47 protein-coding genes (1 of these 47 running past the window's edge) are annotated in these 57,671 nt (G+C 71.0%); 29 read left to right on the top strand and 18 right to left on the bottom strand.

The window, feature by feature from the left end:
* A protein-coding gene (locus QLQ12_RS02910; protein WP_282756953.1) for a glycosyltransferase 87 family protein crosses the window boundary here: on the bottom strand, positions 1-983 show its 5' portion. Its footprint begins 361 nt before the window's first position; the window shows 983 of its 1,344 coding nt (coding positions 1-983); the start codon lies at positions 981-983; the stop codon falls past the left edge of the window.
* A gap of 118 nt (positions 984-1,101) precedes the next feature.
* Between QLQ12_RS02910 and rimO the strand changes: the two genes are divergently transcribed.
* The 6 genes from rimO to pspM all read left to right on the top strand — a co-directional run bounded on the left by rimO (position 1,102) and on the right by pspM (position 6,116).
* Positions 1,102-2,559 (top strand): 30S ribosomal protein S12 methylthiotransferase RimO, encoded by a 1,458-nt coding sequence (gene rimO / locus QLQ12_RS02905; RefSeq protein ID WP_282756952.1) that lies wholly within the window; start codon positions 1,102-1,104, stop codon positions 2,557-2,559.
* Entirely contained in the window at positions 2,556-3,158 is a 603-nt protein-coding gene (gene pgsA, locus QLQ12_RS02900) for a CDP-diacylglycerol--glycerol-3-phosphate 3-phosphatidyltransferase (RefSeq protein ID WP_282756951.1), read from the top strand. Before rimO ends, pgsA begins: the two co-directional genes overlap by 4 nt.
* A 15-nt stretch (positions 3,159-3,173) precedes the next feature.
* Positions 3,174-3,665 carry a CinA family protein gene (locus QLQ12_RS02895; protein WP_282756950.1) on the top strand — a complete coding sequence of 164 codons (492 nt, stop codon included), beginning with the start codon at positions 3,174-3,176 and terminating at the stop codon, positions 3,663-3,665.
* 158 nt (positions 3,666-3,823) lie between these two features.
* Positions 3,824-4,201: a helix-turn-helix domain-containing protein gene (locus QLQ12_RS02890; protein WP_282756949.1), complete on the top strand. Its 378-nt coding sequence runs from the start codon at positions 3,824-3,826 to the stop codon at positions 4,199-4,201.
* 237 nt (positions 4,202-4,438) lie between these two features.
* Positions 4,439-5,299, top strand: a complete 861-nt coding sequence (locus QLQ12_RS02885; protein ID WP_282756948.1) for a PspA/IM30 family protein — start codon at positions 4,439-4,441, stop codon at positions 5,297-5,299.
* Positions 5,300-5,333: 34 nt separating this feature from the next.
* A complete protein-coding gene (gene pspM / locus QLQ12_RS02880; protein ID WP_282756947.1) occupies positions 5,334-6,116 on the top strand; it encodes a phage shock envelope stress response protein PspM in 783 nt (260 codons plus the stop codon).
* Between the two features lie 27 nt (positions 6,117-6,143).
* On the opposite strand, the gene QLQ12_RS02875 is transcribed toward pspM, so the two are convergent.
* The gene (locus QLQ12_RS02875; protein WP_282756946.1) at positions 6,144-6,932 is read right to left on the bottom strand and encodes a DNA-formamidopyrimidine glycosylase family protein; all 789 of its coding nucleotides are present in this window, start codon (positions 6,930-6,932) and stop codon (positions 6,144-6,146) included.
* A 191-nt stretch (positions 6,933-7,123) separates the two neighbouring features.
* Here QLQ12_RS02875 and QLQ12_RS02870 point away from each other — a divergent pair, with 191 nt between their 5' ends.
* Positions 7,124-7,861, top strand: coding sequence for an N-acetyltransferase (locus QLQ12_RS02870; protein ID WP_282756945.1), 738 nt, complete (start codon positions 7,124-7,126; stop codon positions 7,859-7,861).
* Positions 7,862-8,202: 341 nt separating this feature from the next.
* Here QLQ12_RS02870 and QLQ12_RS02865 read toward each other — a convergent pair whose 3' ends face one another.
* Positions 8,203-8,991 (bottom strand): SAM hydrolase/SAM-dependent halogenase family protein, encoded by a 789-nt coding sequence (locus tag QLQ12_RS02865; RefSeq protein ID WP_282756944.1) that lies wholly within the window; start codon positions 8,989-8,991, stop codon positions 8,203-8,205.
* 73 nt (positions 8,992-9,064) lie between these two features.
* Here QLQ12_RS02865 and QLQ12_RS02860 point away from each other — a divergent pair, with 73 nt between their 5' ends.
* On the top strand, positions 9,065-9,994 hold the full coding sequence (locus QLQ12_RS02860; protein ID WP_282756943.1) for an LLM class F420-dependent oxidoreductase: 930 nt from the start codon (positions 9,065-9,067) through the stop codon (positions 9,992-9,994).
* A gap of 216 nt (positions 9,995-10,210) precedes the next feature.
* On the opposite strand, the gene QLQ12_RS02855 is transcribed toward QLQ12_RS02860, so the two are convergent.
* Entirely contained in the window at positions 10,211-14,761 is a 4,551-nt protein-coding gene (locus QLQ12_RS02855; RefSeq protein ID WP_456049079.1) for an ATP-dependent helicase, read from the bottom strand.
* Positions 14,762-15,082: 321 nt separating this feature from the next.
* On the opposite strand from QLQ12_RS02855, the gene QLQ12_RS46995 reads away from it, so the two are divergent.
* Positions 15,083-18,007: a serine/threonine-protein kinase gene (locus QLQ12_RS46995; RefSeq protein ID WP_407651396.1), complete on the top strand. Its 2,925-nt coding sequence runs from the start codon at positions 15,083-15,085 to the stop codon at positions 18,005-18,007.
* A gap of 19 nt (positions 18,008-18,026) precedes the next feature.
* On the opposite strand, the gene leuE is transcribed toward QLQ12_RS46995, so the two are convergent.
* Together leuE and QLQ12_RS02840 are read right to left on the bottom strand one after the other, a co-directional pair.
* Positions 18,027-18,680 (bottom strand): leucine efflux protein LeuE, encoded by a 654-nt coding sequence (gene leuE / locus QLQ12_RS02845; RefSeq protein ID WP_282756942.1) that lies wholly within the window; start codon positions 18,678-18,680, stop codon positions 18,027-18,029.
* A gap of 29 nt (positions 18,681-18,709) precedes the next feature.
* Positions 18,710-19,948 carry a bifunctional pyridoxamine 5'-phosphate oxidase family protein/GNAT family N-acetyltransferase gene (locus QLQ12_RS02840; protein ID WP_282756941.1) on the bottom strand — a complete coding sequence of 413 codons (1,239 nt, stop codon included), beginning with the start codon at positions 19,946-19,948 and terminating at the stop codon, positions 18,710-18,712.
* 60 nt (positions 19,949-20,008) lie between these two features.
* Here QLQ12_RS02840 and QLQ12_RS02835 point away from each other — a divergent pair, with 60 nt between their 5' ends.
* The 6 genes from QLQ12_RS02835 to rny all read left to right on the top strand — a co-directional run bounded on the left by QLQ12_RS02835 (position 20,009) and on the right by rny (position 28,354).
* Positions 20,009-21,355 carry an aminotransferase class I/II-fold pyridoxal phosphate-dependent enzyme gene (locus tag QLQ12_RS02835; protein ID WP_282756940.1) on the top strand — a complete coding sequence of 449 codons (1,347 nt, stop codon included), beginning with the start codon at positions 20,009-20,011 and terminating at the stop codon, positions 21,353-21,355.
* Between the two features lie 109 nt (positions 21,356-21,464).
* On the top strand, positions 21,465-22,127 hold the full coding sequence (locus QLQ12_RS02830; RefSeq protein ID WP_282756939.1) for a UdgX family uracil-DNA binding protein: 663 nt from the start codon (positions 21,465-21,467) through the stop codon (positions 22,125-22,127).
* Between the two features lie 35 nt (positions 22,128-22,162).
* Entirely contained in the window at positions 22,163-22,363 is a 201-nt protein-coding gene (locus QLQ12_RS02825; protein ID WP_282756938.1) for a DUF3046 domain-containing protein, read from the top strand.
* A 196-nt stretch (positions 22,364-22,559) separates the two neighbouring features.
* Positions 22,560-23,609, top strand: coding sequence for a recombinase RecA (gene recA, locus QLQ12_RS02820; RefSeq protein WP_109590628.1), 1,050 nt, complete (start codon positions 22,560-22,562; stop codon positions 23,607-23,609).
* 14 nt (positions 23,610-23,623) lie between these two features.
* On the top strand, positions 23,624-24,379 hold the full coding sequence (locus tag QLQ12_RS02815) for a regulatory protein RecX (protein ID WP_282756937.1): 756 nt from the start codon (positions 23,624-23,626) through the stop codon (positions 24,377-24,379).
* A 2,250-nt stretch (positions 24,380-26,629) separates the two neighbouring features.
* Positions 26,630-28,354, top strand: coding sequence for a ribonuclease Y (gene rny / locus QLQ12_RS02810; protein ID WP_282757327.1), 1,725 nt, complete (start codon positions 26,630-26,632; stop codon positions 28,352-28,354).
* Positions 28,355-28,704: 350 nt separating this feature from the next.
* Here the strand turns inward: rny and QLQ12_RS02805 are convergent, their stop codons facing one another.
* The 4 genes from QLQ12_RS02805 to QLQ12_RS02790 are packed head-to-tail and all read right to left on the bottom strand — an operon-like array spanning position 28,705 to position 32,081.
* Positions 28,705-29,667, bottom strand: coding sequence for an amino acid ABC transporter permease (locus QLQ12_RS02805; protein WP_282756936.1), 963 nt, complete (start codon positions 29,665-29,667; stop codon positions 28,705-28,707).
* Complete coding sequence (locus tag QLQ12_RS02800; RefSeq protein WP_282756935.1) at positions 29,664-30,374, bottom strand: amino acid ABC transporter permease; 711 nt, start codon at positions 30,372-30,374, stop codon at positions 29,664-29,666. Before QLQ12_RS02800 ends, QLQ12_RS02805 begins: the two co-directional genes overlap by 4 nt.
* A gap of 29 nt (positions 30,375-30,403) precedes the next feature.
* Positions 30,404-31,282 carry a glutamate ABC transporter substrate-binding protein gene (locus QLQ12_RS02795; protein ID WP_282756934.1) on the bottom strand — a complete coding sequence of 293 codons (879 nt, stop codon included), beginning with the start codon at positions 31,280-31,282 and terminating at the stop codon, positions 30,404-30,406.
* Between the two features lie 55 nt (positions 31,283-31,337).
* Complete coding sequence (locus QLQ12_RS02790; protein WP_282756933.1) at positions 31,338-32,081, bottom strand: amino acid ABC transporter ATP-binding protein; 744 nt, start codon at positions 32,079-32,081, stop codon at positions 31,338-31,340.
* A gap of 129 nt (positions 32,082-32,210) precedes the next feature.
* Here QLQ12_RS02790 and QLQ12_RS02785 point away from each other — a divergent pair, with 129 nt between their 5' ends.
* Together QLQ12_RS02785 and miaB are read left to right on the top strand one after the other, a co-directional pair.
* On the top strand, positions 32,211-32,684 hold the full coding sequence (locus tag QLQ12_RS02785) for a hypothetical protein (protein ID WP_282756932.1): 474 nt from the start codon (positions 32,211-32,213) through the stop codon (positions 32,682-32,684).
* Positions 32,685-32,705: 21 nt separating this feature from the next.
* Complete coding sequence (miaB, locus tag QLQ12_RS02780) at positions 32,706-34,193, top strand: tRNA (N6-isopentenyl adenosine(37)-C2)-methylthiotransferase MiaB (RefSeq protein ID WP_282756931.1); 1,488 nt, start codon at positions 32,706-32,708, stop codon at positions 34,191-34,193.
* Between the two features lie 77 nt (positions 34,194-34,270).
* Here miaB and QLQ12_RS02775 read toward each other — a convergent pair whose 3' ends face one another.
* The gene (locus tag QLQ12_RS02775; RefSeq protein ID WP_282756930.1) at positions 34,271-35,479 is read right to left on the bottom strand and encodes a DUF349 domain-containing protein; all 1,209 of its coding nucleotides are present in this window, start codon (positions 35,477-35,479) and stop codon (positions 34,271-34,273) included.
* 160 nt (positions 35,480-35,639) lie between these two features.
* Between QLQ12_RS02775 and miaA the strand changes: the two genes are divergently transcribed.
* The 3 genes from miaA to QLQ12_RS02760 are packed head-to-tail and all read left to right on the top strand — an operon-like array spanning position 35,640 to position 38,141.
* Positions 35,640-36,563: a tRNA (adenosine(37)-N6)-dimethylallyltransferase MiaA gene (miaA, locus tag QLQ12_RS02770; RefSeq protein ID WP_407651395.1), complete on the top strand. Its 924-nt coding sequence runs from the start codon at positions 35,640-35,642 to the stop codon at positions 36,561-36,563.
* 7 nt (positions 36,564-36,570) lie between these two features.
* The gene (gene dapF, locus QLQ12_RS02765; protein ID WP_282756928.1) at positions 36,571-37,416 is read left to right on the top strand and encodes a diaminopimelate epimerase; all 846 of its coding nucleotides are present in this window, start codon (positions 36,571-36,573) and stop codon (positions 37,414-37,416) included.
* On the top strand, positions 37,416-38,141 hold the full coding sequence (locus QLQ12_RS02760) for a glycerophosphodiester phosphodiesterase (protein ID WP_282756927.1): 726 nt from the start codon (positions 37,416-37,418) through the stop codon (positions 38,139-38,141). Before dapF ends, QLQ12_RS02760 begins: the two co-directional genes overlap by 1 nt.
* 83 nt (positions 38,142-38,224) lie before the next feature.
* Here the strand turns inward: QLQ12_RS02760 and QLQ12_RS02755 are convergent, their stop codons facing one another.
* Positions 38,225-39,685: an NAD-dependent malic enzyme gene (locus QLQ12_RS02755; protein ID WP_282756926.1), complete on the bottom strand. Its 1,461-nt coding sequence runs from the start codon at positions 39,683-39,685 to the stop codon at positions 38,225-38,227.
* A 117-nt stretch (positions 39,686-39,802) separates the two neighbouring features.
* On the opposite strand from QLQ12_RS02755, the gene hflX reads away from it, so the two are divergent.
* Complete coding sequence (hflX, locus tag QLQ12_RS02750) at positions 39,803-41,245, top strand: GTPase HflX (protein ID WP_282756925.1); 1,443 nt, start codon at positions 39,803-39,805, stop codon at positions 41,243-41,245.
* Between the two features lie 124 nt (positions 41,246-41,369).
* Positions 41,370-43,307, top strand: a complete 1,938-nt coding sequence (locus tag QLQ12_RS02745) for a hypothetical protein (RefSeq protein ID WP_282756924.1) — start codon at positions 41,370-41,372, stop codon at positions 43,305-43,307.
* Positions 43,308-43,625: 318 nt separating this feature from the next.
* Here the strand turns inward: QLQ12_RS02745 and lexA are convergent, their stop codons facing one another.
* Positions 43,626-44,402 carry a transcriptional repressor LexA gene (gene lexA / locus QLQ12_RS02740; RefSeq protein ID WP_282756923.1) on the bottom strand — a complete coding sequence of 259 codons (777 nt, stop codon included), beginning with the start codon at positions 44,400-44,402 and terminating at the stop codon, positions 43,626-43,628.
* Positions 44,403-44,650: 248 nt separating this feature from the next.
* Between lexA and QLQ12_RS02735 the strand changes: the two genes are divergently transcribed.
* From QLQ12_RS02735 to QLQ12_RS02725, 3 genes are all read left to right on the top strand, one after another.
* Positions 44,651-44,788 (top strand): hypothetical protein, encoded by a 138-nt coding sequence (locus QLQ12_RS02735; RefSeq protein WP_282756922.1) that lies wholly within the window; start codon positions 44,651-44,653, stop codon positions 44,786-44,788.
* Positions 44,789-45,138: 350 nt separating this feature from the next.
* Positions 45,139-45,657: a transcriptional regulator NrdR gene (gene nrdR / locus QLQ12_RS02730; protein WP_282756921.1), complete on the top strand. Its 519-nt coding sequence runs from the start codon at positions 45,139-45,141 to the stop codon at positions 45,655-45,657.
* Between the two features lie 84 nt (positions 45,658-45,741).
* Complete coding sequence (locus QLQ12_RS02725) at positions 45,742-48,648, top strand: vitamin B12-dependent ribonucleotide reductase (protein ID WP_282756920.1); 2,907 nt, start codon at positions 45,742-45,744, stop codon at positions 48,646-48,648.
* A gap of 326 nt (positions 48,649-48,974) precedes the next feature.
* Here QLQ12_RS02725 and QLQ12_RS02720 read toward each other — a convergent pair whose 3' ends face one another.
* From QLQ12_RS02720 to QLQ12_RS02710, 3 genes are all read right to left on the bottom strand, one after another.
* The gene (locus QLQ12_RS02720) at positions 48,975-49,973 is read right to left on the bottom strand and encodes an SGNH/GDSL hydrolase family protein (protein ID WP_282756919.1); all 999 of its coding nucleotides are present in this window, start codon (positions 49,971-49,973) and stop codon (positions 48,975-48,977) included.
* A 136-nt stretch (positions 49,974-50,109) separates the two neighbouring features.
* Complete coding sequence (locus QLQ12_RS02715; RefSeq protein WP_282756918.1) at positions 50,110-51,012, bottom strand: alpha/beta fold hydrolase; 903 nt, start codon at positions 51,010-51,012, stop codon at positions 50,110-50,112.
* Positions 51,009-51,479, bottom strand: coding sequence for a MerR family transcriptional regulator (locus tag QLQ12_RS02710; protein ID WP_282756917.1), 471 nt, complete (start codon positions 51,477-51,479; stop codon positions 51,009-51,011). Before QLQ12_RS02710 ends, QLQ12_RS02715 begins: the two co-directional genes overlap by 4 nt.
* Positions 51,480-51,538: 59 nt before the next feature.
* Between QLQ12_RS02710 and QLQ12_RS02705 the strand changes: the two genes are divergently transcribed.
* Both QLQ12_RS02705 and QLQ12_RS02700 read left to right on the top strand, forming a co-directional pair.
* Complete coding sequence (locus tag QLQ12_RS02705; protein WP_282756916.1) at positions 51,539-51,778, top strand: DUF5522 domain-containing protein; 240 nt, start codon at positions 51,539-51,541, stop codon at positions 51,776-51,778.
* 66 nt (positions 51,779-51,844) lie between these two features.
* Positions 51,845-52,402, top strand: a complete 558-nt coding sequence (locus QLQ12_RS02700; protein WP_282756915.1) for a hypothetical protein — start codon at positions 51,845-51,847, stop codon at positions 52,400-52,402.
* A gap of 4 nt (positions 52,403-52,406) precedes the next feature.
* Here QLQ12_RS02700 and QLQ12_RS02695 read toward each other — a convergent pair whose 3' ends face one another.
* Positions 52,407-53,093, bottom strand: a complete 687-nt coding sequence (locus tag QLQ12_RS02695) for a metal-dependent transcriptional regulator (RefSeq protein ID WP_282757326.1) — start codon at positions 53,091-53,093, stop codon at positions 52,407-52,409.
* Between the two features lie 151 nt (positions 53,094-53,244).
* Between QLQ12_RS02695 and QLQ12_RS02690 the strand changes: the two genes are divergently transcribed.
* Together QLQ12_RS02690 and QLQ12_RS02685 are read left to right on the top strand one after the other, a co-directional pair.
* Positions 53,245-54,426: an acetoin utilization protein AcuC gene (locus QLQ12_RS02690; RefSeq protein WP_282756914.1), complete on the top strand. Its 1,182-nt coding sequence runs from the start codon at positions 53,245-53,247 to the stop codon at positions 54,424-54,426.
* Positions 54,427-54,428: 2 nt separating this feature from the next.
* On the top strand, positions 54,429-56,984 hold the full coding sequence (locus QLQ12_RS02685; protein ID WP_282756913.1) for a bifunctional acetate--CoA ligase family protein/GNAT family N-acetyltransferase: 2,556 nt from the start codon (positions 54,429-54,431) through the stop codon (positions 56,982-56,984).
* A 95-nt stretch (positions 56,985-57,079) separates the two neighbouring features.
* Here the strand turns inward: QLQ12_RS02685 and QLQ12_RS02680 are convergent.
* On the bottom strand, positions 57,080-57,671 hold a 592-nt coding region (locus QLQ12_RS02680), incomplete at its 5' end, for a sigma-70 family RNA polymerase sigma factor (RefSeq protein WP_282756912.1).

The following is a 57,671-nucleotide window of genomic DNA, read 5'->3' as shown; positions in this document are numbered from 1 at the left end:
AACCAGAGCCGGGGGCGGTAGAAGGCCAGGATCAGGGTGGTCACGTCGGCCAGGAAGAAGTACCGGTCGTGCATGCCGGGCAGCCCGAACGGGATCAGGATGGAGAAGAGCGCGGCCAGGGTCACGATCCGGGTCGGGTCCAGCCGGATCCGGCGGGCGAGCACCGCCAGGAAGACGCCGAGCACCAGCGCCGCGGTGAGGACGTACCCCAGCGTCCGGAGCGTGTCGAGCCGCTTGGTGCCCCCCATGAAGGCATAGATCGTCGGGGCGCCCCAGGTGAGGAACCGGATGATCCCGGACTGCCGGTCGAGGCTGTAGATGGTGAACAGTTCCACCGGATTCCGCCCGAGCAGCAGCGCCGGCAGCGACAGCACCAGCCAGACCACCGGCACCGCCAGGAGAACCCTGGCCTTGATCCGTCCCGCCAGCACCAGCAGGCCGACCAGCGCGAAGATGAAGATGCCGTGCGGCTTGAAGGCCAGCGAGAGGGTGCAGAGCGTGACCCCCCACCAGGCGCGCCCACGGGCCAGCATCCAGACGCCGCCGACCGCGAACGAGGCCCACATGGAGTCGATCTGGCCCCAGACCGACGCGTTGAGGACCACGGTGGGCAGCATGATCATGATGAGCGCCGCGAAGATCCCCGTCCGGCGGCCGCGGTGCATCTCCACGAGCCGGTAGGTGAAATAGGCGAGCAGGAGGTCGAACGTGGCGTAGACCACCTTGATGCCGATGAGCAGCGACCCGGGGAGCAACGACGCGAGGTACAGCAGGTACATGTACGGCGCGTTGTAGTTGCCGATCTCGGCCCCCAGACCACGCCAGCCGCCGGCCTGCTGCAGCTTGGCGTGCCACCGGAAGAAGATCTCCATGTCGCCGGTCACTTCGGTCCGGCCGACGTAGCGCGCCACGAACGCCACCGCCAGCAGGGACACGACCAGGAACAGCTCCGCGCGCCCGCGTGGATCCCGAAGGTTAGGCATGGAGTGGCACGATATCGACTCGGCACCCACGATTCATCCCTGTGCGGGAAAACGGGACGTGACAGAGTCCGGCCGTGCGGGGGAAGGGATGCCACCGGCCGCCCGGTAACCTTGGCGGGTGTCTGGAACTCCTCCCACCCGCCGCGTCGCCCTGCTGACCCTGGGCTGCGCCCGCAACGAGGTCGACTCGGAAGAGCTGGCCGCCCGTCTCGACGCCGGTGGCTGGGAGGTCGGCACCGACGCCGAGGGCGCTGACGTCGTCGTGGTCAACACCTGCGGTTTCGTCGAGAAGGCCAAGCAGGACTCGATCGACACCCTGCTGGCCGCCGCCGACACCGGCGCCAAGGTGGTGGCCGCCGGCTGCATGGCCGAGCGTTACGGCAAGGAGCTCGCCGACAACCTCCCCGAGGCGAACGCGGTGATCGGCTTCGACGACTACACCGACATCGCCGAGCGCCTGGACGGCGTGCTGCGCGGCGAGAGCTTCGACTCGCACACCCCGCGTGACCGGCGCGAGCTGCTGCCGATCACCCCGGTCCAGCGGCACACCGCCAAGGTGGTCGTCCCCGGTCACGCCACCGTCGACGAGCACACCCCGGCCCACCTGCGCACCGTGCTGCGCCGCCGGCTCGACACCGGCCCGGTGGCCTCCCTCAAACTGGCCAGCGGCTGTGACCGCCGGTGCGCGTTCTGTGCGATCCCGGCCTTCCGTGGCGCCTTCGTCTCCCGCGACCCGCAGGAGCTGCTCGCCGAGGCCGAGTGGCTGGCCAAGACCGGCGTCCGCGAGCTGGTGCTGGTCAGCGAGAACAGCACGTCCTACGGCAAGGACCTGGGCGACCCGCGCCTGCTGGAGAAACTGCTGCCGCAGCTGGCGGCCGTCGACGGCATCGTCCGGGTCCGGGCCAGCTACCTCCAGCCCGCCGAGACCCGGCCCGGCCTGGTCGAGGCGATCGCCACCACGCCCGGCGTGGCCGCCTACTTCGACCTGTCCTTCCAGCACTCCAGCGAGCCCGTGCTGCGCCGGATGCGGCGGTTCGGCTCCACCGACCGCTTCCTGGAGCTGCTCGAGTCGGCCCGCAAGCTGGCGCCCTGGGCCGGCGCCCGGAGTAACTTCATCGTCGGTTTCCCCGGCGAGACCAAGCAGGACGTGGACGAGCTGGTCCGCTTCCTCACCGAGGCGCGCCTCGACGCCATCGGCGTCTTCGACTACAGCGACGAGGACGGCACCGAGGCCGCCGGCCTCACCGGCAAGGTCAGCGAGACCACCATCAAGCGGCGGTACGACCGGGTCGTCGCCCTCGCCGAGGAACTCTGCGCTCAGCGTGCCGAAGACCGGATCGGCAACACCGTCGAGGTGCTGGTCGACACGGTCGACGGCGACGAGATCGAGGGCCGGGCCGAGCACCAGGCTCCCGAAGTCGACGGCTCCACCACCCTGGTCTCCGGGGACGCCGGCGTGGACCTCGCCGCGCTGCGTCCCGGCGACCTCGTCCGCGCTCGTGTCACCGGCACCGAGGGCGTGGACCTGATCGCGGTACCGGTGGAGATGATCTCGGCCGCGCCGGTGATCCGGTGACCCACGAGCCGGCTCCGGTGCCCGCGCCACGCGTGGTGTCGCTGTACAACGCGGCCAACGCGCTGACCGTGATCCGGATCGTGCTCGTCCCCGTTTTCCTGGCCATCGTCGTCGTCTCCGAGATGAACGACCCGGACTGGCGGATCGCGGCCTGCCTGGCCTTCTGCATCGCCTCGGCGACCGACTTCGCGGACGGCTGGATCGCCCGCAGGTGGTCGCTGGTCACCTCGTTCGGCAAGGTCGCCGACCCGATCGCGGACAAGGCGCTGACCGGCACCGCGCTGGTGCTGTTGTCGGCGTACGGGCCGCTGGCCTGGTGGGTGACCGCCGCCATCCTGGTCCGCGAGTGGGGTGTGACCGCCCTGCGGTTCTGGGTCATCCGGTACGGCATCATCCCCGCGTCGCGGGGTGGCAAGCTCAAGACCGGGTTGCAGACCGTCGCGATCGCCTGGTACCTCTGGCCCGTCCCGGAACCGTTCCACCTGGTCGGGGTCGTGCTGATGGGCGGCGCGCTGGTGGTCACCGTGGTCACCGGCGCCGACTACGTGCTTCAGGCGCTGCGGCTGCGGCGGGGGGCCCGCGACCCGGGTAACGGCTAGACGCTGGAGGAACCGATGGAGATGTCCGTGGCGGCCGCCGCTGCGGTGCACGCCCTTGTCGAGCGCCGCGAGACGCTGGCGACCGCGGAGTCGCTCACCGGAGGCCTGGTGGCCGCGACGATCGTGGAGATCGCGGGGGTGAGCAGTGTTTTCCGGGGTGGGTTCGTGGTCTACGCCACCGAGCTCAAGGCCCGGCTCGCCGGCGTACCGGAAGAGCTGTTGAAGGAGCGCGGCCCGGTCGACCGTGACGTCGCGGCGGCGCTCGCCGAAGGCGCCCGGGAGCGCTGCGGCGCGGACTGGGGCCTGGCCACCACCGGTGTCGCCGGCCCGGAAACGCAGGACGGCAAGCCGGTCGGGCTGGTCTATGTCGCGGTCGCGGGCGGCGCCGGTTCGCAGGTGCGCGAGTTGAAACTGGACGGAAACCGCGAGGCCGTCCGCACCGAAAGTGTGACGGCCGTCCTGCAATTGCTGACCGACTCTCTACGCGCTCAGCCGGCCCGTCTCTGAGCTGGGAATACTTCCGGTCATGCGCTGGTTGTCCGGTTCGGCCGGGGGGCGGGCGCGCTGGGAATTCGGCGGGGCGGGATGTCGGCGCGGCTCGGGCCAGGTACGGTTGCGGGAAGCCTCCGGCGTATGCCGGCGGCCCCGCCGCAGGAGGAGGTGCCATGGTCCTGCTACGCCGCGTTATCGGCGACGCACTACGTGCGCGCCGGCAGGGGCAGCACCGCACGCTGCGCGAGGTGTCGACCGCCGCCAACGTCAGCCTGGGATATCTGTCCGAGATCGAGCGTGGCCAGAAAGAGGCGTCCAGCGAGCTGCTCGCCGCCATCTGCGACGCGCTCGGCGCACGGCTCTCCGAGTTGCTCAGTGAGGTCAGCAACACGCTCGCGCTCGCGGAGAACATGGAGGGCGTGCTCGTCCCCCTCGAGGAGCAGGCGACCTCCGACGGGGATGTCTCCGTCTCGGTGCGCCAGGAGTCGCCGCTGAAGGCGACGCTGCACGCCACCCGTAAACCGAAGCGGGACATCGTCTACGCCGCCTGATCATGAAGACACTCGACCGGGCCGTTCCCTTGGGACGGTCCGGCCTGTTGCGTGTCTCGTTTCGGCCGCTCGCATCGGCCGCTCCTGAGGGCGTAGCCTCGAAGCCAGGGGAGACCCTGAGATCCCCCGGAGGACACGTGACGCCGCTGGCGTCCGGCTGTCACGATGGGTTTCGCGTTATCCGCAGATCCAGCGGTGACGCGTCCGACGGAGCGACATTTGAGGGGACACCACGAGATGGCGAATCCGTTCGTCAAGGGCTGGCACTACGTGATGGCGCTCTTCGGCGCGAAGATCGACGAATACGCCGACCCGAAGGTCCAGATCCAGCAGGCCATCGAAGACGCCCAGCGTCAACATCAGGCGCTCGTCCAGCAGGCGGCGGCAGTCATCGGCAACCAGCGGCAGCTCGAGATGAAGCTGTCCCGGCAGATGTCCGATGTCGAAAAGCTTCAGGGCATGGCCCGCCAAGCCCTGGTGCTCGCCGACCGGGCCCGGGCCGCCGGTGATGAGGCCGAGGCCCAGAAATACGAGTCGACCGCGCAGACCCTGGCCACCCAGCTGGTCTCCGGCGAGCAGTCGATGGAGGACCTGAAGACCCTCCACGACCAGGCGCTCGGCGCCGCGGGCCAGGCCCGCAAGGCGGTCGAGAACAACGCGATGGTGCTGCAGCAGCGCATCGCCGAGCGGTCGCGCCTGCTCAGCCAGCTGGAACAGGCCAAGATGCAGGAGACCGTGGCCAAGTCGCTGGAGTCGATGTCGCAGCTCGCCGCTCCGGGCAACACGCCGTCGCTCGACCAGGTGCGCGACAAGATCGAGCAGCGTTATGCGAACGCCATGGGCCGCGCCGAACTGGCCTCCAACTCGGTCGAGGGCCGCATGCTGGAAGTGCAGAAGTCCAGCCTGGATCTGGCCGGGTCGTCACGGCTGGAGCAGATCCGGGCCAGCATGGCCGGCGAGAAGCTGGGCGGCGCGGCGGACCGGCCCGCGGTCGAGCAGCCCGCCACCCCGTCCGCCGACCCGGCGAGCGTCGCCCGGCTCGACGAGATCCGGGCCAGCCTGAACCAGAAGCGCGGCGACACCTCCGCGGCCGGCTGACCGGCGCGGGCGGACAGGGGGAGGGGGAGCGACGGTGGACGAGCGGGCCAAGTACTTCCGGCGGCTCAAGCGGCTGCGGGGAGCGGCGCGGCGGTGGAGTGTGCTGGGTGGCGGCCTGACCGCGGCCGCGGCCGTCCTCACGCCGTACATGGGAATCGGTCCCGGTGACGCCGGCTGGGCGGCCGGCGCCGGAGCATCGGCCGTGCTCGCCTGGTGGCGCTGGAAAGATCACCGGGAACTCGCCGCCACCCCGGCACCCCCGCCCGCCCTCCCGGAGGACAAGTTCAGCGCGGCACTGGAGCGGTTCCCCGCCGGGCGCACGGTCCTGCGGGAGGTCCGCCGTCAGCGCAACCGTTACGCGCTGCGCGGCTCCGCCGTCGCCGACACGTGGGACCGGCTCGACCGGGCCTCACAGACCATGGCCGGGCTGGCCGGGCGCCTCACCGGAGCCGGCGAGACGGCGCTGCTGGAAGCGGCGACCGCCGAGCAGTGGCTGCGTGATCTCGGGCAGCGGGTGGCGAGCGTCGAGCGGGCCATCCCGCTGGCGCAGGCCGTGCAGCAGGGCTCGCTGGCCGAGTCGCATGCCGGGCTTGCCGAGCAGTTCGGTGAGGGCGTCACCGCGTACGAGGAACTCGTCGCCGCGGCGGCGAGCTTCGTGGCCGAAGACGGGCATCCGGTCGTCGAGACCCGTCATCCGGCCTATTTCGGCCTGGTCGACGCCGCCGACCGCCTCCGCGGCATCGCCGAAGGACTGGCCGAGCTGCGGACCACCGAGATCCGGACACCACCGGGCTCCCGGCCCGCCGCCACGAGCTGATCCACCTGTCGCGCCGCGTCGGGCCGGTCACCGCTCGGGCTGGCAGCGCGGGCACCAGTAAGTGACACGGTCGTCCTGCTCCGCTTTGCGGATCGCGGTGCCGCACCGGCGGCACGGCTGGGCGCGCCGACCGTAGACATAGCTCGTCTCGCCCTTGCGTAACGAACCCGTGGTGGTCTGGGTCCAGCGGCCACGGTTGGAGGCGACGAGCTTCTGCGCCATCTCCACGGTGCCGATGAGGTCCGGCACGTCCGCGACCGGGGTCCACGGCCAGAGGCCCCGCAGAAACAGCGTCTCGGCCTTGTAGAGGTTGCCGACCCCGGCGAGATTCCGCTGATCGAGCAGAGCCTCGGCGATGGACGCCGACGGTTTCGCGGAGATCCGGCGGACCGCCTCGGCCGGATCCCAGTCGGCGCCCAGCAGATCCGGCCCGAGATGGCCGACCAGCGTCTCCTCCTCGCCAGCCGGGACCAGCGTGATCTCGTGCAGGTGGTAACCGACGGCGACGGAGCGGGCGGTCCGCAGTACCACCCGGATCAGGTGGGCGGGCCGGCCGGTCCAGCGTTCGCCCGGCGCGTAGGCCCGCCAGGCGCCGTCCATCCGCAGATGCGAGTGCAGAGTGTGCGCGGGGCGGCCGTCACGGGTGAGGCGCAGCAGTAGATGCTTGCCGCGGCTGGCCGACTCGGCGACCGTCCAGCCGGTCAGGTCGGTGGTGGCCAGGCGGGGGACGCGGAAGTCGGAGCCGGTCAGGATCTCGCCGGTGAGGGCCTTCTCCAGGACCCGGGCGGTGTTCCAGACGGTGTCCCCTTCCGGCATGCCCTCATTCTTCCCGTTGTGGGCCGCGGAAAACCGGCTGTGCCCCACCCGGTTGTCTCCCGCGGGCGGCTACATTCGGCAGCCGCGGAATCGACTGTCTTCCGTCGGGCGTCTCCCACGGGCCGCGGCTGCCGTTCGCAGGCTGGGGAAAATCGGGTGACCGGGACCGGGCCGGCTGACATCCTGCCCGCATGGATCTGGACATCGCCCCTATCGGCGACCGCGTGGAGCTCTTCGAGGAACTCGACGGAGGCTGGCCCGAATTCATGACGAAAGACCCGACCGGTGGCTTCTTCTACCGCTACTACGACCGGTTCTGGCCCGAGTTCTCACTGCTGGCAGTCGATCGGAAGACCGGGCGGGCGGTGGCCAAGGCGCATTCCGTGCCGTTGGCCTACGACGGCGACCCCGCAGCCGGGCTGCCTGAGGGCGGGTGGGACTGGGCGATCCGCACCGCCGCCCACGACCATCTCTCCGGCACCAAACCGACCATGGTCTCCGCCCTGGAGATCAACATCCGGTCCGATCTGCGCGGAGCCGGCCTTTCCGGCCGGATGCTCGCGGCGATGCGCGAGAACGCGGGCCGACACGGTTTCACCGACCTCGTCGCGCCGGTCCGGCCCAGCGGCAAACCCGCCCACATCAGAGAGCCCATCGATGGGTACGCCCACGCCACCCGCCCCGACGGACTGCCCGTCGACCCTTGGCTGCGCGTGCACGTGCGGGCCGGGGCCAGGATCGTGAACGTCGCGCACTACAGCATGACCTACGCCGGCACGCTGGAGCAGTGGCGTTCGTGGACAGGTCTGCCGTTCGACCGGAGCGGGCCGGTGGAGGTGCCCGGCGCGCTGTCCCCGGTGCACTGCGACGTGGACCAGGACCACGCGGTCTACGTCGAGCCCAACGTCTGGGTTCACCACCGCATCTGACGGCCACCTGTTGAGCGGTGGGCGCCTATTGCCGGTGCTGCTTTCTGAGCCGGTGCTGCTTCGGACTTTTCTGAGCCGTGCCGCTTCGGAATGGTGCCGCCTTGAACGGTGCCAGCTTTGGTGTTGCCACCTTCCGAGCGCTGCGGCTTACAGGTCGTGGCCTTCCGAGCGTTGCGGCTTGCAGCGTCGTGGCCTTCCGGGCGCTGGGCTTGCAGCACCGTGGCCTTCCGAGCGCTGCGGCTCCAGCGTCGCTGCCCTCCGCGCGCGGCTTGCGGCGCCGCCGCCTTCGCGGCGTGCGCTCGCGGTCGTGCGTGCGTGCGCTGGAGGGCCGAGCGGGTGGGTCAGCGGGCGGCGATCCGGACGATGTCTCCGGGGATGACCGAGAGCAGGACCACCGCGCGGCCGTTGTTGACGGCGATCGCCACGCGGTCGGCCGAGTCGGCGAAGACCAGCAGTTCGCCCACGTTGACGTCGGCGAACGTGGTGCCACGCCGGGCCCGCACCCCACCGTTGACCATCAGCTCGGTACCGAGCCCGGACAGGGCCGACCCTTCGGCCGCCAGCTGCACGTTGCCGAACCGGTCGACGGTGAGCACCTCGGCCTCGAGCCAGCCGTCCCCGACGGTGACGACCGGGTTCGGGAGGCGGGTCAGGCCGTCCGGGTCGACCGCCGGGCCGGCCTGCTCGGGAGCCGCCCCGGCCGCCAGCCGGGCCGCCGCCGGGGCGAACACGTCCCGCCCGTGGAACGTCCGGGAGACATCACCGAGCACCCAGTCACTGTTGATGAGCTCGTGGGCCGCGTTGATTCCGCCGAGCGCCTCGGCGGCCCAGATCAGCAGGCCGTTGTCGGGCCCGACCAGAAGTCCACTCGGTGTGGTGAGCACGACGCCGCGGCGGGCCGTGCCGACGCCCGGGTCGACCACCGCCAGGTGCACCGAGGCCGGCAGGTGCGGCGCGGTCTGCGCCAGAACCGCCGCTCCCCGGTTGACATCAGCCGGCGGCACATGATGAGTGACGTCGATCACTTTGATGTCGGGCGCGATCTTCGCGATCGAGCCGTGGCAGGCGGCTACGAAGCCGTCGAAAGTGCCGTAATCAGTGGTGAAGCTGATCCATCCATAACCGGCCATGGTGGCCAACGTTACTGCCTGTTGTTGCTCGATGTGGGACGGGCGCGCCGGGACGTCGTGGCAGGGTTGATCCATGCGTCTCGTGATCTTCACCGAACCCCAGCAGGGTGCCAGCCACGACGATCTCCTGCGGGTCGCCAAGGCCGCCGAGGACGGCGGATTCGACGGGTTCTTCCGCTCCGACCACTACCTCAAGATGGGCGACGGGTCCGGGCTGCCCGGTCCCAGCGACGCGTGGATCACGCTCGCCGCGCTGGCCGTGCAGACGTCCCGGATCCGGCTCGGCACGCTGGTCAGCTCGGCCACCTTCCGGCTGCCCGGCCCGCTGGCGATCGCCGTCGCCCAGGTCGACGCGATGAGCGGCGGCCGGGTCGAGTTCGGCCTCGGCGGCGGCTGGTTCGACAGTGAACACGCCGCCTACGGCATCCCGTTCCCGCCGGTCGGCGAGCGGTTCGACCGTCTCGAGGAGCAGCTGGAGATCATCACTGGTCTCTGGGAGACCCCGGAGGGATCCACCTACGACTTCGACGGCAAGCACTACCAGCTCAGCGACTCGCCCGCCCTGCCCAAGCCGGTCCAGTCGCCGCGCCCGCCGGTCATCATCGGCGGCCGCGGCAAGAAGCGCACCCCCTACCTGGCGGCCCGCTACGCCACCGAGTTCAACGTCCCCTTCTCCAGCATCGAGGACATTCCCGCCCATTACGACCGGGTCCGCGCCGCCTCCGACGCCCTCGGCCGCACCGAGCCGCCGTCCTTCTCCGCCGCCGCGGTCCTCTGCGTCGGCCGTGACGACGCAGAGATCGCCCGCCGAGCCGCCGTGATCGGCCGCGAGTCCGGCGAGATGCGCGCGAACGGCGGCGTCGTGGGCACCCCCGCCGAAGCCGTGGACACCATCCGCCGCTACGCCGAGGCCGGCGCCTCCCGCCTGTTCCTGCAGGTGCTGGACCTGTCCGATCTCGACCACATCGACCTGGTCGCCTCCGAGGTCGCGCCCCAGTTGTAGCCGGTCCTCCACTCGCTCCCGGCCGCTCATCGCCGCCCGCTGGAGTGGCCGCCCCTGGACACGCGCCGTTCCAGCGTCGGTCGTTCCAGCGTCGGCCGTTCTAACGCTGGCCGTTCCAAGGCTGGCCGTTGCAGGCCTGGCCAGTCGGCGGCCCCTCCAGCGGTGGCCCGCCGTCGGCGGCACGCGGACGAGTGGCGAGCGGAGCGGAGGGTGTGGTCACGCTCGGAGGCGGAGGCCTCGCGGTGTCGTGCGGAAGCCGGCGGCGGTCAGCGCGTCCCGCAGCGGCGACGCGTGCACGGACTCCCCGTCGGCGCGTTCCACCGACATCGGGCCCAGAGCCCCGGACCGGACCGCCCCCGCCAAGCCGTGTGCCGCCTGGCCGAGCAGGTCGGTGTCGTCCACGAACGACAGCAGCGTCCGGCCGCCGCGTTCGACATAGATCACCAGGTCGCCGCCGGCCAGCACCACCAGGGCGCCGGCTTTGCGGCCCGCCCGGTGGCCGGCCTTGACGGTTGTCTCTCCGTCGCCGCTGTCCACGATCCGGTCGGGCCAGGGCAGCGCTGCCCCGTAGGGGTTGGCGGGGTCCGTCGCGGCCAGTACCACCGCCTGTGCGCCACCCCGCCGATCCTGCTCGGCCGGTTCGCTGAGGGCCCGGAGCCGGTCCACCGCGCCCGGCACCGCGAACTGCGCCGCCCCGAGGCCCTCGACGAAGTATCCGCGCCGCGCCGCACCGCGTTCCTCCAGTGCCGCCAGCACCGGATAGACCGCCGCGAACCCGCCGGTCACTCCCTCGGCCATGGCCGCGCCCCGGGTCACCACGCCGTGCCGCTCCAGCAGCAGGTCGGCGACCGCCGCCGCACGCCGGGTCGGGTCGAGGTCGCGCTCGGGCAGCCGCGACCAGCGGCCGGCCATGTTCGGCGGCCCGCCACGGGCGGGGAGCTGTGGTCGGCCCGGCCGCCTGTACCGCGTGCGGGCGGGGGCGGCTTTCGCCTTGTGCGCGCCGCTGCCGCCGAGCAGTGCCCGGAGCGGGGCGAACGTGTCATTGGTCAGATGCCCGGCCCACACCAGATCCCACACGGCGGCGGAGAGCGCGCTGTCGTCGGTCGAGCCGACCCGGTCGGCCAGCGACCGGAAGAACAACGCCTGCCCGTCGTCGAGAGCGGCGAGGACCGCCTGGTGCAGCGGGGTCGTCGCGAGTTCGTCGTCGGGCGGGGGCAGCAGCAGCGGCGCGCTGTCCGCATAGGCCAGCGTCACCCAGCCGTCGCCGCCGGAGATCGAGCCGGATCCGGCCCACAGCACTTCCCCGGCCGCGCACAGCTCGTCGAGTTGGGGTGCCGCGTAGTCGGCCACCCGCGCCGGCAGCACCAGCCGCTCCCACGCCGACGCCGGCACCGCCACACCCTGCACCTGCTCGATCGCCGCGGCGAGCGCGTCCACCCCGCGGGCGTTGCCGCCCACCTGCTGCCACCGGGGCAGGAAGGCGGCGAGCACCCGGGGTGGCACCGGCTCGATCTCCCGGCGCAGCGCGGCCAGCGAGCGCCGGCGCAGCATGCGCAGCACCTCGGCGTCGCACCACTCGGTCCCGGCGCCGCCCGGGGAGAACTCGCCGGAGGTGGCCCGGCCGGTCGCGCTGAGCCGTTTGAGTGCCTGCTCCACGACGAAGACACCGAGGCCGAACCGGGCCGCGCACGTCGCCGCGGCGAACGGGCCGTGCGTGCGCGCATATCGCGCGACCAGGTCACCGAGTGGGTCGGCGACCGGTTCGAGATAAGCCTCCGGAATGCCGACCGGCAGCGCCACTCCCAGGGCGTCCCGGTAACGCCCGGCGTCGTCGATGCCGATCCACCGGTTCTCCCCGGCGATCCGCACCCGGATCGCCCGCCGCGCCGACGCGAGCCCTTCCACCCACTCCTCCGGCACGCCCCGCACCGCCAGCTCGGCCGGAGACAGGTCGCCGAGCAGCCGGAGCAGCTCGGCCGCGTCCTCGGCGTCGCGCGGGGTGCGCTGGGCGGTGAGCCACTGGAGCTGCGTCTCGGTCTCCGCCATGACTTCGGGGTCGAGGAGTTCCCGCAGGTCGACTCGGCCGAGCAGCTCACCGAGCAGGGTCGAGTCGAGGGTCAGTGCGGCGGCCCGGCGCTCGGCCAGCGGGGCATCACCCTCGTAGAGGAAGGCGCCCACGTAACCGAAGAGCAGTGACCGGGCGAACGGCGACGGCCGTGCCGTCTCCGCCTCGACCAGCCGGACCTTGCGGCCGGAGATCTCCCGCATCAGGCCCACCAGGCCCGGCACGTCGAACACGTCCTGCAGGCACTCGCGGGCGGCCTCCAGGGTCACCGGGAAATCGGCGAACTCGCGGGCCACGTCGAGGAGCTGCGCCGACCGCTGCCGCTGCTGCCAGAGCGGCTGGCGGCGGCGCGGGTCACGGCGGGGCAGCAGCAACGACCGGGCGGCGCACTCCCGGAACCGGGACGCGAACAGTGCGGACGTGCCGACCGACTCCTCGACCAGCTGGACGATCTCCTCCGGGTCGAAAGTGATCAGCTCGGCGCCGGGTGGCTCGTCGGCGGTGTCCGGCAGGCGCACCACGATGCCGTCGTCGGAGGGCATCACCTGACCGTCCACCCCGAACCGTTCGCTGAGCCGCCGGGCGATCGCCAGCGCCCACGGCGCGTTGACCTTCGCACCCAGCACACAGTGCACGGTCATCCGCCAGTCGCCGAGCTCGTCGCGGAAACGCTCCACCACGACGGTCCGGTCGTCGGGGAGATATCTGGTCGACTCCCGCTGCTCGCGCACGTAGGCCATCAGGTTGCCGGCGGCCCACTCGTCCAGGCCGGACTCCCGCAGCGCGGTGGTGGCGGCCTCGTCGCCGGCTTTCGCCAGCCCGCGCAACCGGGCGCCGATCGCGCGGCCCAGCTCGATCGGACGGCCCGGCGAGTCGCCTTTCCAGAACGGCATCCGGGCCGGGGCGCCCGGGGCGGGGGAGACCAGAACCCGGTCCGGGGTGATGTCCTCGATCCGCCATGACGTCGACCCGAGGAGGAAGACGTCGCCGACGCGGGACTCGTAGACCATCTCCTCGTCGAGCTCACCGACCCGTGAGACGCGCTCCGAACCGGCGAGGAACACCCCGAAGGCGCCTCGGTCAGGAATCGTGCCGCCACTGGTCACGGCGAGGCGCTGGGCGCCGGGACGGCCGGTGAGCTGGTCGGTCGTCCGGTCCCAGACCAGGCGGGGACGCAACTCGGCGAACGCGGTCGACGGGTAGCGGCCGGAGAGCATGTCGAGCACGGCGTGCAGCGCCGACGCCGGCAGCTCGGCGAACGGCGCGGCCCGGCGCACCAGCGCGGCCAGGTCGTCGACCTGCCACTCGTCCAGCGCGACCATCGCGACGATCTGCTGGGCCAGCACGTCGAGCGGGTTGCGCGGATAACGCAGCTCCTCGATCGCGCCATTGCTCATCCGCTCCGCCACCACGGCGCAGGAGAGCAGGTCACCGCGGTGTTTCGGGAAGACCACCCCGCGGGAGACCGCGCCCACCTGATGCCCGGCCCGGCCGATGCGCTGCAGGCCCGCCGCGACCGACGGCGGCGCCTCGATCTGCACCACCAGGTCGACCGCGCCCATGTCGATGCCCAGCTCCAGGCTCGAGGTCGCGACCACCGCCGGGAGCAGCCCGGATTTCAGGGCCTCCTCGATCTGCTTGCGCTCCTCACGGGAGACACTGCCGTGGTGGGCGCGGGCCACGACCGGCGGCGCGCCCCGGGTGCCACCGGCCTGCGCCATGATCTCCGCGGGCATCCGGGAGCCGGCGGGGGCCTGGGCGAGCTCGGGGTCGGCGCGCTCGGCCGCGAGCTCGTTGATGCGGGCGCAGAGTCGCTCCGACCCGCGCCGCGAGTTGGTGAACACGATCGTCGACCGGTGGGCCTCGATCAGGTCGAGGACCCGCTCCTCGACGGCGGGCCAGATCGACGGCGTGCGTCGGCCGGCCCCGGGGTCGTCCTGATCGCGGTCGGGCACCTCGTCGAGACGGGTCATGTCCTCCACCGGGACCGTGACCGTCACCTCGATCGTCTTGGCGCTGCGCGGCTGGACGATCTCGACGTCCTGTGCGCCGCCGAGGAACCGGGCGGTCTCGTCGATCGGCCGCACCGTCGCCGACAGGCCGACCCGCTGGGCGGGACGCTCCAGCAGCGCGTCCAGCCGCTCCAGGGAGAGTGCCAGATGCGCGCCCCGCTTGGTCGCCGCGACCGCGTGCACCTCGTCGAGGATCACCGTCTGGACACCGCGCAACGAGTCCCGCGCCGCCGAGGTCAGCAGCAGGAACAGCGACTCCGGCGTGGTGATCAGGATGTCCGGTGGGGTGCGGGCGAAACCACGCCGCTCCTCGGCCGGGGTGTCGCCGGTGCGCATGCCGACGGTGATGTCGGGCGGTGGCAGGCCCAACCGCCCGGCCGCCTGCCGGATGCCGGTCAGCGGCGCCCGCAGGTTGCGCTCCACGTCGACCGCCAGTGCCTTGAGCGGACTCACATAGAGCACCCGGCATCGCTGCCGGGCCTGCTCGGGCACCGGCTCACGGGCCAGCCGGTCGAGCGACCAGAGGAAGGCCGCCAGCGTCTTGCCGGACCCGGTCGGCGCGACCACCAGGGCATGACGCCCGGCGCCGATCGCCCGCCACGCCCCGGCCTGAGCGGCGGTGGGCGCGGCGAAGGCAGCCGTGAACCACGCCCGCGTGGCCGGACCGAACTTCTCAAGCACCTCTCGCACGCCTCACATCCTGCCTTGGAGGTGTGACAGAAACCGGGGCGCCGGAGAGCCCTCGGCCCAAGATTTTCCGGTTCGGCCAGGCATCCCCTGGTCAGGTCCATCAGCGGTACGCCCGAGGCGCCGCTCCCGCCTCTTTCCCGCGGACGGTACGCGTCACCCGTACCCCGCATGGTCTTTGTCGCACGGCGGACCCGCCGGGTGACCTGGGCGTGCGTGAGTGAATCTCGCCTTCGCGGAGGCCCACGCGGCGACCGGGTGATCGTCATTCCTTGGGCGGTCTGTGCTGATTATCCTGATACCCGACTCGATGGGTAGGTGCCGATGGCGGTCAGGCAGATGCTCGTCGCCGATCGATACCGTCTTCTGGAGCCGGTCGGCGCCGGTGGGATGGGCCGGGTCTGGCTGGCCCGAGATGAGATGTTGCACCGCGACGTGGCCGTCAAGGAGATCGTCCCGCCTGACTGGATGACCGATGCGGAACAGGACCGGCTCCGCGAGCGGACTCTCCGGGAGGCCCGCAGCGCCGCCCGCCTGAACCATCCGCACGTGGTCCGTATCTACGACGTCGTGCACGCCGAGGGTCTGTCCTGGATCGTCATGGAGTACGTCCAGTCCCGCTCGCTCCATCAGGTCCTGAACGAGGACGGGCCATACGATCCGGCGACCGCCGCCCGGATCGGCCTGGCCGTGCTGGACGCCTTGGACGCCGCCCACCAGGCCGGGGTGCTCCATCGCGACGTGAAGCCGCACAACGTGCTGATCGGTGTCGACGGCCGGGTGGTATTGACCGATTTTGGCCTGGCCACCTTCGTCGATGACGGCTCCGTGACCACGCCCGGGCTGATCGTGGGCTCACCGCAGTACGTCTCCCCGGAACGGGCCCGTGACGGCGCCTCCACGGTCGAATCCGATCTGTGGTCGCTGGGCGCCACCCTGTACGCGGCCGTGGAGGGCCGCTCCCCGTACGCCCGCGAGAGCGCGATGGCGACCCTCGCCGCGCTCGCCACCGAAGCGCCCGACCCGCCCAGCCGTGCCGGGCCGCTGGCGCCGGTCCTCGGCGGCCTGCTGCGCTACGACCCCGCCACGCGCCTGACCGTTCCGGAGATCGAACGCCGGCTCCGCATGATCGTCTTCAGCGATCCACGGGAGATTCCGTTCCTGCCCAGCCAGCGGGACACCCGGCGGAATCGCCCGGAGGAACCGCGGAGGCCTTCCGATCCCGTCGTGCTGTCACACCGCTCCGGGCCGGTTCCCGCGACCGGTGGTCCGGAGCCGGTCAGGGAGGGGGTTGTTCCTGCGGCATCAGGAGGTTCCGGGGCGGGTGGGACGGTGCGTTCCGGCGGGCCACCCCGGGGTACGGCTGCCGTCGACAGCCGTTTCTCCCCGCCGTTCCGGCAGCCACCGGAGCCACCGAAGTCGCCCGCGGCGCCGGATCGTGCCTCGTCCTCGCCTCAGTCCGCTCCGTCTCAGCCCGCCGTGCCCCGGCTCGCCGACCGGCCACGTCCGCCGGCGGGCGCCGCGACTGAGCGTGCCTCGCCTCATCCATCGCCGGGACGCGAGGGGGAACGTCTGTCGCCGGGACGCGAGGGGGAACGTCTGTCGCCGGGACGCGAGGGGGAACGTCTGTCGCCGAGGCGTGGGGAGGAACGTCCGTCGCCGCGTCCCTCCCGGCGGACGGGGCGTTCCACGCCGGCTGTCATGGGCTCCGAGTCCGATCGGGCCGAGCCGCGTCCGGGCTCTCCTCTTTCTGAGGCCCGTCGTCCGGAGCCCGTGGCGCCGGGATCCGGATCGGGGGAGTTGTTGCCGGTCTTGCCAGGCCTTCCCCCTGCCGGGCCTGACCGTTCCGGATCGGTAGCCGTCTCCTCCGCTGTGGGGCCGGACTCCGCCGGCTCCATCGCGGCGGCCCCTGAGCACCCGATGGACGCCCGCCCGGCGGAGCCCGGCCCGGATGCCCCGGGGAATCGTCTCGAGCCGGCCGGTGATCCGCCCGGCACCGACCTGGAGAGACGCGAGCCGCTTCAGGGAGCGACCTCTTGTTTGGCGGGAGGCGAGCCGTCCGGGCGCGAGCACCGGCTCGCCGAGGACACCGGCGCGGGCTCGCTCGCGTTCGTGGGTGACACCGGTAAGGGCGCATCCGCCTCCCCGGGCACCGACGGTGCCGAGGACACCGATCCGTTGCCGGCGGACCCGGAGGAGCCGGAGACCACGAGACTGCCGCGTCCGGCAGGACAGCAGGCCCTGGTGCCAGTCCTCTCCGTGGTGGGCGCCACCGGTCCCGGCCGGTGGCCCCACTGGCGCGGGATGTCTCGCCGATCGGCTTCGATGCGGCTCACCCAGGCCCGCCTCGCCGTCGCCGCCCTCGTCCTCCTGGTGATCGGCGGCACCCTGCTCGCGGGTTACGTGGCGGAGGTGAACAGGCCCCGGCCACAGGTCTTCATCCCGTCCCCGTCGTCGATCCAGCCGTCCGGGGAACGGCCGGCGCCCTCGGCCGCCGGACCCGTCCCGACACCCCCGCCGTCCGGCCAGACCGGACCCGCCGGCGATACCGGGCCTTCGGCCGGTCCGGTGGGCTCCGCGGCGCAGCCCGCCGCCTCCGGTGGATCACCGGCCGGGCACGGGCCGTCTCCGGAGAGCCCGTACGGCACGGCGCCGAGCACCGCGCCCTCGAGTGCCACATCGCCGGGTGTGGAGTCCTCCGGGTTCGCCCCCGCCCTCTGTGAATCACCGCCGCGCGCTGGTCTCCCCGTGACTCCGCTCAAGGGCGCGCCTCGCGGCGTCAACGGGTGGAAGCTCCAGCCCGGATGGTCCTACTTCGACGACGGCGCCGGGTTCCACATCGCCGTCCCCGACGGGTGGACCCATCAGCGCGTCGGCGGCACCTACTGTTTCCGGAGCCCGGGCAACGCGAGGGTGATGAGCCTCCACACCGGCCGGGACCCGGCCGTCGATCCCCTGACGGCGTCCCGTGCCGAGGAACAGCGCCTCGCCACGTCCGGCGATCTGCCCGGGTACGCGCTGATCGGCATCGCCTCGGTGCCGTTGCTGCACAAGGCCGCCGACTGGGAGTACCGGTACCACGCCCGCGGCGGAGCGGCCCGGCGCGCGGGCATCCGCTGGTTCGTCATCGACGGCCGGGCCTACGCGCTCGGGTGGAGCACTCCGGAGAAGACCTGGAACTCCGATCTCGGCAAGATCCAGATGATCCGGAGCACTTTCTACTCGAACCGGCCCGCCCCGTCACGGTGATCCCGCCGCCTGGCTCGGCTCAGCCGACGCTGGCCGTGGCCAGTTTGACGCCGAACCCCACGAAGAGGGCACCCACCGCGGTGGTGGCGCCGGCCGCCAGCCGGCGCCGCTCCTGGAACTGCCCGGCGAGAAAGCGGCCGCCGAAGATCAGCGCGGTCAGGTAGAGCGCGCTGAAGAACTGCACGACCGCGCCGAGAACCAGGAACGACAACTCCGGATGGGCATAGCCGGGCTCGACGAACTGGATGAAGAACGAGAGGAAGAAGAGAATCGCCTTGGGGTTGAGCAGGCTGATCACCGTGGCCCGGCGGAACGGCCGCTGAAGCCCCGGTGGTGGCTCCTCAGCCGCCGCCGGAGACTGCTCTCCACGCTGCCGCCACCGGGCCCAGGCGCTCCGGATGATGTTGATGCCGACCCAGGCCAGGTAGGCCGCTCCCGCGTACTTGAGGACGAGGAAGACGGGTGGGTAGGTGTTCAGCAGCGAGGCGACCCCGGTCGCGGAGAAAATCATGAGCACCGCGTCGCCGAGGAAGACGCCGCAGGCCGCCTGGTAGCCGGCGCGGATGCCCCGCTGCGCACCCACCGCGAGCACGAAGATCGAGTTGGGGCCCGGCAGGAGGATGATGGCCACCACGCCGAGCACGTAGGTCCAGAAGTCGGTGATTCCCAGCATCGGTCAGCCTCTCGACCAGGGCGAATGGTTCAGCTTGCCGCCAGCCGGTCGCGCAGGCGCCGCGCTGCGGCCGGCCACTCGTCCGCGGTCATGGCGAAGACTACGGTGTCGCGCCAGCTGCCGTCGGGCCGCCTGCGCTGACGGCGGATCATCCCGTCCCGGCTTGCGCCCAGGCGCGCTATGGCCTGCTGGGAGCGCTCGTTGAGCACGTCGGTGTACCAGAAGACCCGCTCCGCGCCGAGCACCTCGAACGCCCGCTCCAGCAGCAGCAGTTTCGCCTCGGTGTTGACGCCTGTCCGCCACCATCGCCGGCCGACCATCGTGTGCCCGATGCCGAGCGCCCGCAGGTTGGTGTCGATGTCGTGGTAGGTCGTCATGCCGATCACCGCCCCGGTGGCCGGGTCGACCTGGGCCCACCCGGAGCGCTGGCCCAACCACTGGCCACGCAGCACGCCCGCGACGTCCTCGGCGAGCTCGTCGGGCGTGCGCGGCCGCGGGAACGGGATGTGCCGCCAGACCTCCTCGTCGTCGAGCGCCTCGAACAGCGCTGGGACGTGACCGGGGGTGAGCGGCTCCAAGCGGACGTGCCGGCCCTCCAGCACGACCGGCGTCTGCCACTGCGACGGTGAACCGGGCAGATAGCCGGGCGGGGCGGCCGCGACACCCGGCTCGGTCACCGGCGGCCCGGCCACCCGCCGCAGCGGGAGCACACCGGCCCAGTGCGGCAGAGCCAGGTCCTCCGGGTCGTCGCCGACGCCACCGGACCGGGACCGGACCGACACCTCGGCCAGGGGAAGCGCGAGCACGGTGGTCTGGGCGAGCTCCTGCCGGGAGGGTGGCCGGCTGTCGGCGGAGCGGCCGGGACCGACCTTGTCGGCCAGCGCGAACAGCACGCGGAGTTTCTCGGCGTCGTCGGTGACCGGGCGGGCTGTCCCGAGAGCGACCACCGAGCGATAGTTGGCGCTGTGGTTGAACTGGGAGCGCGCGTAGACCAGCGCGTCCAGGATGGTGACGGTCACGCACACCGGGACGCCGTCGCCGCGTGCCGCCAGGCCGAGGCGCGCGCCGGTGGAACCGTGGAGGTAGAGGGTGTCGTCGATGCGGACGTGGAGGTTGGGCAAGACGCGGGGTTCGCCGTCGACGACGAACCCCACCGAGCAGTCGAACGCCTCGTCGAGGATCGCGTGTGCCGCCTCGCGCTCATAGTGCATCCGCTTGCGGGTGCGGGTGGCGGTCGTGCGCGGGGTGGGGGTGTAGAGGTCGGTCATCGTGGCCTCCGCGGCGGGTTCTGCTTGCTGCGAGAGCTGTACTAGTACACAATCGCGTCTGTGGCAGAACAGTATCAGGTGAGTGGCGAGAGCGCCGCTGAGATTTCCGCCAGCATCGAGGCGGGGGTCCTCCGAGGGGATTGGGTCAGCGGGGCCGCTCTCCCGTCGGTGCGGATCCTCGCCGGCGCCCTCCACGTCAGCCCCGCGACGGTCGCCAAGGCCTATCAGGAGCTGCGGCAACGCGGCGTGGTCGAGACCGAGGGCCGCCGGGGCACCCGGGTCCGCTCCCGCCCGTCCGTGGCCGGGCCGCGCGCCGGGCTGCGTTCTCCGGTCCCGTCCGGGCTGCGGGATCTCTCCACCGGCGAGCCCGATGTCCGGTTGCTGCCGCCCCTGGCTCCGGTCATGGCCGCCGTCGCGGCCGACATGGACCCACCCGAGGGGTACGCGTCCGCGGTCACCATGCCCGAGCTGGCCGACGCCGCGCGCCCCCGACTCCGTGCCGAAGGCGTGCCGGTCTCCGGAGCGGAGATCATGGTCACCTCCGGAGCGCTCGACTCGATCGAGCGGGTGTTCAACGCCCACCTGCGCCCGGGCGACACCGTCGCGATCGAGGACCCGGGCTGGGCGGCCCTGATCGACCTGCTGGCCGCCCTGGGCATGCGGGCGGCCCCGGTGGCCGTCGACGAGCAGGGCCCCGATCCCCAGGCGCTCGCAGCCGCGCTGCGCTCCGGCGCCCGCGCCGTGGTCGTCACCGTCCGCGCGCAGAACCCGACCGGCGCCGCGGTGAGCGCCGGCCGTGCCGATCAGCTTCGAGAGCTGCTGAGGGCTCATCCGGGGGTGCTGGTCGTCGAGGACGACCATGCCGCTGAGCTGGCCGATCACGAGCCGCACTGCATCGGCCCGGTGACGGGGTCCTGGGCGTTCGTCCGCTCCGCCTCGAAACCGTTCGGCCCCGACCTGCGCATCGCCGTCCTGGCCGGCGACGAGACGACCATCGGACGGGTGGCCGGGCGGATGAGTATCGGCATGGGCTGGGTCTCCACCGTCCTGCAGCGGATGCTGCTGCGGCTGTGGCGTGACCCGGAGACGACCGCCCGGGTGGCCCGGGCCGCCGGCGCCTACGGCGAACGCCGTCGTGCCCTTCGTGCGGCCCTCCGGGCGGAGGGGGTCGAGGCGTTCGGCGACACCGGCATCAACGTCTGGGTCCCCGTGCCGGACGAGACCAGGGCGATCGCGGCACTCCGCGACCGGGGCTACGCGGTCGCTCCGGGCGCGCTCTTCCGCCTGGAGTCACCACCGGGGATCCGCATCACGATCAGCACCCTGGCGCACGGGGAGACGGCGGAGCTGGCGCGAGCGGTGGCGTCCGCCGTCCGTCCGGCCGGCATCACCTCGCCGATGAGGTGAGAGTTCCGCCGCGCCGCCCCGCTCGAACCGGCCGGTGGGGCGGTTCGGTGTCCCCCTCCAGGGGGAAACCGGGCGGAATGTTGTCGGGGGGTACGGGTAGAACGGTGCCATGCCATGGACGGAGCCGCCGGCGGGCGCACAGCAGTGGGTGCCACAGCACCCCCGGAGCATCGACGAGTTGAAGTCCGCGGCCGCGGACTGCCAGGGCTGCGAGCTCTTCGCAGATGCGACACAGACCGTCTTCGGCCGTGGGGCGCCACACGCGAAGGTCGTCTTCGTCGGTGAGCAGCCCGGCGACGTCGAGGACCGGCGGGGCCTCCCGTTCGTGGGGCCGGCCGGCCATCTGCTCCGCGAGGCCGTGGACGATGCCGGGCTCGATCCCTCCGACCTCTACATCACGAACGCGGTGAAGCACTTCCGTTTCGAGACGCGGGGCGCCCGGCGGATCCACCAGAGCCCGGGGCCGGCGCATATCGCCGCTTGCCGGCCCTGGCTCGTTTCCGAGTTCTCGCTGCTCAAGCCTCAATTGGTGGTCATCCTCGGTGCGACCGCGGGCAAGGCGCTGCTCGGGCCGTCGTTCCGGGTGACCCGGTCGCGCGGGCAGTTGATGCCCTGGCCCGCCTCGGCCCAGCACCCGGAGGACTTCCCGGTCGAGGACATCCAGGCGCTGGCCACGATCCACCCGTCGGCGGTCCTGCGGGCCGACGACCGGGACGCCGCGTACCAGGGTCTCGTCGACGACCTCAAGGTGGCGGCCGCCGCCGTCGCCTGAGGTCGCCGGGCGTCGCTTCTGGGTACCCTTTGCCGGTGCGGTTGACAGAATTGTGGGAACGCCTGGAACAGAGCTTCGGCTCCGCCTATGTCCGAAGTTTCGCCGCCGATCACTCCTTCACCGAGCTCGGCGGGCGGACCATCGACGAGGCCATCACCAAGGGTGTCGAGACGGCTACCATCTGGCGCGCGGTGGTGGCGGCGTACCCCGATCGGGTGCCCTCACGACTGCGTTGAGCTGCTGTTCGTACGTCTGTTCTGGCGTGTCACTCGATCGTCGTACAGGTGTTCGGCTATTGTCCACAGCGGCTCGGTCATCCACAGCACACGACAGGGCGGAGGATTTTTGTCGTACCCACCGCCTAACGTGTCGACCGTGGTGAACAAGAGCGCGTCGACGAAGAGTATGAAGTCGAATACAGGGGTGTCGGGAATGGCTGCAGGACCTGATCGGGAGAAAGCGCTCGAACTGGCGCTGGCACAGATCGACAAGCAGTTCGGCAAGGGCTCGGTGATGAGGCTCGGGGAGCGGCCGGTCGTGCAGACCGCCGTCATCCCCACCAGCTCCATCGCCCTCGATGTGGCCCTCGGCGTCGGTGGCCTGCCGCGCGGCCGGGTCATCGAGATCTACGGTCCGGAGTCGAGCGGTAAGACGACGGTCGCCCTGCACGCGGTGGCCAACGCGCAGAAGGCCGGCGGCATCGCGGCGTTCATCGACGCGGAGCACGCTCTCGATCCTGACTACGCGCGGGCCCTCGGCGTCGACACCGACGCCCTTCTCATCTCGCAGCCCGACACCGGTGAGCAGGCGCTCGAAATCGCGGACATGCTGATCCGCTCCGGCGCGCTCGACATCATCGTGATCGACTCGGTCGCCGCCCTCGTGCCGCGTGCCGAGATCGAGGGTGAGATGGGCGACAGCCACGTCGGTCTCCAGGCCCGCCTGATGAGCCAGGCGCTTCGGAAGATCACCGGCATCCTCAGCAACTCGGGCACGACCGCGATCTTCATCAACCAGCTCCGCGAGAAGATCGGCGTCATGTTCGGCTCGCCCGAGACCACGACCGGTGGCCGCGCGCTGAAGTTCTACTCGTCGGTCCGCCTCGACGTCCGGCGCATCGAGAGCCTGAAGGACGGCACCGACGTCATCGGCAACCGCACCCGGGTCAAGGTCGTCAAGAACAAGGTGGCCGCGCCGTTCAAGCAGGCCGAGTTCGACATCATGTATGGCAAGGGCATCTCCCGTGAGGGCTCGCTCATCGACGTCGGTGTCGAGCAGAACATCATCCGCAAGTCGGGCGCCTGGTACACCTATGACGGCGACCAGCTCGGCCAGGGCAAGGAGAAGGCCCGGGAGTTCCTCAAGGAGAACCCCGACGTGGCCGCCGAGATCGAGAAGAAGATCCTCGAGAAGCTCGGTGTCGGCCAGGCGGGTGCCGGCGACGCCGCCGGTGGCCCTGAGCTGCCGCCGGTCGACTTCTGATCCGGTAATCCGTGATGGCCGGACGACGTGGCGCACGGTCCGGGCGAGGATGGGATGCCATCCCGCCCCGGGCCGGTGCCGAGACGTCATCAGACGGTGATGCCGGGGAGCCGCGACGTGCCACCGCGCGTCGCGGTCGGCGTGGCGCGCCGGGTTCCACCTTTTCGGGTGATACCCGAGCCGACGGCGGGTCCGAAACCCCGTCCGGCAGCCGCGGCGGCGAGTCCCCGCCGCGGAGCGAGTCAGAGGTCGCCCGGGAGATCTGCCTCCGCCAGCTGGCGGTCCGCCCGCGGACCCGTGCCGAGCTGACGAAGGTGCTGATCCGCAAGGAGATCTCGGAGGAGGTGATCGCCGAGGTCCTCGACCGGTATGACGAAGTCGGCATCATCGACGACGCGGCCTTCGCCCGTGCCTGGGTCTCCAGCCGGCATCAGGGCCGAGGGTTGGCCCGGCGTGCGCTCGCCAACGAGTTGCGGCAGCGCGGCGTCGACGCGGAAGTGGCAGGCGAGGCACTGGAGGCCGTCGACGACGAGTCGGAAGCCGAGACGGCTCGGGCGCTGGTGGACCGTAAGCTCCGCACCGCGCGAGGGGCGCCTGACGCGATATTCCGGCGACTCGTCGCGATGCTGGCTCGCAAGGGTTATCCAGCCGGTGTGGCCATCGGCGCCGTGAAGGACGCGCTGGCAGCCCGCGATGCCGAGGCCGCGGAGTTCGCTGAGGCGATCGACGCTGACGCCCTCGCCGACGAGGCTGACGGCCTGCAGTCCTGAGCGCTCGCTCTCTGCTGCGGGCGGCTGGAGAAGCAGGGTCTCCTGGCGTTCAGGGCTGTACCCCTCGCGTAGCCGGGGTCTGTGCGTTCTGACGCGTTGACGGCCGCGCCCGTCTCCCCGCGGTGGTCCTGGCAACCTGTCACGTTGACCTACGGCGGTGACCGGGGGCTACGGCGGCGGCCGCGGGACTGCGCCGGTGACCCTCTGCGGGGCTACGGCGGTGACCGGGGCTACGGCGGTGATCCCTGCGGGCTGGCGCGATGAGCCCTACGGGAAACCCAGGCTCGGCGGCCCGCGCCTCGCGGCCAGTGCGCGCTCCGGTCCGGCCGGCGACCAGACTCGGAGTGGCGGCGCGGCGAGTGGGGCGATCGTCGACCGAGGTGGTGGGTGTGGGTATGAACACCTCGCACCCCGGGGATGATCGGCGAAGGAAGCGTGCCGGGAGCGCGGCAGTCGGCGAGTGGTGAGCAGCCGTGGCATTGAGGCCGTAACCAGGGCGGACGCCGATATGATCAGGGATGTGAGGATCGTTCCTCAGGCACCTGTTCGGGTCGATATCACGCGGCGGCTCCGAGCCGAGGTGGCTGATACGCTCCGTTACTTCGGTCGGTTGTCACGCTCCGTGTCACATGCTTCGGTGGTGACGCGGGTCGCGATAATGCTCTGGGCTGGGGAGGGTCTCGTTTTTCACGGCGTGATCGCACGGTACGTCTAGAAATGTCCCGTGGGATCGTGGGCTGGGCGTAGGCAAGTCTGTGCCCTACGTCCTATCCACTGCCGAATCATGAGTCCTTGACCGAAGCGGTGCTCGCGACCTAGCCTCGCGTTACACAAGGTTTGTTCGACCATCGTTTACAACAGGCACAACATAGATCGCATTACATTACGGCATCACTTGGACGGATTTCGCTCAAGTGGCACCTTCATCGGCCGCTGACCGCGCGGTCGATGGCGCGACATACCGGCGGTCAACCCCACAACTCCACACACTCCTGATTCGAGCGGCCGGTGGCCGGCTCACTGGCGGGGGAACCGATACCGGCCGGGGGAGAGCAGACGGGGTCTCGGGCGACAGCGTTCGCTCGAGACATCGTCATATCCCACGGACCGTAACGGCCTCCCGTTCGGTGGGGCGATCGCGGTGGCACGGCTACGCAGGGAAACGTCGTACCGATGGACGAAAGATCATCATTGGGCGGCGTGACCCGTCGGCACCTCCCGACGGAGCGTCTCGAGATCCTTCGAGGTTCTTCGGCCCGGGCGGGCGGCATGGCCCCCCGAGTGCTGCAGTCACCGATCTGATCGGTGCGCATGCGGCGGGCATGGGCCGGGTCGTCGCGCCTGCGGAGGCGCCGGGCGGCAGCCGAGCCGGCGGCCCAGCGGATGCCGATGCGGCCGGGTTCTCCAACCCGGGCGCGACGGCGGCCTCAGGCGACCGGTGATGACCGGAAGCCGTGCGGGGCCGTCGGCGGCATGCCGGTGCGACCGGGCAGGACTGGCGCGGAAGCACGGCGAGAGCCGGCCGCGATCGGTCCGGCGGTCGCGGGCTCAGCCGTTCCACGGCCGGGCTGGCGCCGCTCCGTCCAGCGGCTCGAACGCCGAAGCCATCCGGCCGGGGCCGAAGCCAACCGGGCAGCCGGCAGCTGAAGCCATCCGTCCGGGAGCCAACGCCGAGCCGGACAGCCGAAGCCGAGCCAGACGGCTGGACCCGAGCCAGCCGGCTCGGACGGCGGCGAGGCCTGGCGGCTGTAGCTGAGCCAGACGGCCCAGCCGGGGCTGGACGGTAGCGGCGAGCCTGGCGGCCGCAGCCGAGCCAGATGGCCCAGCGGGGTCGGATGGCCCAGCGGGGTCGGATGGCCCAGCCGCGAGGCTAGACGGCTGAAGCCAGCCGGACGACCGTCGCGACTCCGGACGGCAAGCGCCGGCAAGCGGAAGCGCAGCCCGACCGGCTGGCCAGCGGAATGGCCGGGCAGCCGGATGGAAAGCGCAGGCCGATCAGCCGGCGCGGACCAGACGGCGACGCGGCCGGCGATCCAGCGCAGGCTGGTTCGGCGGGCACATGGTGCCGGCCGGGCGCAAGCCGGGCGGCGGGCGCCGCGGGGACGGAGACTGGAGGCTCGGGGTGGCCGACGGCGGTGCGCGTAAACCCGGGCCCGGTGCCGCCCGCGGTCATCTGCCTTGGTCGGGCATCCCGCAGAGATGCCCGCGCGCGTGTGCACCGCGCCGGCGGCCGAAGGGAGACGCGGCGTGATGGACCCCGTGGACTGGGTGCTCGTGGTTGCGATCATCGTGCTTGCCGCATCGGTGATAGCCGGGCTGGTCCTCGGGACGCGGGCGCTGCGCCAGTTGCGCGCCGACCGGCAGGACGCCCAGGAACGGCAGGAACAGGCGGTCGGCGACGCGCAGGCGAAGGTCGAGGACGCGAACGCGAAGGCCGCTTCGGTACGCGCGGAGGCCGCCGCCGCCAAGGCTGAGGCGAGTGCGGCCCGCGCCGAGGCTCGCCGGGTTCTGGAGACGGCCCACAGTGAGGCCGACACCATCCTGGAGCACGCTCACCGTCAGGCCGAGGCGGACGCCGAGCAGGTTCGTGCCGCCGCCCGCCGGTCCGGGGAGCGGGAGATCGCGCTGCTGAACGCCACGGCGAAGGAGCAGGCGGCGGAGGTGGAGCGTCGCGCCGCCCGGATCGACGAGCGGGAGCGGCTGCACAGCGAAGAGGTGGAGCGCCTGGTCGAGCGGGAGCGCCGCCTGGCCGCGCTGGAGTCGGATCTGTCCGGGCGTGAGGCTGCTCTGGCGAGGCGGGAGACCGAACTGGCCAAGGCGGAGGAGGTCCGGCGCCGGGAGCTGGAGCGGATCGCCGGGCTGACCGCGGAGTCGGCCCGCACCGAGTTAATCGAGGCGATCGAGGGGCAGGCGAAGCGGGAGGCCGCGATCCTGGTCCGGGACATCGAGACCGACGCGAGGAGCACCGCCGACACCCGGGCCCGGCACATCGTGGTCGACGCCATCCAGCGCATCGCCAGTGAGCAGACCGCGGAGAGCGTGGTCAGCGTCCTGCATCTGCCGAGCGACGAGATGAAGGGCCGGATCATCGGCCGTGAGGGCCGCAACATCCGGGCGTTCGAGTCGACCACCGGCGTCAACCTGATCATCGATGACACTCCGGAGGCGGTGCTGCTGTCCTGCTTCGATCCGGTGCGCCGGGAGGTGGGCCGGCTCACGCTGGAGAAGCTGGTGCTGGACGGCCGGATCCACCCGCACCGGATCGAGGAGGTCTTCGACAGCGCCAAGAACGAGGTGGAGCGCCTCTGCGACCGGGCGGCCGAGGAGGCTCTGGTCGACGTCGGGATCACCACCATCCACCCGGAGCTGGCGAAGCTGCTGGGCCGGCTGCGGTACCGCACCAGTTATGGCCAGAACGTCCTGAAGCACCTGGTGGAGACCGCCCACATCGCCGGGATCATGGCGGCTGAGCTGGGCCTGGACGTGCCGACGATGAAGCGGGCGGCGTTCCTGCACGACATCGGCAAGGCGCTGACTCACGAGGTGGAGGGCAGCCACGCCCTGATCGGCGCCGACATGGCCCGGAAGTACGGCGAGCACGAGGATGTCGTCCACGCGATCGAGGCACATCACAACGAGGTGCCGCCGCAGACCATCGAGGCGGTGCTGACGCAGGCCGCGGACGCCTGTTCCGGTGGGCGGCCGGGGGCTCGGCGGGAAAGCTTGGAGGCGTACGTCAAGCGTCTGGAGCGGATCGAGGAGATCGCCGGCGGGAAGGCCGGGGTGGAGAAGGTCTTCGCGATGCAGGCCGGCCGCGAGATCCGGGTGATGGTGCGGCCGGACGACATCGACGACATCGGCGCCGCCGTGCTCGCCCGTGATGTGGCGAAGCAGATCGAGGAGGAGCTGACCTATCCGGGTCAGATCCGGGTCACCGTGGTCCGTGAGTCCCGGGTGACCGAACTGGCCCGGTGATTCGCTGGTGCGGCGCTGGAGGTCTGAGGGGTCAGGTTCGCGCCGGGGGAGTGGTAGCGGGCAAGATGCTGTCACGGTGTGCCGGTGTGGCCCTGACGGAGGCTCCGGACGCCCCGCGGGCTCGCGCTCAGCGAGCGGGCCACGCCTACCGAAGTGGTGCATTGTACGGCCGGACTGGCGCACCGGCTGTCGGCAGCGCGCGTGGGACACCCGGGCCGGCAATCGCGACAGCAAGCAGCCACCGCCACGTCCCGAAAGTGCGTGGGCCCGGGAATGCGGCGGTGGCTGCTGTTGCCTACGAGGCAGGCGCTCGTTGGTGCTCTGAGCTGCTCGGCAGCTACGAAAGGGCCCTAAACCACAGAAGCTTCCGCTTGTGCGGTCACGGCTGCGGGAGGGGGGTTCTGCGGCGGCAGTCCGGCGGTCTTGCGGCCCCGGGCGAGGCGGCGCTGGACGTACTGGGCGAGTTTCGACAGCGAGTAGTTCGCCAGGATGAACAGCAAGCCGATCACCACGTAGACCTGGATCGGGTTGCTCAGGGCGAGGATGATCTGCTTACCGATGTTGAGGGTTTCCTCGAAACTGATGATGAAGCCGAGCGAGGTGTCCTTGAGGACCACGACGAGCTGGCTGATCAGCGCCGGAAGCATGATCCGGAAAGCCTGCGGCAGCAGGATCAGCCCGGTCGTCTGCAGCGGGGAGAGGCCGATGGCGAGAGCCGCTTCACGCTGGCCGGGCGGCAGGCCTTCCATGCCGGAGCGGAGGATTTCGGCGATGACCACCCCGTTGTAGACGGTCAGGCCGATCACCAGATACCACAGCGTATCGAAGGTGATGCCGAACTCGGGGAAGCCCCGGGCCACGAAGAAGATCGTGATGACCACCGGCAGGCCGCGGAACACCTCGACGCAGACGCGGGTGAGCGCGGAGAGCCCGAGGCTGAGCCCGCGCAGAAAGTACGCCACGGGGGCGGTGGAGTCGGCGAACCGCCGCGTGGTGAGGCTCTTGAGCTGGATCCGGAGGATGGACAGCAGAGTGCCGATGACCAGCGAGCAGACGATCGCCAGGACGGCTGCGATCAGGGTGTTCTGGACGCCGACCCAGATCCGCTGCCAGACCAGGACGAAGTTCTCGTTGGAGGGGTCGATCAGCGGGCCCCACAGCTCCAGCGAGAACTGGCCCTTCTCGTCCAGCGGCAGGTAGATCAGGTAGTACGCGCCGGCGGCGACCAGCAGGCCGGCGACGACGCTGAGGATCAGGGTGAGACGCCGCTGACGTGGGCCCGGGACGTCGTAGAGGACGGACTGCTGGCTCATCGGGCCGCCACCGCCTGTCGCTGCTCGATCCGGTCGAGAAGGGCCCCGAGGGGAACGGTCATGATCAGGTATCCGATCGAGATGCCGATGGCGACGGGGATGAAGGCATAGCCCTCGGCGCCGGTGAGCTGGTCGGCGGTCGCGGAGAGGTCGCCCACGACACCGAAGAAGCCGATCAGCGCCGAGTTCTTGATCATCGCGATGATCACCGAACCGAGCGGGACGATCGAGGCTTTCCACGACTGCGGCAGCACCACGTACCGCAGGTTCTGCCCGAAGGTGAGGCCGAGCGAGCGGGCCGCCTCGGCCTGACCGGGCGAGACCGCGTTCACGCCGGACCGCAGCGCCTCGCAGACGAACGCGGCGGTGTAGAGGACCAGCGCGATCAGGGCGAAACGGAAGTACGGCAGGTCGGTGCTGAGTCGCGTGAAGACCACGTCGAGCACCGGGATGCGCAGGAAATCGGCGTTGGAGCCGAGCGCCGGCAACGCGAACGCGGCGAAGAACATGACCACGGTCAGCGGCATGTTGCGGAAGATCGTGACGTAGGCGGTGCCGAGCGCTCGCAGGGGCGGCACCGGGGAGATGCGGAGCACCGCCACGACGGCGCCCAGGATCAGGGCGCCGATCGCGGCGAGCACGCAGATCTGGAGGGTGAGCCAGAAACCGCCCGCGAAGACGTCGAACTTGTCTACTAACACACTCACGGGTGGAAGCTCCCCGGATCAGCTGATGATCAGTAACGGTTGACGGTCGGGGCAGCGCCGAGCTCGGCGCCGAACTTGCCGGCGGTGCCGTCCCAGGCCTTCTTCCAGCTACCGTCGGCGTACGCCTTCTCGAGCGTGTCGTTGATGAAGGTCCGGAAGGCCTTGTCCTCCAGCTTCACGCCGATGCCGTACGGCTCCTTGGTGAAGTTGGGGCCGGCCAGCTTGTACTTGCCCGCGTTCTTGGCGATGTAGCCGAGGAGGATGACGTTGTCGGTCGTGACCGCGTCCACCTGGCCACCGTCGAGAGCGGCGACGCACTTGTCGTAGGTGTCGAAGAGCACGACCTGGGTCGCGACGTCCTTGACCGATTCCTTGATCTTCTCGGCCGGCGTGGAGCCGGTGACCGAGCAGACCTTCTTGTCGCCGGCCTTGAACGCGTCCGGGCCGGTGATCGCGGTGTCCGCCGCCTTGACCAGGATGTTCTGGCCGGCCTCGTAGTACGGCCCGGCGAACGCGATGCGCTCCTTGCGCTTGTCGTTGATCGTGTAGGTGGCCACCACGAAGTCGACGTTGTTGTTGACGATGGCGTCTTCGCGGATCTTCGAGGGCGTCTCGACGAACGTGATCTTGTCCGCCGGGATCCCGAGCTCCTTGACGATGATCTTCGCGACCTCGACGTCGAAGCCCTCAGGCTTGCCGGAGAGGCCCTTGAGGCCGAAGCCCGGCTGGTCGAACTTGGTGCCGACCTTGATCGCCTGAGCCTTGTTGAGCCGCTCCATGGTGCTGCCCGCGGCGAACGTCTTGGTGGTGCCGGTGGCGCCCGATTCGGCGTCCTTGCCGCCGCAGGCGGTCATTCCGAAAGTCAGAGCCGTGGCGGTGGCCAGGGCTGCTACACGAGTGAAACGCATGTCTTCATCTCCTTTTCGATCAGGGCTGCCGTCGCGCGGCAGCCCTGAGGGCGCATCAGTGCGTGAGGATTTTGGAAAGGAAGTCCTTGGCCCGGTCGCTGCGCGGGTTCGCGAAGAACTCCTCCGGCGCGGCCTGCTCGACGAGCTGGCCGTCGGCCATGAACACGACACGGTCCGCCGCGTGCCGGGCGAAGCCCATCTCGTGCGTGACGACCACCATGGTCATGCCCTCTTTCGCCAGCGAGGTCATCACGTCCAGAACCTCGCCGACCATCTCCGGGTCCAGCGCGCTGGTCGGCTCGTCGAAGAGCAGCGCCTTGGGCTGCATGGCGAGCGCCCGCGCGATCGCGACACGCTGCTGCTGGCCGCCGGAGAGCTGAGCCGGGTACTTGTCGGCCTGGTTGGCGATGCCGACCCGCTCCAGCAGGCTCATGGCCCGGTCGCGGACCACCGCGGCCTTCTCCTTACGCACCTTGATCGGGCCCAGCATGACGTTCTGCAAGATCGTCTTGTGCGCAAAGAGGTTGAAGGACTGGAAGACCATACCGACTTCGCTGCGCAGCCGGGCAAGGGCACGGCCCTCCGCCGGCAGCGGTTGCCCGTCGAAGATGATCGTGCCGGAGTTGATCGGCTCCAGCCGGTTGATGGCACGGCACAGCGTGGACTTCCCGGACCCAGAGGGTCCGATAACGACCACCACCTCGCCACGCGCGACAGACAGATCGACGTCCTGTAGCACGTGCAAGGGGCCGAACCACTTGTTGACGTTCTCAAGGACGATGAGAGCTTCGCCTGTCACTCCTGGTCCATCCGCTCGTTGTCGGTTCACTCGAATGGACACACCCTATGGGGCGCTCAGTATCGGATTGTGTCGAGAATGGTCACGGAGCGGTAACACAGCTGATGGGCTGGGAAAGGGGTCAGGACCATGGAGTTTATGGCGGGCGGCCCGTGGAACTGGTGCATCGCCGAACGGATCGATCCCGGTCGAGTGATGGGCGCTCTGGCCGGCGCTCTGGGGCGGCCGGTGCACGGTCTGGTCCCCGGCGCTGATCTGCTCTGCGACGTCTACCACGTCGGCGGGGACTTCCCCACCGTGATCGACATTTACATGACGCCGGACGGCGTCGCCGAGGAGACCATCGCGAGCGCCGTCGCGGTCCGGCTCCGCGCCGCGGTCCTGCTTCCCGACGACACCCTCAATCCGACGCGGTACGTGCTAGCCGAACCCGACGGCAGCTTGCGGGCCGTGCACGTCGAGGAGCGCGAGACCGACGACGGCCCGGAGCGGCGGCACGCCCGGCCGTGCACCGGAGGCGACCCCGCCTGTGCCTCGTCGGCCGGCTGTGACCGTTCGCGGTGGAAACCCGACCCGACACCGGAGCGGCCCGCCGCGGCGTAACGGGTAGCCTGGTCAATTGCCATGACTACCGAAACGCAGGGCGCCCCGCGCACCTATGATGTGCGCACCTACGGCTGCCAGATGAACGTGCACGACAGCGAGCGGATCTCCGGGCTGATGGAGGACGCCGGCTACGTGCGCGCCGCCGGCACGGACGCGGCGGACGTCGTGGTCTTCAACACCTGCGCGGTCCGCGAGAACGCCGACAACCGCCTCTACGGCAACCTCGGCCACCTGCGCCCCACCAAGCTCAAGAACCCCGGCATGCAGATCGCGGTCGGCGGCTGCCTCGCTCAGAAGGACAAGGGCGACATCGTCAAGAAGGCGCCCTGGGTGGACGTCGTCTTCGGCACCCACAACATCGGGTCGCTGCCGGCCATGCTGGAACGCGCCCGGCACAACGAGGAGGCGCAGGTCGAGATCCTCGAGTCGCTCGAGGTCTTCCCCTCCACGCTGCCGACCAAGCGCGAGTCGACGTACGCCGGCTGGGTCTCCATCTCGGTGGGCTGCAACAACACCTGCACCTTCTGCATCGTCCCGGCGCTGCGCGGCAAGGAGAAGGACCGCCGCCCCGGCGATATCCTGGCCGAGGTCCGCGCCCTGGTGGCCGAGGGCGTCCTCGAGGTCACCCTGCTCGGGCAGAACGTGAACTCCTACGGCGTCGAGTTCGGCGACCGGCTCGCGTTCGGCAAGCTGCTGCGCGCCACCGGCGAGGTGGAGGGCCTGGAGCGGGTCCGGTTCACCAGCCCGCACCCGAAAGACTTCACCGACGACGTGATCGCCGCGATGGCCGAGACGCCGAACGTGTGCCACTCGCTGCACATGCCGCTGCAGTCCGGCTCCGACCGGGTGCTCAAGGCGATGCGCCGCAGTTACCGCCAGGAGAAATACCTGGGCATCATCGAGAAGGTCCGGGCCGCCATGCCGGACGCCGCGATCACCACGGACATCATCGTCGGCTTCCCCGGCGAGACCGAGGAGGACTTCGAGCAGACCCTCGAGGTCGTCCGCCAGGCCCGGTTCTCCACCGCCTTCACCTTCCAGTACTCGATCCGTCCCGGCACCCCCGCCGCGACCATGGCGGATCAGATCCCCAAGAAGGTCGTCCAGGAGCGTTACGAGCGGCTGCTCGCCACGCTCGAGGACATCACCTGGTCGGAGAACAAGAAGCTGGTCGGCGAGAAGGTCGAGGTTCTGGTCGCGGTCGGCGAGGGCCGCAAGGACGAGCACACCGGCCGGATGAGCGGCCGGGCCCGTGACGGCCGGCTGGTCCACTTCGCCACCGGCGGCCTCACCCCCCGCCCGGGCGACCTGATCGAGACCGTGGTCACCTATGCGGCTCCGCACCACCTCAACGCCGACGGCGACCCGCTGAGTCACCGCCGGACCCGTGCGGGTGACGCCTTCGAGGCCGGCCGGACCCCCAAGCTCAAGGGTGTCTCGCTGGGCCTGCCCACCATCGGCGCGCCGGCGCCGCTGCCGCCCGCATCCGAAGGGTGCGCCCTGTAGGACGACCGGCCCTGCTGGACGACCGACGGAGGGCGTTGGACCGGCCGGACCAACGCCCTCCTTCGTTCAACTCGTGATCAGTTCGCCTGCTCGGCCAGAGCCAGGAACTGCCTCTTCGAGGCGAGCGCCTGCTCGGCCTCCTTGATCCGGCGGTTGTCGCCGGCCGCCTTCGCCCGCTCCAGGCGCTGCTCGGCCTCGGCGACCTGCTCGCGCATCTGGCGCAGCAGCGGGTTGTCCTGCGGGGTGGTCTTGCGCCACGCCGAGTCCATCGCCACCCGGATGCGCTCCTCGGCGTTCCGCCAGCGGCGGTCCAGCGAGGCGGAGGCCTCCCGGGGCACCCGGCCGGCCTCGTGCCAGGCGGCCTGGGCGTCGCGGAGCTTGTTCTGCGCGGCGCGGGCGTCGGCGTCCACGTCGATCGCCTCGAGCTCGGCGAGGATGGCCTGCTTCTTCTCCAGGTTGCCCTGGTATTCCGCGTCGCGGGCGGAGAAGACCTCGCTGCGGCGGGTGAAGAACGCGTCCTGAGCGGCCCGGAAGCGTTCCCAGAGGCGCTGCTCGGCCTCCTTGGCAGCGCGCGGCGCCGCCTTCCACTCGGTCATCAGGTCCTTGAGCCGGTTGGCGGTGCTCGACCACTCGGTCGACTCGGCCAGGGCCTCGGCCTCCTTGACCAGATCCTCCTTCGCGGTCTGCGCCTGCTTGCGTTGACCGTCGAGGGTGGCGAAGTGGGCGCCGCGGCGGCGGGTGAAGCCGTCACGGGCGGCGGCGAAGCGCTTCCACAGCTCGCCGTCGGTCTTCTTGTCGACGCCGCGGATGGTCTTCCACTCGTCGAGGATCTCCTTGAGCCGGTCGCCGGCCGTCTTCCACCCGGTGGCGTCGGCAGCGATCTTCTCCGCTTCCTCGACCAGGGCGTTCTTGCGGGCGAGCGCCTCGGTGCGGGCGACCTCGCGGGCGGCGCGGGCCTCACCGGCCTTCTCCTCGGCCAGGGCGGCGAGCCGGTCGAGCCGGGCCACGAGGCCGTCGATGTCGCCGACCACGTGGGCCTCGTCGAGCTGGCTCCGCAGCCGCTTCACGCTGCTCTGCGAGTGGGCCGCGTCGGCCGCGCCCGACTTGAGGCGAGCCTCGACGAGGTCGACCTCGGTCACCAGGTCGGCGAATCGCCGGGCGAAGTGGGCGAGCCCTTCCTCTGGGGTGCCCGCCTGCCAGGAGCCGACCACACGGTCGCCCTCGGCAGTCTTCACGTACACGGTGCCGTCGGCATCCACGCGCCCGAAGGCCGTCCAGTCGTTCATGAGCTCATCCTCGTCCTCCCGGCGTCACCGGCCGTCCGGGCCGGTGGCCGCCGCCATAGCGCAGCCTGAATGCCAACTTCTCACTGGCATTCTTTCTCGCGCATTGTCACAGGTCCAACCCGGTCAGGGGAAAGCTCCCGCCGACGACCGTGACACAACGGTGTCCTACGGTTGGTTCGTGCCGTTCCGGACAGGTCAGCGAGTGGTCACCGTCGTGGGCCCGACCGCGGCCGGGAAGTCGGCCCTGAGCATCGCTCTCGCCCACGAGCTCGGCGGTGAGGTCGTCAACGCCGACTCCATGCAGCTCTACCGCGGCATGGACATCGGGACGGCCAAGCTGACCGCGGCCGAGCGCGAGGGCGTACCCCATCATCTGCTCGACATCTGGGACGTGACCGAGCCGGCCGCGGTCGCGGAATACCAGCGGCTGGCCCGCGCGGCCATCGACGACATCCTCGGCCGGGGCCGGGTGCCGCTGCTGGTCGGCGGGTCCGGCCTCTACGTCCGGGCGGTCCTCGAGGACTTCGAGTTCCCCGGCACCGACCCGGTGGTGCGGGCCCGGCTGGAGGAGGAGCTGGCCGCGGTCGGACCGGGTGTCCTGCACACCCGTCTCGGCGAGCACGATCCGGCCGCCGCCGCCAAGATCCTGCCGAGCAACGGCCGTCGCATCGTCCGCGCACTGGAGGTCATCGAGCTGACCGGGCGGCCGTTCACCGCCAGCCTGCCGGACCCCCGGCCGGTCTACGAGTCCGTGCAGATCGGCGTCGACCGCGACACCGCCGCGCTGGACGAGCGGATCGCGCTGCGGGTCGACCTGATGTGGGAGGCCGGCCTGATCGACGAGGTCCGCGGGCTGGACGGCATCCGGGAGGGCCGGACCGCCTCCCGGGCGCTCGGTTACCAGCAGGCGCTGGCCCAGATCGACGGCGTGCTCACCGAGGAGCAGGCCCGGGCCGACACGGTCCAGGGCACCCGCCGGTTCGTCCGCCGCCAGCGCTCCTGGTTCCGCCGCGATCCCTCGATCACCTGGCTCGACGCTACGGACCCGAAGCTCGTGGCGGACGCTCTGGGTCTTGCGGGATGATGGGCCCGTGCGTTTTACCAAGGGTCACGGAACCGGCAATGACTTCGTCCTCCTGCCCGACCTCGACGGCGAGCTGGAGCTGACGCCCGGGTTCGTCGCGGCGCTCTGCGACCGCCGCCGGGGAATCGGCGGCGACGGCGTGATCCGGGTGGTGCGCAGCGCCAAACACCCCGAGGCCGCCGGCTACGCCGGCGAGGCCGAGTGGTTCATGGATTATCACAACAGTGACGGCTCGGTGGCCGAGATGTGCGGCAACGGCCTGCGCGTCTTCGTCCGCTATCTGCTGAGCAACGGCCTCGCCACGCCCGGCCCGGCGGGCCTGCCGGTGGCGACCCGGGCCGGGGTGCTGGTCACCGTCGTCAGCGACGACACGATCAGCGCGCGGATGACACCCGCCAGGGTGTACGCGGGCAGCACCGCCACCATCGGAGCCCTGACCGTCCCCGGCGTCGCGGTGGACACCGGGAACCCGCACCTGGTCTGCGGCCTGCACGACGGCGTCAAGCTGTCCGCCCTCGACCTGACCAGGGCTCCGCTGCACGACGCGGCGCTCTTCCCGGCCGGGGTGAACGTGGAGTTCGTCGAGACCGCCGAGCCCGTCGACGGCCTGGACCTGCACGTCCGGATGCGGGTGCACGAGCGCGGCTCGGGCGAGACCGAGTCGTGCGGCACCGGTGCGCTGGCGGTCGGCGCGGTGGCGCTGCGCGACGCGGGCCTGGCGGCCGGCTCGGTGGCGGTGGACGTGCGGGGCGGCCGGCTCGTGGTGACTCACGACACCGACGGCGACTGGTGGCTGGCGGGGCCGGCGGTGCTGGTCGCCGACGGCGAGGTCGATCCGGCGGCGCTGGTCTGATGCTGCATCGCGTCGCGCACCGCGGCTATTCCACGGTGGCTCCGGAGAACACGCTGCCCGCCTTCGCCGCCGCGCTGCGGGCCGGTGCCACCCTCGTCGAGTTCGACGTGCGGGTGACCCGGGACGGCGTACCCGTGGTGATCCACGACCGCACGGTGAACCGCACCACGAACGGCAGCGGCCGGGTGTGGGACCTGACCGCCGACGAGATCGCGACGCTGGACGCCGGCTCGTGGTTCGGCGCCGGGTTCACCGGCCTGCGGGTGCCCACCCTGAGTGAGACCCTGGACCTGCTGGCCGCCGGCCCGGCCGAGCTGCTCGTCGAGATCAAACCGCCGGCCACGCTGGACGAGGTCAAGTCGATCGTGGCGCAGCTCGCCCACCGGGACCTGCTGGACCGCTCGGTGGTGCAGAGTTTCGACGCCGATGTGCTGCGCAAGGTCCGTGACGTGGCCCCCGACGTCCGGCGCGGGCTGCTGCTCTTCCGGTTCGACGCCGAGACCGTCGAGCTCTCCCGAGAGCTGGGCGTGACCTACTGCAACCCGCCGGTGGCCGACGTGCTCCACGACGCGGAGACGATGGCCGCGCTCAGGGCCGCGGGCGTCGGCGTGATGCCCTGGACCCCCAACGACATGGCCGGGTGGCGGCCGCTGGTGGACGCGGGGGTGGCCGGCCTGATCACCGATCTGGTCGGCGAGCTGACCGGCTGGGTCAACGCCGCCTGAGGCCGGCTTCGCCGTGCGACGCCGGCGAGAGAAAGACCTCTTGCGGGGGTACGGGCACGCGTGGCCCGTACCCCTCGATGTCTTTAGAAGGTCGTCTCAGGGGCCTGGTCGAGCTCGGCCTCCGGCGCCGCCGCCGGGTTCGCCGGGACGGGACCGCCCCGCACGACCGCGCGGATCGCGGCGGCCACCGCCGGGGTGACCCGGGGGTCGAAGACGCTCGGAATGATCACGGTGGGGTTGAGTTTGTCCTCGCCGACGACGTCGGCGATGGCCCGGGCGGCCGCGAGGGCCATCTCCTCGGTGAACTCCTCGGCGCTGGCGTCCAGCATGCCGCGGAAGACACCCGGGAAGGCCAGCACGTTGTTGATCTGGTTGGGCTGGTCGGAGCGCCCGGTCGCGACGATCGCCGCGTGCTTGCGGGCCTCTCGCGGGTCGACCTCCGGGTCCGGGTTGGCCATCGCGAACACGATCGACTTGTCCGCCATCTTCGCGATGTCGTCGCCGGTGAGCAGGTTCGGCGCGGAGACGCCGATGAAGACGTCGGCGCCGACGATCGCGCCGGGCAGGTCGCCGGAGTAGTTCTCCTTGTTGGTGTGCTCGGCCAGCCACTGCATCGACTCGTTCAGGTCGGGCATGCCGCGGTGCAGGGCGCCCTTCCGGTCGTAGGCGATGATGTCACCCACACCCTGCCGCATCAGCAGTTTCATGATCGCGGTGCCGGCCGCGCCGGCGCCGGAGACCACCACCTTGACGTCCTGCATCCGCTTGCCGACCACCCGCAGGGCGTTGGTGAGCGCCGCCAGCACACAGATCGCGGTGCCGTGCTGGTCGTCGTGGAAGACCGGAATGTCCAGCAGTTCCTTCAGCCGCGCCTCGATCTCGAAGCACCGCGGCGCCGCGATGTCCTCCAGGTTGATGCCGCCGTAGGCCGGCGCGATCGCCTTGACGATGGCCACGATCTCGTCGGTGTCCTGCGTGTCCAGCACCACCGGCCAGGCGTCCACGCCGCCGAACCGCTTGAACAGCGCGGCCTTGCCCTCCATCACCGGCATCGCCGCGGCCGGCCCGATGTTGCCCAGGCCGAGCACGGCCGAGCCGTCGCTGACCACGGCCACCGTGTTGCGCTTGATGGTGAGCCGGCGGGCGTCCGCCGGGTTCTCCGCGATCGCCATGCAGACCCGCGCCACACCCGGGGTGTACGCCCGGGACAACTCGTCACGGTTACGGAGAGCGACCTTCGATGACACCTCGATCTTACCGCCCAGGTGCAGCAGGAACGTCCGGTCGGAGACTTTGCGGACGTCGACGCCGTCCTGGTCCTCGAGCTGCTTGACGACCTGGTCGGCGTGCGCGGCGTCCGCGGTGTCGCAGGTCAGGTCGACCACGACGTTGGTGGCGTCGGAATCCACCACGTCCAGTGCCGTCACGATCGCCCCGGCTTCACCCACACAGGTGGTGAGCCGTCCGATGGACGAGGCGTCCGCGGTTACGGCTATACGGATCGTGATCGAGAATCCTGCGCTCGGCAGGCGGGTGGTCACCACGGTGTTCCTTCCGACGTTGGTGGGTGAGCTAAGGCATTGTCGCTCGTGGGGAATGTTCGATCCGCGTGCGGTGGTTACCGGTGAGTCACACGGGGATATGTGGATGCGCCGGTCGTCATGACGTGCCACGCTTGGCGGAGGAGGTCACTTTTGCGAAACACGTACCAGACACCCGTCCTTGACGAGCTGGATCCCACCACCGGGGACCTGGAGCTCGAGGAGCGGCACTCGCTCAGGCGGGTGGCCGGTCTTTCCACCGAGCTGACCGACGTCACCGAGGTCGAGTACCGGCAGTTGCGACTCGAACGAGTCGTTCTCGTCGGGGTGTGGACCGAGGGCAGCGTCGAAGACGCCGACAATTCACTGACTGAGCTGGCGGCCCTCGCCGAGACCGCCGGCTCCCAGGTCCTCGAGGGCCTGATCCAGCGCCGCAGGCAACCCGACGCGGCCACCTTCATCGGCAGGGGCAAGGTCGATGAGCTCCGTGACGTGGTCATCATGACCGGCGCCGACACCGTCATCTGTGACGGCGAGCTGTCTCCGTCGCAGTTGCGCAAGCTCGAGGAGCAGGTCAAGGTCAAGGTCGTCGACCGGACCGCGCTGATCCTCGACATCTTCGCCCAGCACGCGAAGAGCCGGGAGGGCAAGGCCCAGGTCGAGCTCGCCCAGCTTCAGTACCTTCTGCCGCGACTGCGCGGCTGGGGTGACTCGCTGTCCCGCCAGGGCGGTGGCGCGGGCGGTTCCGGGGGCGGCGGCGTCGGCACGCGTGGTCCCGGTGAGACCAAGCTGGAGACCGACCGGCGGCGGATCAACACCCGCATCGCCAAGCTGCGGCGCGAGATCAAGGCCATGAAGACGGTCCGGGAGACCAAACGCTCCCGTCGCATCGCGAACGGGGTCCCGGCCGTGGCGATCGCCGGTTACACCAACGCCGGCAAGTCCAGCCTGCTCAACCGCCTGACGAGCGCGGGTGTGCTGGTGGAGGACGCGCTGTTCGCCACCCTCGACCCGACCACCCGGCGGACCGCCGCGGAGGACGGGCGGGTCTTCACGCTCTCCGACACGGTCGGGTTCGTCCGTCACCTGCCGCACCAGATCGTCGAGGCGTTCCGCTCGACGCTGGAGGAGGTGGCCCAGGCCGACCTGGTGGTGCACGTCGTCGACGGCGCGCACCCCGACCCGGAAGGCCAGCTCAGCGCTGTCCGGGAGGTGCTCGGCGAGGTCGGTGCCGACCGCATCCCCGAGCTGCTGGTGATCAACAAGGTGGACGCGGCCGACGAGGAGACCGTGCTGCGGCTGAAGCGGGCCTGGCCGGAAGCGCTCTTCGTGTCCGCGCGCTCCGGCGCCGGCATCGCGGAACTGCACAAGGCCATCGCCGACCGGCTGCCCCGCCCCGCGGTGGAGCTCCGGGTCCTGATTCCGTACGACCGGGGTGACCTGGTGGCCCGGGTGCACCGGTCCGGTCAGGTGCTCCAGTCCCGGCATCTGGACGACGGCACCGAACTCCTGGTCCGCGTCGACGAACACCTGGCCGCCGAACTCTCCGACCATCAGTGCTGATCGGAAAAACAATTCGGACTTCCCGGGTACACCGGTCAGCGTTGATCCACACGTAATACCAGCAGGGGACGTCGCGTGCGACACTGTTCGGATGCGGCGTCTCCTGTTCCCAACCATCGTGGCCATGGGTCTGGTAATGGTTGGCTCCTCCAGCGCGTCCGCCGAGGACCCGACGCCCGCGCCGACGGTCAGTGCGAAAGCGACTCCCGGCAAGAAGCTCTGCAAGGTCGAGGACGAGCGGCTGGACGAGATCTCCGGCGTGGTCGTGACCAAGGACGGCTTCATCGTCGTCAACGACGGCACCGATCCGGAAGACAAGGCGCGCGAGCAGATCTTCTTCCTCGACCGCGACTGCAAGGTGACCAAAACCGTGCCGTTCAGCGGGGCCGGCCCGGCCGACCCGGAGGACATCGTCCTCGCGCCCGACGGCAAGACGCTCTGGGTCGCCGACATCGGCAACAACGGTGCCCGTCAGTCACCGGCCAACCCGCGCCCGACCGTCGCCCTCTGGAGCATGTCGGTCGACGGCAAGAAGCAGGTGCTCTACCGGCTCAGCTATCCGGAGAAGGACAGCCACGACGCCGAGGCGCTGATCTTCAACGGTGACGGCACCCCGCTCATCGTGACCCGCGAGATCGGCAAGCCGGCCGGCATCTACCAGCCCACCGCGGCGCTCAAGGCCGACGGCACCACGCCGCTGAAGCGTGTCGGCGAGATCACCCTCGCGGCCACCGAGACGCCCGGTAACCCGGTCGCCCGGCTCGGCAACAAGACCATCACCGGCGGCGCGGTCACGCAGGACCTGACCAAGGTGGTGCTGCGCACCTACACCGACGCCCTCGAGTGGGACGTGACGGGCGGTGACGTGCTCGCCGCTCTGAAGAAGGAGCCGCGCACCACCGGCCTGCCCAACGAGACGCTAGGCGAGGCGATCTCCTACAGCACCGACGGCAAGCTCTTCTACACCATCTCGGACATGAGTGGCGACGAGAAGACCGCCAACAACATCCGGGAGTACACCCCGAACACCACCGTCGCGGTCAAGTCGACGAAGTCGAGCGGCTCCGGCGGCGGCGACTCCTGGTACTCGGATCTCAGCGTCGACGACGTCACCTACATGGTCGGTGGGGTCGGCCTGCTGGGCCTGATCCTGGTGGGCGCCGGTGTCTTCGGGATAATGCGCTTCCGCCGGTCACCGAAAGGCTTCACCGGTGACGACGACGACCTCTCCGGTGGCGGCCTGAACACCGACGACCCCGAGACCGAGCTGATCGGGGTCGGGGGCCTCCCGCAGCGCAGTGCGGCCTACGCCGCCGGCCGCCCTGGAAACGGTCCGGTCTACGGAGCCCAGTCCGGCCCGCCGTCCGGTGGCCCATCGTCCGGTGGCCCGCCGCCCGCGGCCCCGCCGCGTGCCAACGGTGGCGGTCCCGGCGGCCCGCAGTACGGCCGGCCCCCCGGCGCGCCGGCGCGCGGTCCACAGCAGTCTCCGGCGCGCAGTCCGCAGCAGCCCGCTCGTGGTCCGCAGCCTGTTCGCGGTCCGCAGTCGGCCCCGGGTCGCGGTGGTCCACAACAGGCTCCCGCCCGTGGCCCGCAGCAGTCTCCGGCCCGTGGTGGCCAGCAGTCTCCGGCCCGTGGCCCGCAGCAGTCTCCGGCCCGTGGTGGCCAGCAGCAGTCTCCGGCCCGTGGTCCGCAGCAGCAGCAGGGTCGAGGCGGCCAGCAGCAGTCTCCGGCCCGTGGTCCGCAGCAGCAGCAGGGTCGAGGCGGCCAGCAGCAGCCTCCCGCCCGTGGTCCGCAGCAGCAGCAGGGTCGAGGCGGCCAGCAGCAGGCTCCGGCGCGTGGTCCGCAGCAGCCCGCTCGTGGCCCGCAGCCCGTCCGTGGTCCGCAGTCGGCCCCGGGTCGCGGTGGTCCGCAGCAACCTCCCGCCCGTGGCCCGCAGCAGCAGCCTCCCGGTCGTGGCGGCCAGCAGCAGGCTCCGCGTGGGCCTCAGGGACAGAAGGCGCCGCGTTCCCCCGGGGTGTATGGAGGCGGGGGCGGCCGCCCGCCGGCGCCTGACGACCACTGACCACAGGTCACGACCAACGATGCAGGCCGGTTCCGCTCAACCAGCGGGGCCGGCCGCATCGTTTCGGTCGCCGTGTTGTCAGCCCCGGCGACCGGCCCGGACGTCGTTCAGCGCTGCCGGGCCGGACGCTGTTCGGACAGCCGGGCCGGAGCGCTGGGCCGGGCGTCGTTCAGCGCTGCCGGACCGGACGCTGTTCGGACAGCCGGGCCGGAGCGCTGCGCCGGGCGTAGTTCACGCGTCGCCCGGCCGGACGCCGGGCCGAACACGGTGCCGGACGCCGTTCGCACCGCTGGTCGCACGCGGCGCGGGACCGTTGGGTCAGACGCGGCGCAGGACCGCGACCACGCGGCCCATGATCGTCGCGTCGTCGCCGGGGATCGGGTCGAACGCCGGGTTCGCCGGCATCAGCCAGACGTGCCCGTCGCGCTGGCGGTAGCTCTTCACGGTCGCCTCACCGTCGATCATCGCGGCCACGATGTCGCCCGCCTCGGCGGTGGGCTGCTGGCGCACGACCACCCAGTCGCCGTTGCAGATCGCCGCGTCGATCATCGAGTCGCCCTTGACTTCCAGCATGAAGACCTCGCCCTCGCCGACCAGCTCGCGCGGCAGCGGGTAGAAGTCCTCGACGGCCTGCTCGGCGAGGATCGGGCCACCGGCGGCGATGCGGCCCACCAGGGGCACATAGGCCGGCTGCGGCCGGGCCGCCCGCAGCGACTCGTCGTCGACCATCTCGCCGGGCACCCGGACGTCGACGGCCCGCGGGCGGTTGGGGTCGCGCCGCAGGTAGCCCTTGCTCTCCAGGGCCTTCAACTGGTACGCCACGCTGGACGGCGAGACCAGGCCGACCGCCTCGCCGATCTCACGGACGCTGGGCGGGTAGCCGTAGCGCTCCACCCAGTCACGGATGAACTCGAGGATCCGCCGCTGCCGTGCGGTGAGGTCGGAGGCGACCACTTCAGGGACGTGACCGACCGGTGTGACGGCACGTAACTGCGGCGCGTCCGAACCGCGGGAACGGCTCGGCGCGCGACGCCGGACGCTCTCGGGCTTCCTCGTCTGATGCTGCTGTCGGCTGGTCCGGTCTTCGGTCGACACGTCCGCCCTCCCTGTCGGCCAGTGCCTCAACGGCACGTGGTGCGTCGCGGAGCCGGCGACGCCGTGGGGATGGCGTGCGTCCGGCTGACCCCTCTTGCGGAAAACCTAATGTGCAGGTCCGGCATATTCAAACATCTGTACGAGATTTTCCCGGCGTGTCGCTCCATGGTGCTCGACTTCCGTACCTCTGTTCTGATAGACCGTCGTACGGGCGTTCTATCGAACGGGTGTCCGAGAGAGGGGCTGTCATGTCGGTCAGTGGTGTGCGACACGCCTCGGCGCCGGTGCGCCTCACCCGCCGTGGCCGGGTGGTGCTGCTGGGCCTGTTCTTCGTCCTGGTCGCCATGGCGAACGTGGTGCTCTTCACCCTCGCCTCGCAGGCCTGACCGGCCCTCCCGGGTGTCCCGGGTTGATCTCCGTCGGGTGTGCTGCCCGATTCTCCGGCGCGTCGTGCGGCCCGTTGCGGGCGCGGCGCGTGATGGTGTCATCACCTGGGGTGGTGAGGCGCGAAATACGGCGCGTCGGCACACGGGTGAACTTGCATCGGCGTCCGTCGGGGCCTAGCGTCTACCCCAACATCTAGTGGTTACACGGATGTAAGTCGTCCACAGGTTGGGTTTCCTTCTCTCCTGGTTATCCACATGTCATCCACAGCGCCACCGATTGTCTCGACAACGGTTCCGCTGCGTTTCGGCATGTCCACCAGTCCTCGAGAAGGTGCCGAAGGGAGATCACGGTGCGCTGCCCGTACTGTCGCCATGCTGATTCGCGCGTGGTCGACTCGCGTGAGGCCGACGACGGGCAGTTGATCCGTCGCCGCCGGGCGTGCCCCGAGTGCGGCAAGCGTTTCACCACCGTCGAGGAGGCGGTTCTCGCGGTGGTCAAACGCAGTGGCGTGACCGAGCCCTTCAGCCGGACGAAGATCATGAGCGGGGTGCGCAAGGCCTGCCAGGGCCGGCCCGTCGACGAGGACTCCATCGCGAAGCTCGCGCAGCGCGTGGAGGAGACCGTCCGGGCCCGCGGCGCCGCCGAGATCCCCAGCCACGATGTGGGCCTGGCGATTCTCACGCCGTTGCGTGAGCTGGACCAGGTGGCTTACCTCCGGTTCGCCAGCGTGTACAAGTCGTTCGACTCTCTCGACGAATTCGAGAAGGAGATCACCGCGCTGCGCGAGGCCGGCCCCGTCCGGGAAACCGGGACGCGACACGCCGTCGCGCCACGGTCCACCGGACGCGCGCCCAAGCTGAACAGCTGAGGCGCCGCCCGGCCGGTGGCCTCAGTACAAGGCACTTCTTACCGACACACCTGTAGCGGTACCTACGAGGGGGAGCACATCCATATGGCCGGAGACGGCATCACTGCAGGTCGCCAGCGCAGCCGGACCAACGGCGGCAACGGCGCGGCGGCCGGGGGGCTGCGAGTGGAGCGGGTCTGGACGACCGAGGGCGTTCACCCGTACGACGAGGTCGAGTGGGAACGCCGCGACGTCGTCATGACGAACTGGCGCGACGGCTCGATCAACTTCGAGCAGCGCGGCGTGGAGTACCCCTCGTTCTGGAGCGTGAACGCGGCGAACATCGTCACGACCAAGTACTTCCGTGGCGCGGTGGGCACTCCCGACCGGGAGTGGTCGCTCAAGCAGCTGATCGACCGGGTCGTCCAGACGTACCGCAAGGCGGGCGAGGACTTCGGCTACTTCGCCACCCCGGGCGACGCTGAACTCTTCGACCACGAGCTCACCTGGATGCTGCTGCACCAGGTCTTCAGCTTCAACTCGCCGGTGTGGTTCAACGTCGGCACCAAATCACCGCAGCAGGTCAGCGCCTGCTTCATCCTCTCGGTCGACGACTCGATGGATTCGATCCTCGACTGGTACAAGGAAGAGGGCCTGATCTTCAAGGGCGGCTCCGGTTCGGGTGTCAACCTGTCCCGGATCCGGTCGTCCAAGGAACTGCTTTCCTCCGGCGGCACGGCCAGCGGCCCGGTCAGCTTCATGCGCGGCGCCGACGCCAGCGCGGGCACCATCAAGTCCGGCGGCGCCACCCGGCGCGCGGCGAAGATGGTCATCCTCGACGTGGACCACCCGGACATCGAGGAGTTCGTCACCACCAAGGCGCGCGAAGAGGACAAGATCCGCGCGCTGCGGGACGCCGGCTTCGACATGGACCTGGGCGGCGCCGACATCGTCTCCGTCCAGTACCAGAACGCCAACAACTCGGTGCGGGTCAGCGACGAGTTCATGCGCGCGGTCGAGGAGGGCACCGACTTCGCCCTGCGTGGCCGTCTGGACGGCGAGGTCATCGAGACCATCGACGCCCGGAAGCTGTTCACCGGCATCGCCAAGGCCGCCTGGGAGTGCGCCGACCCGGGCCTGCAGTACGACGACACCATCAACGACTGGCACACCAACCCCGAGACCGGCCGGATCACCGCGTCCAACCCGTGCTCGGAGTACATGTCGCTGGACGACTCGTCCTGCAACCTCGCGTCGCTCAACCTGATGAAGTTCCTCAAGGCCGACGGTGGCTTCGAGGTGGAGAAGTTCGTCAAGAGCGTCGAGTTCATCATCACCGCGATGGACATCTCGATCTGCTTCGCCGACTTCCCGACCGAGAAGATCGGCATCACCACGCGGGCATACCGTCAGCTCGGCATCGGTTACGCGAACCTCGGCGCACTGCTGATGGCTTCGGGTCTGCCGTACGACTCCGAGGGTGGCCGTAGCGTCGCGGCGGCGATCACCTCGCTGATGACCGGTACCGCCTACCGCCGCTCGGCCGAGTTGGCCGGCGTCGTCGGCGCCTACGACGGTTACGCCCGCAACGCCGAAGGCCACCAGCGCGTCATGCGCAAGCACGCCGCGGCCAACGACGAGGTCCGCCCGCTGGGCGCGGTCGCCACGGAGATCCTCCGCGAGGCGACCCGCCAGTGGCAGACCGGCAACAAGATCGGCGCCAAGAACGGCTGGCGGAACGCGCAGGCGTCGGTGCTCGCGCCGACCGGCACCATCGGCCTGATGATGGACTGCGACACCACCGGCATCGAGCCTGACCTCGCCCTGGTCAAGTTCAAGAAGCTGGTCGGCGGCGGCTCGATGCAGATCGTCAACCAGACGGTTCCGCGTGCGCTGCGCAGCATCGGCTACCCCGAGGAGCAGGTCGAGGCGATCGTCGAGCACATCGCCGAGCACGGCAACGTCGTCGACGCGCCCGGCCTCAAGCCGGAGCACTACGCCATCTTCGACTGCGCCATGGGTGACCGGGTGATCGCCCCGATCGGCCACGTCCGGATGATGGCCGCGGTGCAGCCGTTCATCTCGGGCGCCATCTCCAAGACGGTCAACATGCCGGAGACGGCGACCGTCGAGGAGATCGAGGACATCCACTTCCAGGGCTGGAAGCTGGGCCTCAAGGCGCTCGCGATCTACCGCGACAACTGCAAGGTCGGGCAGCCGCTCTCCGCCGGCAAGGGCAACAAGGCCGCGGCGGCCGAGGAGAAGGTGGCCGAGGAGACCAAGGCGGTCGAGAAGATCATCGAGAAGGTGATCGAGTACCGCCCGATCCGCAAGCGGCTGCCGAAGAAGCGCCCGTCGGAGACGGTGTCCTTCTCGGTCGGCGGTGCCGAGGGCTACCTCACCGCGTCGTCCTACCCGGACGACGGCCTCGGCGAGGTCTTCCTCAAGATGTCGAAGCAGGGTTCCACCCTGGCCGGCGTGATGGACGCCTTCTCGGTGGCGATCTCGATAGGGCTGCAGTACGGCGTCCCGCTCGAGACGTTCGTCAGCAAGTTCACCAATATGCGCTTCGAGCCGGCCGGTATGACCGACGACCCGGACGTGCGCATGGCGTCCTCGGTGATGGACTACATCTTCCGTCGCCTGGCGCTGGACTTCCTGGACTACGACACCCGCGCTGAGCTGGGCATCTTCACCGCGAAGGAGCGCCTCGCGCAGGCGCAGGCCGAGGCGGCCGCCGACGCCGCCGCTGTGGACATGACCGGCATGGCCGCGTCCGCTCCGGTCTCCGCCCCGGCGGGCTCGTCCAGCGTCACCGTGGCTGAGGTGAAGGCCGCGGCTGCCCCGGAGAAGGCGGCACCGGCGACGGTGGGCTCCTCCACCGAGCTGCTGGAGATCAAGACCGGTCACGCGTCCGACGCGCCGCTCTGTTTCACCTGCGGCACCAAGATGCGCCGCGCCGGAAGCTGCTACGTCTGCGAGGGTTGTGGCTCCACCTCCGGCTGCAGCTGAAGCCCGGGGAAGGTCACGAGTGTCCCGGTGAGTGACTCCTAAACGGAGCCACTCACCGGCATCGCTCCGGTGAGCTCCGTGACAGATGCCTCCCACCCGAATCCCGGGTGGGAGGCATCTTGCCGTCGGGCGCGCGGGCGACGGGCGAGGGTGGACGCACGGTGCTCAGCCGAGCCGGACGCTCCGCAGCCCGCCGACCGGGTCCTCGGTCGGCCCCGCCGAGCGTGCCGCCAGCGGCCGCGGGCATCGGTCGCCCCTCGTCGCATCCGCTGAAACGGCGAACGCCCGGCCCCGTGCAGGGGCCGGGCGTTTCATCGTCGACGGGGTCAGACGTTCGACCAGCGGGTGACCTGGCGGTTCTTCGTCACGTGGCGACCGGGAACCCAGGTCCGGCCCTTGCGGTGGCGCGCGAAGTGGCCCGGCTCCCAGACCCGGACCGACTCCTTGACCGTCCGCCGGGTCTGCCAGCGCTCCGCGGTGACGGTGCGGCCGTCCGACTGGGAGACGATCACCCGGCGGACCTGCCACATCCGGCATTCCCGCGAGGTGGGGCTCTTCGCGTGGCACAGGTGCGCCTGCCTGGCCCGGTACGGGTTGCCGGTGCCGGGCCACTCCGGGTGCAGTGTGGCGCGCATGGCCTCGTACCAGTTGTGAGCCATCTTGCGGTAGCCGAACGCGTTCGGGTGGTGCCGGTCGTAGATGTCCAGCCCGGTGACGGTGGACTGGTCGACCAGGTGCACCTGGGGGCCCTTGGCGCGTACCAGGCCGGGGATGAGCGCGTTGTAGGCCCGGTTGGCCGCGACCTCCGAGCCGACCGCGGTGCCGATGATCGTCGCGACGTAGACCTGCGCGTCCGGCACCCGTGTGCGGACCCGGTCGATCAGGGCCGACAGCTTGCCGGCGACCGCTGCGGGGTCCTCGGACCGGGTGATGTTGTTGGTGCCGGCGTGCAGCAGCACCACGTCGGGCTCGGACTCGGCGAGCCGGTGGTCGACCTGCGCGGCGATCTGGTCGACGGTCCAGCCGCCCCGGCCCTCGTGGTCGAGGTCACCGCCGTCGCCGTCGCTCTGGGAGCCGACGAAGTCGGTGGTGACTCCGGCCTCCCGCAGGCGGCGCTGAAGGTCGATGCGGTACCCGCTCCTGCCCGGCGAGCCGACGCCGACCGTGATGCTGTCGCCCAGCGGCATGATCCGCAGCGGTGCCCCCCATGAGGTGCCCGGCCGGTCGGGTGTCGACGGTCCCGCCAGCGCGGGGGTTGCCGTGCCGGTGCAGAACAGGAGCCCTGCCATCGAAGCCGCGATCGTGCCGAACCGGGAACGCCTCATCTGTGCCCATCCTGGAGTGCCGATGTCTACGACAAGGCACTTCGGCGGGCCCGTGAAGGCGATGAGGGGCTAGGCGTGGGTTGCCCTCGGTTCGCAACCGAAGGCCAACTCGACCGTCGATCGGGCCCCGAACGGTCTAGCGGTGCTCGGCGAGGAAGTCGGTGATCACGCCGGCCAGCACGGTGGGCTGTTCGATCACCATGGCATGCGACGCGTCGGCGAGGCTCAGATGACGCAGGTGCGGCACCGCCCGCGCCTGCTCGATCAGGTAGCGGCGGTGGGCGGCGTACAGATCGGCGAACGGCTCCTGTTCCGGGAGGTCGCGGGTGGCCAGGACGATCAGCTCCGGGCAGGTCGTGGCGGCGTAGACCGGGCCCAGGTCCAGCTCGTTCATCGCGGTGCGGAGCTGAGCGGTCAGGGCGGCCGACGGACGGATCGAGGTTTCGCCACCGGCGTGGACCAGGTTGCGCCGGAAACCCTCGACCCACACCTTCTCGTTGGCGCCCATGTCGCGGGCCGCCATCTGCTGACGCTCCACCAGGTCGGGCAGCTGGTCGGCGGGGATCACCTGGCCGGCGGCCTCCTGCATGGTGTCGAAGATCGCGTGCAGGCGGGCCAGTTCGCCCACCGCCTTCTCCGGGTCGAGGCCCGGAAGGTGGCCGGGCCGGGTCGGCGGGGGATTGCCGTCGAGGTTGACCACGCCGGGGGACTCGGGGTGCCGCTGGCCCCAGAGGGCGGCCAGCATGCCGCCGAGCGAGTGGCCGACCACCGCGGGCCGGTCGAGCTCGAGCTGGACGCAGACGGCGGCGAGGTCGCCCAGCGCCGCGTCCCACGTCCACGGGCCGTCGCTGGAGCGGCCGTGCCCGCGCAGGTCGACGGTCACCACCCGGTGCCGGGGGCGCAGAGCCCGGGCCAGGGCGGTCATGTGCGCCAGGTTGCCGCCGGCGCCGTGCAGGAGCAGCAGCGGCGGCTCGTCGCCGCCGAAGTCGCGCACGGCGAGCTGGATGCCACCTGCGTCGAGCAGTCGGTCGTTGATCATGGGGACTCCTCGGTGGGCGGGGTGTTCCGAAGCCGGTCACGGACAGCGGAGACGGGCACGCCACCGTCCGGATGGCGGGGCAGGCGGCCGCGGCGGACCAGGTCGTGCACGCCCTGCCGGCTGATGCCGAGCATCGCCCCGGCGGTCGCATAGGAGACCGAGGCGGCGTAGGGGTGACCGACCCGGCGGACCACGATCTGGCCGAGCGGGGTGCGCCACCAGTCGGCGGGCGGAGCGAACGCGTGATCGTCGGGATAGAGCGTGCCGATCAGCCGGGCGATCACGTGGACCGCCGCGGCGTCGTCACCGCCCTGGAGCGTCTCGGCCCACTCGGCGACCCGGCGCCGGAGCAGCACGCGCACCGCCCCGGACGGCTGGTCGTCGTCGAGCAGGATCTCGAGCGGGTCGAGCAGGCGGTTGTCGAGCAGCCTGAGAAGCTGCTCGGTCAGTCCGCTGGTCGCACCCATGCGCCCATCCTCCAAGTACTTGACACCGGCCGTCAAGCGGAACCGGCTAGAGTGCCCGTGTGAAGCGTCTTCCGCTGGCGCCACGCGCTCTCACCGAGCCGCATCCGGCCCGCCTGGCGCCCGGCCATCCGCGCCGCGCCGCGATCCTCGCCGCGCACGCCGCCGCTCTCGCCGCGGACCAGTCCGGTTACCTCGACCCCGACTCCGGGCTGTTCGTCCTGACCGCGGGGTTCCTGGCCGCCCGGGGCACCTGCTGCACCCGCGGCTGCCGTCACTGTCCGTACGTGGACGACCCGTGATGGCCCTCTTTCGCGAACGTCCCGGGGCCAGTACGGTGTGTGCGCCCGCCCCGGGAAGGATCACTAGTGACCACGCGTCTGGCCGTTCTCGGCGCCGCCGTGCTGCTCGCGCTGTCCGGCTGCACCAGCCCTCCCGCGGAGCCCGCCCCGGTCGTGCCCTCCGCGCCGGCGGACGATCTGGCCGAGTTGCCCGCCGCGTCCGCGGGCGGCGCCTGCATCCTGTGGGATTACGACTTCATCGAGCAGAAGATCGGCATCCGGTTCGCGGTGGCCGCCGCGGACCAGGTGGAGGACACGTCGTCCTGCGTGGTGCAGACGATGAACGCGGCCTGGCCGGACCTGTCGCTCTCGGTGGTGGAGACGACGACCGCGAACGCCGAGGTCTTCCTCGACGAGCGGATGCCCGAGAAGGCGTCGAAGCTGACCGGGCTGGGCGGCGCCGGTTACCGGTTGAACACGAACGCGGCCGGTGAGCACGGCCCCACCGTGGAGATCGGCTGGCTCAGCGAGGCCAAGCAGCTTCAGACGCTCCGTTTCACCTTTCCGAAGGGCGCCACGGCGGCCGACGTGAAGGACATGAACGCGAAACTGCTCGACCTCGCCAAAGCGCTGAGCACGACCTGACGGGTCAGCGGGCCGCGACGAACACCCGGGACGCGACCTCACGCGGTAGCCGGATCTTGTCGCCGGCGCTGCCCACGGTGACGCCGTCACGCTCCTGCGCCACGGTCACCGTCGTCCCCGGGTTGATGCCGGCGGCGTGGAGCTGCCGCAGCACGTCGGAGTTGGACTGGACGCTCTCACAGATGCGGCGGATGACGACGCTCCCGCTCAGGCCGGGGAAAGCGAGGTTGCGCTCACCCTGGGTGAGGATCTCGGCGGTGTCGTCGAGAGCGCCGAGCTGTTCGAGGCCGGGGATCGGGTTGCCATAGGGCGAGCGGGTCGGCTGGTTGAGCAGGTCGTAGACCCGCTTCTCGACGGCGTCGCTCATCACGTGCTCCCACCGGCAGGCCTCCTCGTGGGCCTCCTCGTAGGGCATCCCGATGACGTTGACGAGGAGCAGCTCGGCCAGACGGTGTTTGCGCATGACGGCGATGGCGCTGCTGCGGCCCAGGTCGGTGAGCACCAGGTGGCGATCACCCTCGACGGTGAGCAGGCCGTCACGCTCCATCCGGGCGACGGTCTGACTGACCGTGGGACCGCTCTGGTGCAGGCGCTCGGCGATGCGGGCGCGGAGTGCGGGCACCCCTTCCTCTTCGAGCTCGAGGATGGTGCGCAGGTACATCTCGGTGGTATCGACGAGATCGTTCACGATGCGGTCCTCCCAGCAGCGATAATACCGCGTTGCGGGGGGTTGGCCGCCGCGCCGGACAAGTGCCAGGAGACCCTACCCGACGGCGAAACAGGTGTGCTAACCACGCGGCGTCCACGACCGGGGGACAGCGTGGGCGTGGCAGCATGACGTCATGGCGGACGAAACGACGGCGGTGGTCTGGGACAGTGCCCTGCTCGGGTACGACATGGGTGATCATCCGCTCAATCCGGTGCGGGTCGAGCTGACCATGGCGCTCGCCCGGGAGCTGGGCGTTCTGGACCGCCCCGGCGTCCAGATGATCGTCCCGGGGGTGGCCAGTGAGATCGATCTCACCCGGGTCCACCGCCCGGACTACCTGGAAGCCGTCCGGCTCGCGCCGGTCGATCCGTTCTTCACCGGCTGGGGACTGAACACTCCGGACAATCCCGTTTTCGACGACATGCACGAGGCCTCGGCCCGGATCTGCGGCGCCACCCTGGCGGCGGTCCAGGCGGTCTGGCACGGGTCGGCCCGCCGGGCGGTCAACGTGTCGGGCGGTCTGCACCACGCCATGCCGGCCCGGGCCGCCGGGTTCTGCGTCTACAACGATCCGGCCGTGGCGATCGCCTGGCTGCTGGAGAACGGCGCTCAGCGGGTCGCCTACATCGACGTGGACGTGCACCACGGTGACGGGGTGCAGGCTGTCTTCTACGACGATCCGCGGGTGCTCACGGTGAGCCTGCACGAGACGCCGCTGGCGCTCTTCCCGGGCACCGGGTTCGCCGACGAGACCGGTGGGCCGAACGCCGACGGCACCGCCGTCAACGTGCCGCTGCCCCCGGGCACCGGCGACGCCGCCTGGCTGCGGGCCTTCCACGCGGTCGTGCCGTCGGTGGTCCGCGCCTTCGCTCCGGAGATCATCATCAGCCAGTGCGGCGCCGACGCGCACCGGGTCGATCCGCTCGCCGATCTGCGGCTGTCGGTGGACGGCCAGCGGGCCGCCTACATCGCCATGCGGCAGTTGGCCGACGAGGTCTGCGACGGCCGCTGGGTGGCCACCGGCGGCGGTGGGTACGCGCTGGTCGAGGTGGTTCCCCGGGCCTGGGCGCATCTGCTCGCGGTGGCCACCGGCGAGCCGCTCGACCCGGCGACCCCGACGCCCCGGCAGTGGCGCGTCCTGGCCGCGGCACGGCGTCCGGGGGATACCATCCCGGAGACGATGACCGATGGATCCGAGCCCTTCTGCACGCCGTGGCCGGGCACGAGCGAGGACCCGGTGGACCGGGCCATCCTCGCCACCCGGACGGCGGTCTTCCCGCTGCACGGCCTGGACCCGCACGATCCCAGGGACTGACCATGGAGCGCAGCGCAGACGTCCTGCTGTCCGACGGCACCGCCGTGCACCTGCGCCCGATCCGGCCGGAGGACGCCCCGGCCATCGTGGACTTCCACTCCCGGATGAGCGACCGCACCCGTTACCTCCGCTACTTCTCGCCCTATCCGCGGATTCCGGAGCGCGACCTCCAGCGGTTCGTGAACGTCGACCACCGCGACCGTGAGGCGTTCGTGACCGTCGCCGACGGTCGGATCACCTCGGTGGGCCGTTACGAGCGGCTCGGCCCGGACTCGCCGGACGCCGAGGTCGCGTTCGTGGTGGAGGACGCGCACCAGGGCCGGGGGATCGGCTCGGTGCTGCTGGAGCATCTCGCCGACGCGGCCCGCGAGCACGGCATCACCCGGTTCGTCGCCGAGGTGCTCCCGGAGAACAGCGGCATGCTGCGTGTCTTCGGTGACTCCGGCTACCAGGTGCAGCGCAAGTACGCCGACGGCGTGGTCCATCTGGGCTTCCCGATCGAACCGACCGAGAAGTCCCGTGAGGTGCAGGAGTCGCGCGAGCACCTCACCGAGGCCCGGTCGATCGCCCGGCTGCTGTCGCCGCGGGGGATCGCCATCTACGGCGCCAGCGCCACGGGCCACGGCATCGGCGCGCACATCCTGGGCAACCTGCGCGACGGCGGCTACACCGGTGAGGTGGTGCCGGTGCACCCGTCCGCCGAGCGGGTGGCCGGGCTTCGCGCGTACCGGAACGCCTCGGAAGCCGGTGTCCCGATCGACCTGGCCGTGATCGCCGTGCCGGCCGACCGGGTCGCGGAGGCCGGCCGGGACGCGGCCCGCGCCGGAGCCGGTGGCGGCGTGGTGGTCTCGGCGGGCTTCGCCGAGACCGGCCCGGAGGGCGCGGCGCGGCAGCGCGCCCTCGTCGAGGCCGCGCGGGCGGCGGGCTTGCGGGTGGTCGGCCCGAGCAGCTTCGGCATCGCCAACACCGACCCGGAGGTACGGCTGAACGCCACCCTCTCGCCACGGCTGCCGATGGCCGGGCGGGTGGGCTTCTTCAGCCAGAGCGGCGCCCTCGGCGTCGCCCTGATGGCCGAGGCGGACCGCCGTGGCCTGGGCCTGTCCAGCTTCGTGTCGGCCGGCAACCGTGCCGACGTCTCCGGCAACGACCTGCTGCAGTACTGGCAGGACGACCCCGGCACCGACGTCGTGCTGCTCTACCTGGAGACCTTCGGAAACCCGCGCAAGTTCGCCCGGCTGGCCCGCCGGATCAGCCGGGTCAAGCCGGTGGTGGCGGTGGCCGCGGCGACCCGCCCGCCCGGCCTGGCCGGCAACGCCCCCGGCCCGGACGCGAACGCGGTGACCGCGCTCTTCGCCCGCTCCGGCGTGATCCGGGTGGACACCGTCCAGGAGCTCTTCGACGTCGGCATGCTGCTCGCCCACCAGCCGTTGCCGGCCGGCCGCCGGGTCGCCGTGGTCGGCAACTCGTCGGCGCTGGCCGAGCTCGCGGTGGTCGCCTGCCGTGCCGCCGGGCTGGTGGTGGCCGACGGCTACCCGCGAGACACGGGCCCGGAGGCGGGCGCCCACGACCTGGCCGACGCGCTCGCCGACGCGGCGGTCGACGATGCCGTGGACGCGCTGATGGTGGTCTTCGCGCCGCCGATGCCGGGCCGGCACGCCGACGAGGACGCCGACTTCACCGCCGCGCTCGCGAGTGTGGCCCTGGCCGGTGAGAAACCGACCGTGGCGACGATGGTCTTCGGTCAGGTGCCGCCGCGGGTGCCCGCCTACCCCTCGGTCGAGGAGGCGGTCCGGGCGCTGTCGCGGGTGGTCGGTTACGCCGACTGGCTACGCCGTCCGGCCGGGGTGATGCCGGCGCTGTCCAACCTCGACCCGGTGGCCGCGGAAGCCGCGGTGGCGGCGGAGTCGCCGACCGGGCTGCTCGGCGCCTACGGGATCCGGGTGGTGCCCTCCACCCTGGCCGACAGTGCGGACACGGCCGTCGCGGCCGCTGCTGAGCTGGGCTATCCGGTCGCGCTCAAAGCGGCCGGAGGCGCCTTGCGGCACCGTATCGATCTCGGCGCGGTGCGCCTCGCCCTTTCCGGAGAGGATGCGGTACGCGCGGCGTACGGCGAACTGGCCGGCGCCTTCGGCCCGGACGTCCTGGTGCAGACGATGGTGCCGCCGGGTGTCGCCTGCACGGTCGAGATGGTCGAGGACCCGGCGTTCGGCCCGGTGATCGGATTCGGTCTGGGTGGTGTCGCCAGCGAGTTGCTGGGTGATTTGGCCTGGCGCGCCGCGCCGCTCACCGACCGGGCCGCCGAGGCGTTGGTGGACGAGCCCCGGGCGGCCCCGCTGCTGCACGGTTACCGCGGTTCCACCCCGGTGGACCGGGCCGCTCTGACCGACCTGCTGCTGCGGGTGGGCCGCCTTGCCGACGAGCACCCGCGGGTCCGGTCGCTGACGCTGAACCCGGTGCTCGCGCGGCCGGACGGCTGGTCCGTGCTGCACGCGGCGGTCGAGTTCGGCGACCCGGGCGCCCGGCCGGACACCGGCCCCCGCCGGCTGCGCGGCGTCTGAGCACGTGCTCGTGGCGCCGGCCGCACCGGACAACATGGCCGGTCGCCGCCGGCGCCACGAGGGCGCCGTCGATGACCGGCCGTTTCAGGTACGGGTCAGGAGGCGTAGGCCTCGAGACGGGAGGCACGCTCCGGGTCACGCAGCTTCAGCATGGTGACCTTCTCGATCTGGCGGATCCGCTCGCGGCTGAGGCCGAACTCGCGGCCCACCTCGTCGAGGGTGCGCTGGCGGCCGTCGTCCAAGCCGAAGCGCAGCCGGATCACCGCGGACTCCCGCTCGGACAGGGTGGCGAGCACGATCTCCACCTCACTGCGCAGCTCACCCGTGGTGTGGCCCTCGCCGGGCACGTGCGGGCCGACGGCGGCGACGAAGTCACCGAGCGCGCTCTCGCCGTCCTCGCCGACGGCCTGGTCCAGGCTGACGGGCTCGCGGTCGTACGAGATCAGCTCGATGACCTGGAACTCGGGCACGTCCATCGCCTTGGCGATCTCGGCGATGCTCGGCTCGCGACCGATCGAGGCGGCCAGGTCGCGGCGGCAGCGGACCATGCGGTTGACCTGCTCGACCATGTGCACCGGGATGCGGATGGTGCGGGCCTGGTCGGCCATGGCGCGGGTGATGGCCTGCCGGATCCACCAGGTGGCGTACGTGGAGAACTTGTAGCCCTTGGTGTAGTCGAACTTCTCG

It is taken from the genome of Actinoplanes sandaracinus (assembly GCF_030009775.1).
Classification (GTDB): Bacteria; Actinomycetota; Actinomycetes; order Mycobacteriales; family Micromonosporaceae; genus Actinoplanes; species Actinoplanes sandaracinus.
This window is presented reverse-complemented; position numbering and strand designations above follow the sequence as displayed.

Coding starts and splice junctions, on each gene's coding strand:
- QLQ12_RS02885 (WP_282756948.1), top strand. CDS start 4,439: ATGGCGAATCCGTTCGTCAAGGGCTGGCACTACGTGATGGCGCTCTTC.
- QLQ12_RS02685 (WP_282756913.1), top strand. CDS start 54,429: ATGGAGCGCAGCGCAGACGTCCTGCTGTCCGACGGCACCGCCGTGCAC.
- QLQ12_RS02815 (WP_282756937.1), top strand. CDS start 23,624: ATGGCCGGACGACGTGGCGCACGGTCCGGGCGAGGATGGGATGCCATC.
- QLQ12_RS02860 (WP_282756943.1), top strand. CDS start 9,065: ATGCGTCTCGTGATCTTCACCGAACCCCAGCAGGGTGCCAGCCACGAC.
- QLQ12_RS02735 (WP_282756922.1), top strand. CDS start 44,651: ATGTCGGTCAGTGGTGTGCGACACGCCTCGGCGCCGGTGCGCCTCACC.
- QLQ12_RS02710 (WP_282756917.1), bottom strand. CDS start 51,479: ATGGGTGCGACCAGCGGACTGACCGAGCAGCTTCTCAGGCTGCTCGAC.
- QLQ12_RS02760 (WP_282756927.1), top strand. CDS start 37,416: ATGCTGCATCGCGTCGCGCACCGCGGCTATTCCACGGTGGCTCCGGAG.
- QLQ12_RS02840 (WP_282756941.1), bottom strand. CDS start 19,948: ATGACCGACCTCTACACCCCCACCCCGCGCACGACCGCCACCCGCACC.
- hflX (WP_282756925.1), top strand. CDS start 39,803: ATGACGTGCCACGCTTGGCGGAGGAGGTCACTTTTGCGAAACACGTAC.
- leuE (WP_282756942.1), bottom strand. CDS start 18,680: ATGCTGGGAATCACCGACTTCTGGACCTACGTGCTCGGCGTGGTGGCC.
- QLQ12_RS02745 (WP_282756924.1), top strand. CDS start 41,370: ATGGGTCTGGTAATGGTTGGCTCCTCCAGCGCGTCCGCCGAGGACCCG.
- QLQ12_RS02690 (WP_282756914.1), top strand. CDS start 53,245: ATGGCGGACGAAACGACGGCGGTGGTCTGGGACAGTGCCCTGCTCGGG.
- QLQ12_RS02830 (WP_282756939.1), top strand. CDS start 21,465: ATGCCATGGACGGAGCCGCCGGCGGGCGCACAGCAGTGGGTGCCACAG.
- QLQ12_RS02795 (WP_282756934.1), bottom strand. CDS start 31,282: ATGCGTTTCACTCGTGTAGCAGCCCTGGCCACCGCCACGGCTCTGACT.
- QLQ12_RS02895 (WP_282756950.1), top strand. CDS start 3,174: ATGGAGATGTCCGTGGCGGCCGCCGCTGCGGTGCACGCCCTTGTCGAG.
- QLQ12_RS02890 (WP_282756949.1), top strand. CDS start 3,824: ATGGTCCTGCTACGCCGCGTTATCGGCGACGCACTACGTGCGCGCCGG.
- rny (WP_282757327.1), top strand. CDS start 26,630: ATGGACCCCGTGGACTGGGTGCTCGTGGTTGCGATCATCGTGCTTGCC.
- QLQ12_RS02805 (WP_282756936.1), bottom strand. CDS start 29,667: ATGAGCCAGCAGTCCGTCCTCTACGACGTCCCGGGCCCACGTCAGCGG.
- QLQ12_RS02870 (WP_282756945.1), top strand. CDS start 7,124: ATGGATCTGGACATCGCCCCTATCGGCGACCGCGTGGAGCTCTTCGAG.
- QLQ12_RS46995 (WP_407651396.1), top strand. CDS start 15,083: ATGGCGGTCAGGCAGATGCTCGTCGCCGATCGATACCGTCTTCTGGAG.
- QLQ12_RS02775 (WP_282756930.1), bottom strand. CDS start 35,479: ATGAACGACTGGACGGCCTTCGGGCGCGTGGATGCCGACGGCACCGTG.
- QLQ12_RS02875 (WP_282756946.1), bottom strand. CDS start 6,932: ATGCCGGAAGGGGACACCGTCTGGAACACCGCCCGGGTCCTGGAGAAG.
- QLQ12_RS02785 (WP_282756932.1), top strand. CDS start 32,211: ATGGAGTTTATGGCGGGCGGCCCGTGGAACTGGTGCATCGCCGAACGG.
- QLQ12_RS02715 (WP_282756918.1), bottom strand. CDS start 51,012: ATGATCAACGACCGACTGCTCGACGCAGGTGGCATCCAGCTCGCCGTG.
- QLQ12_RS02725 (WP_282756920.1), top strand. CDS start 45,742: ATGGCCGGAGACGGCATCACTGCAGGTCGCCAGCGCAGCCGGACCAAC.
- recA (WP_109590628.1), top strand. CDS start 22,560: ATGGCTGCAGGACCTGATCGGGAGAAAGCGCTCGAACTGGCGCTGGCA.
- QLQ12_RS02720 (WP_282756919.1), bottom strand. CDS start 49,973: ATGAGGCGTTCCCGGTTCGGCACGATCGCGGCTTCGATGGCAGGGCTC.
- QLQ12_RS02865 (WP_282756944.1), bottom strand. CDS start 8,991: ATGGCCGGTTATGGATGGATCAGCTTCACCACTGATTACGGCACTTTC.
- miaB (WP_282756931.1), top strand. CDS start 32,706: ATGACTACCGAAACGCAGGGCGCCCCGCGCACCTATGATGTGCGCACC.